Here is a 57671-nt window from a genome sequence, read left to right as displayed (position 1 = left end):
ACCAGCACCAGCCAGGTCCCGCCCAGAACGGCCGGCTGCCCGCCGACACCCGCGACCGGCTTCCACGTCACGCGGTAACGCCAGCCCTCGGCCGCCGACTCCTCCTGCCGCTTGCGACGCCAGGACGACAGCGCGGGCAGCAGCGCATCCGCACTGTCCTCCCGACGCACATCGAGCGTCGACAGGAACGTGTCCAGATCCCCCGCGTCGACCGCGTCCCAGAACCGGGCCTCGGCCGCGCTCAGCGCGACCGCCCCCTCCGACACGACCTCACGTGCGGTGACCTGCGGCCAGTAACGCTGCCGCTGGAAGGCATACGTCGGCAGCTCGACCCGGCGCGCACCCGCACCGGCGAACACACCCTTCCAGTCCACGACGACACCGTGGACGTGAACGGTCGCAAGCGCCGTCAGCGCGGTCTGCGCCTCCGGGCGCTCGGCACGCAGCGCCGGAGTGAACACACCCTGCTCGACGCACTCCTGGCCCATGGCCGACAGCACACCGTCCGGGCCCAGCTCGACAAAGGTGGTGACACCCTCGGCCTCGAGGGCCCGCATGCCGTCCAGGAAACGGACGGCCTGGCGCACGTGGCGCACCCAGTACTCGGGCGAGCACAGCTCCTCCGCCGTGGCCAGCTCACCGGTCACGTTGGACACGACCGGGAGGACCGGCGCGGCGTAGCTCAGGCCCTCGGCGACGGCCCGGAACTCCGCCAGCATGCCGTCCATCAGCGGCGAGTGGAACGCGTGGCTGACGTGCAGCCGCTTGGTCTTCTCGAACTGCCCGGCGATCGCCAGCACTTCGGCCTCGTCGCCCGAAATCACGACGGAGGTCGGGCCGTTGATCGCCGCGATGCTCACCTGGGCGGTCAGCAGCGGCAGGACGTCGGCCTCGGCCGCCTTGACCGCCACCATCGCGCCGCCCTCCGGCAGCGCCTGCATCAGCCGACCACGAGCGGACACCAGGGCGACGGCGTCATCGAGCGACAGGACGCCCGCGACGTGCGCGGCCGCGATCTCACCGATCGAGTGGCCCACCAGGAAGTCCGGGCGCACCCCCCAGCTCTCGAACAGGCGGAACAGCGCCACCTCGACGGCGAACAGCGCCAGCTGGGTGTACTCGGTGCGCGCGAGAACCGCGGCGTCCTCACCGAACACCACCTCACGCAGCGGCAGTTCGGCCCGTGCGCAGACCGCGTCAAAGGCGTCCGCGAACACCGGGTAGGTGTCGTACAGCTCACGCCCCATGCCCGGACGCTGGCTCCCCTGTCCCGTGAACAGGAACGCCGTCCGCCCGGCACCCGCCGTGCCCGTGAGCAGTCCGGCAGCGGAGCGGCCCTCGGCCAGTGCCGCCAGGCCCTCGCGCAGACCGGCCTGGTCACCGGCCGTCACCGCGGCCCGGTGCTCCAGCGCGGCACGGGTGGTGGCCAGCGAGAAGCCGACCTCGGCGGGCGACAGGTCGCCGGCCTCGTTCAGCACGGCCAGCAGTCGGCCGGCCTGCGCCCGGAGCGCCTCCGGGCTGCCCGCCGACAGCACCCACGGCGCCACCGGACCGGCCTCGTCGGCGATCTCCCGGACGGCCGGGGAGGCCGCGGGCGCCTGCTCGATGATGGTGTGGGCGTTGGTGCCGCTCATGCCGAAGGAGGAGACGGCCGCGCGACGCGGACGTCCGCGCTCCGGCCAGTCCCGGGCCTCGGTCAGCAGCTCGACCGCGCCGGAGGCCCAGTCGACCTCGGGGGTCGGCTCGTCGACGTGGAGGGTCTGCGGCAGCACGCCGTGCTGCATCGCCATGACCATCTTGATGATGCCGCCGACGCCGGAGGCGGCCTGGGTGTGGCCGATGTTGGACTTGAGGGAGCCGAGCCACAGCGGGTCCCTGCTGCGTTCCTGCCCGTACGTCGCCAGCAGCGCCTGCGCCTCGATCGGGTCACCCAGCCGGGTGCCCGTGCCGTGTGCCTCGACGGCGTCGATCTCGTCGGCGGTCAGCCCGGCGTCGGCCAGGGCCTGCCGGATGACACGCTGCTGCGCGGGGCCGTTCGGGGCGGTGAGGCCGTTGCTCGCACCGTCCTGGTTGATCGCCGAACCGCGCACGACCGCCAGCACGCGGTGCCCGTTGCGCTCGGCGTCCGACAGACGCTCCAGCAGCAGCACACCGGCGCCCTCGCCCCAGCCCGTACCGTCGGCGGCGGCCGCGAAGGCCTTGCAGCGGCCGTCCGAGGCCAGTCCGCGCTGGCGGCTGAACTCCACGAAGGTGCCCGGGGTGGACATCACGACCACACCACCGGCCAGCGCCATCGAGCACTCGCCACTGCGCAGCGCCTGGACCGCCCAGTGCAGGGCGACCAGCGACGACGAGCACGCCGTGTCGACGGTCGCCGCCGGGCCCTCAAGACCGAAGGTGTACGCCAGACGCCCGGAGACCACGCTGGCCGCATTGCCCGTCGCCAGGTAGCCGTCCGCGTCCTGGGTGAGCGCGAGCAGAAGTCCGGCGTAGTCCTGGCTGTTGGAGCCCATGAAGACACCGGTCCGGCTGCCTCGCGCGGACGCCGGGTCGATGCCCGCCCGCTCGAAGGCCTCCCAGGTGGTCTCCAGCAGCAGACGCTGCTGCGGGTCCATGGCGAGGGCCTCGCGCGGGTTGATCCCGAAGAAGGCGGAGTCGAACTCGCCGACGCCGTCGAGGAATCCACCCTGGTCGGCGTAGGAGGTGCCGGGGTTCGCCGGGTCCGGGTCGTAGAGCGCGTCGAGGTCCCAGCCGCGGTCGGCCGGCATGCCGCCGACGGCGTCGCGGCCCTCGGCGACCAGTCGCCACAGGTCCTCGGGCGAGGCGACGCCGCCCGGGTAGCGGCAGGCCATCGCGACGATCGCGATCGGCTCGTCGTCCACGGCCGTCGTACGCACCGGGAGGTTTTCCACCGTGCCCACGGTGCCCAGGAGTTCGGCACCGATGTGGGAAGCGAGCGCGGCGGCGGTCGGGTGGTCGAAGACCAGGGTCGCGGGCAGCCGCAGACCGGTGGCCGCGTTGAGGCGGTTGCGCAGCTCGACGGCGGTCAGCGAGTCGAAGCCCAGCTCCTTGAACGCCCGACCCGCCTCGACCGCACCGGCGCCGTGGTGCCCGAGCACCGCCGCCGCCTCGGTCCGGACGAGGTCCAGCAGAACGCGCTCACGCTCGGCCGGGGTGAGCGCCAGCAGGCGCTGGACCAGGCCGTTGCCCTCAACCTCCGACCGGCCCGACGCCACGGCGGCGCCCACGAGGGCGCGCTGGACGTCCGGGAGTTCGGCGATCAGCGGGCGCGGGCGGGCGGCGGTGAAGGCCGGGGCGAACCGCGACCAGTCCACATCCGCGACGGTCACCGTCGCGTCGCTGCCGTCCACGGCCTGCGCCAGCGCCGCGACCGCCGGAGCCGGAGCCATCGGCAGCAGACCACGCCGACGCAGCTGGGTCTCGTTGTCGCCCTGAACGGCCATACCGCCCTCGGCCCACGGACCCCAGGACACCGCCGTGGCAGCCAGGCCACGCGAACGGCGCTGCTCGGCCAGGGCGTCCAGGTAGGCGTTGGCGGCAGCGTAGGCGGACTGCCCACCACTGCCCCAGATGCCGGAGATCGAGGAGAAGAGGACGAAGGCGTCCAGCTCGGTGTCGCCCAGCAGCTCGTCCAGGTGTGCCGCACCGTCCACCTTGGCGACCAGGACCTCGGCGAACTCCTCCACCGTGGTCGTGCCCAGCGGGGTCGGACGGTCCACACCGGCGGCGTGGACGACGGCGGTGAAGGCGTGCTCGGCGAGCAGCGCCGCAACGGCCGCACGGTCGGCGACATCACACGCGGCGATCGTCACCTCGGCGCCAAGGCTCCGCAGCTCCTCGCGCAGCTCCACCGCACCCGGGGCGTCCAGGCCCCGGCGGCTGGTGAGCACCACGTGCTCAGCACCACCACCCGCCAGCCAACGGGCCACATGTGCACCCAGCGCACCCGTACCACCCGTCACCAGAACAGTGCCACGCGGCGCCCACGCAGAGACAGCACCCGGCACCCGGACCAGCCGGCGCACGAACACACCACTCGCCCGCACCGCGAGCTGGTCCTCGTCGCCGAGGCCGGCCAGCACGGCGGCCAGGCGGCCCTGCGCCCGCTCGTCCAACACCTCCGGCAGGTCGACCAGACCGCCCCAGCCCTGCGGGTACTCCAGGCCGACCACTCGACCCAGACCCCACACCTGCGCCTGGGACGCCTCACGCAGCGCATCCGCACGACCCGTCGACACCGCACCGTTGGTCAGCAGCCAGAGCGGGGCCTCGACGCCCGCGTCGGCGAGCGCCTGGACCGTGACCAGCGTCGACTGGACGGTGTCCGCCACGACGACGGCACCGGCCAGGTCCTCGACCTCGGTGACGGCCAGGCCGATCCGGGCGGACAGCTCCTCGCGGTCCGGCACGCCGGCACCGGTCTCCACCGGCAGGACAGCGGCCCCGTGACCGGACAGCGCGGCAACCACGCCCGCCGACTCGGCGCCGGCGGGAACCAGCACCAGCCAGGTCCCGCCCAGGATGGCTCCCCCGACACCCGCGACCGGCTTCCACGTCACGCGGTAACGCCAGCCCTCGGCCGCCGACTCCTCCTGCCGCTTGCGACGCCAGGACGACAGCGCGGGCAGCAGCGCATCCGCGCTGTCCTCCCGACGCACATCGAGCGTCGACAGGAACGTGTCCAGATCCCCCGCGTCGACCGCGTCCCAGAACCGGGCCTCGGCCGCGCTCAGCGCGACCGCCCCCTCCGACACGACCTCACGTGCGGTGACCTGCGGCCAGTAACGCTGCCGCTGGAAGGCATACGTCGGCAGCTCGACCCGGCGCGCACCCGCGCCGGCGAACACACCCTTCCAGTCCACGACGACACCGTGGACGTGAACGGTCGCAAGCGCCGTCAGCGCGGTCTGCGCCTCCGGGCGCTCGGCGCGCAGCGACGGGGTGAACACACCCTGCTCGACGCACTCCTGGCCCATAGCCGACAGCACACCGTCCGGGCCGAGCTCGACGAAGGTGGTGACACCCTCGGCCTCGAGGGTGCGCATGCCGTCGGCGAAGCGAACCGCCTGACGGACGTGGCGCACCCAGTACTCGGGCGAGCACAGCTCCTCCGCCGTCGCGACCGCACCGGTCACGTTGGAGACCACGGCGATCTGCGGCGCCGAGTAGGTCAGGCCCTCCGCCACCCGGCGGAAGTCGTCCAGCATGCCGTCCATCAAGGGCGAGTGGAAGGCATGCGAGACCTGGAGCTGCTTCGACTTCTCGAACTGGCCAGCGATAGCCCGGACTTCAGCCTCGTCGCCCGAAATCACCACGGAGGTCGGGCCGTTGATCGCCGCGATGCTCACGTTCTCGGTCAGCAGCGGCAGGACGTCGGCCTCGGCCGCCTTGACCGCCACCATCGCGCCGCCCTCGGGCAGCGCCTGCATCAGCCGGCCGCGAGCGGCAACCAGCGCCACCGCGTCGTCCAGCGACAGCACGCCAGCGACATGCGCGGCCGCCAGCTCACCGATCGAGTGGCCCACCAGGAAGTCCGGGCGCACCCCCCAGCTCTCGAACAGACGGAACAGCGCGGTCTCCACCGCGAACAGCGCCAGCTGCGTGAACTCCGTACGGGCCAGGACGTCCGCGTTCTCGCCGAACACGGCCTCCCGCAGCGGCAGTTCAACGCGCGCACACACCGCGTCAAAGGCGTCCGCGAACACCGGGAAGGCGTCGTACAGCTCCCGGCCCATGCCCGGACGCTGGCTCCCCTGCCCAGTGAACAGGAACGCCGTCCGCCCGGCACCCGCCGTGCCCGTGACCAGCCCGGCGGCCGTACCGCCCTCGGCCAGCGCCGCCAGACCGCCCCGGAGCGAGGCGAGGTCCTCCGCGACCACTGCCGCCCGGTGCTCCAGCGCGGCACGCGTGGTGGCCAGCGAGAAGCCGACCTCGGCGGGCGACAGGTCGCCGGCCTCCTCCAGCGCCGACAGCAGTCGGCCGGCCTGCGCCCGGAGCGCCTCCGGGCTGCCCGCCGACAGCACCCACGGCGCCACCGGACCGGTCTCGTCGGCCGGGGCCTCGGCCTGCGGCGCCTCGACCGCCGCCGGGGCCTGCTCGATGATGACGTGCGCGTTGGTGCCGCTCATGCCGAAGGACGACACACCCGCACGGCGCGGCGCGCCGGTCTCGGGCCACGACCGGGCCTCGGTCAGCAGCTCGACCGCGCCGGAGGCCCAGTCGACCTCGGGGGTCGGCTCGTCCACGTGCAGGGTCTGCGGCAGCAGCCCCTCCCGCATCGCCATGACCATCTTGATGATCCCGGCGACGCCGGCGGCGGCCTGGGTGTGGCCGATGTTGGACTTCAACGAGCCCAGCCAGAGCGGCTCTTCGGCGCGCTCCTGCCCGTACGTCGCCAGCAGCGCCTGCGCCTCGATCGGGTCACCCAGCCGGGTGCCGGTGCCGTGCGCCTCGACCGCGTCGACCTCGTCGGCGGACAGCCCGGCGCTGGCCAGCGCCGCGCGGATGACCCGCTGCTGGGACGGACCGTTGGGGGCGGTGAGGCCGTTGCTGGCACCGTCCTGGTTGATCGCCGAACCGCGCACGACCGCGAGCACCGGGTGCCCGTTGCGCTGCGCGTCCGACAGACGCTCCAGCAGCAGGACGCCCGCGCCCTCGCCCCAGCCGGTGCCGTCGGCGGCGGCGGCGAAGGCCTTGCAGCGGCCGTCCGTCGCCAGGCCGCGCTGGCGGCTGAACTCCACGAAGGTGCCCGGGGTGGACATCACGACCACACCACCGGCCAGCGCCATCGAGCACTCACCGCTGCGCAGCGCCTGCACGGCGAAGTGCAGGGCGACCAGCGAGGACGAGCACGCCGTGTCGACGGTCGCCGCCGGGCCCTCAAGACCGAAGGTGTACGCCAGACGCCCGGAGACCACGCTGGCCGCGTTGCCGGTCGCGAGGTAGCCGTCCGCGTCCTGGGTGAGCGCGAGCAGCAGCGCGGCGTAGTCCTGGCTGTTGGAGCCCATGAAGACACCGGTCCGGCTGCCCCGCGCGGACGCCGGGTCGATGCCGGCGCGCTCGAAGGCCTCCCAGGTGGTCTCCAACAGCAGACGCTGCTGCGGGTCCATCGCCAGCGCCTCGCGCGGGCTGATGCCGAAGAACGACGGGTCGAACTCGCCCGCGCCGTCGAGGAATCCGCCGTCACGGGCGTAGGAGGTCCCGAGGTTCGCCGGGTCCGGGTCGTAGAGCGCGTCGAGGTCCCAGCCGCGGTCGGTCGGGAATCCGCCGACGGCGTCGCGGCCCTCGGCGACCAGTCGCCACAGGTCCTCGGGCGACTGGACGCCGCCGGGCAGGCGGCAGCTCATCGCGACGATGGCGATCGGCTCGTCGGCAGCGAAGACGGCGGTCGGGGCGTCGGACTGCTCCTGGGAGCCCAGGAGTTCGGCCAGCAGGTGCTCGGCGACGACGGTGGCGTTCGGGTAGTCGAACACCAGGGAGGCGGGCAGCCGCAGGCCGGTGACCGCGTTCAGGTTGTTGCGCAGCTCGACGGCGGTCAGCGAGTCGAAGCCCAGCTCGCGGAAGGCCTTGGCCGGCTCGACGGCTCCGGCGCCCTGGTGCCCGAGCACCGAGGCGGCCTCGGTCCGGACCAGGTCCAGCAGGGCGCGCTCACGCTCGGCCGGGGTGAGCGCCCGCAGGCGCTGGACCAGGCCGTTGCCCTCCCCGTCCGGCTGGGCCGACGGCGCGGCACCGGTCAGGGCTCGCTGCACCTCGGGCAGGTCGCCGATCAGCGGACGCGGGCGGGCCACGGTGAAGCCGGGGACGAACAGCGCCCAGTCGACGTCGGCCACCACCACGGCGGGCTCGTCCTCGGCGGCGGCGGCGGCGGCCAGCGCGGCAACCGCCTGCGCGGGCGGCAGCACCGGCAGGCCGCGGCGGCGCAGGCGGTCCTCCGCCTCGGCCTCGACCATGCCGCCGTCGGCCCAGGGGCCCCAGGCGACGGCGGTGGCGGCCAGGCCACGGGCACGGCGCTGCTCGGCGAGGGCGTCCAGGTGGGCATTGGCGGCCGCGTAGGCGGCCTGGCCGCCACTGCCCCAGACACCCGCGATGGAGGAGAAGAGGACGAAGGCGTCCAGCTCGGTGTCGCCGAGCAGCTCGTCGAGGTGCGCCGCACCGTCGACCTTCGCGCGGAGCGCGTCGGTGAAGGCGGGCAGGTCGGTGTCGGCGATCGTGCCCCCGTCCGCCACACCGGCGGCGTGGACGACAGCGGTGAAGGCGTGCTCGGCGAGCAGCGCCGCAACGGCCGCACGGTCGGCGACATCACACGCGGCAATGGTGATGCTGGCGCCGAGAGCGGTCAGCTCCTCGCGCAGCTCCACCGCACCCGGGGCGTCCAGGCCCCGGCGGCTGGTGAGCACCACGTGCTCAGCACCACCACCCGCCAGCCAACGGGCCACATGCGCACCCAGCGCACCCGTACCACCCGTCACCAGAACAGTGCCACGCGGCGCCCACACGGAGGCAGCACCCGGCACCCGGACCAGGCGACGCACGAACACACCGCTCGCCCGCACGGCGAGCTGGTCCTCGTCGCCCAGGCCGGCCAGCACGGCGGCCAGGCGGCCCTGCGCCCGCTCGTCCAGCACCTCCGGCAGGTCGACCAGACCGCCCCAACGCTCCGGGTGCTCCAGCGCGACGACCCGGCCCAGACCCCACACCTGCGCCTGCGCCGCGTCACGCAGCGCATCCGCACGGCCCGTGGACACGGCGCCGCCGGTCGCCAGCCACAACGGCGCACCGACACCGGCGTCACCGAGAGCCTGCACCAGCGTCAGCGCGACACCCGCGTCCGACACCACACCCAGCACACCCGCCACCGGGGCGCCGGCAGCCGCAGTCACCGCAGCCGCCAGCTCCCCGCGCGACAGCCCGGCCGAACCCACCAGCCGCACCGACACACCACGACCCGACAACGCCCCCGCACACGCCACCACCGACGCGGCCGAAACGTCCTCCGCCACCACCAGCCACGCACCGGACGGAACGGCGGAACCGAGCTCGGTCACCGGCTTCCACTGGACGCGGTAGCGCCAGCCGTCGACGGTGTGGCGCTCACGGCGGCGACGCCGCCAGGAGGAGAGTGCGGGCAGCACGGTGCCGAGGGAGGAGCGGACGCCCTGCTCGGCGTCGTCCACCTCCAGGGCCTCGGCCAGCGCGCCGAGGTCCTCGCGTTCCACGGCCTCCCAAAAGACCGCGCTGTCGAAGACGTCCCCGGCGGGCCCGTCGAGGCCCGGACGCGCCACGAGGCTGAGGTCGGGCCAGTAGGTCTCCTGCTGGAAGGCGTACGTCGGCAGGTCGACGCGCACGGCGCCGGTGCCGGCGAAGACGGCGCTCCAGTCGACGGCCGAGCCGTGGACGTGGGCGGCGGCCAGGGCGGTCAGCGCGGTCTGCGCCTCACCCCGTCCGGTGCGCAGGGCGGCGGCGAAGGCCGCGGCGCCGGTCAGGCACTCCTGGGCCATGGCGGTGAGGACACCGTCCGGGCCCAGCTCGACGAAGGTGCTGACGCCCTGGGCCTCCAGGGTCCGCATGCCGTCGGCGAAGCGAACGGCCTCGCGGACGTGGCGCACCCAGTACTCGGGCGAGCACAGCTCCTCGGCGGTGGCGACCGAACCGGTCACGTTGGACACCACCGGGATGACCGGCTCGGCGTAGTTCAGGCCCTCGGCGACGGCCCGGAACTCCTCCAACATGCCGTCCATCAGCGGCGAGTGGAAGGCGTGCGAGACGCTGAGACGCTTGGTCTTCTCGAACTGCCCGGCGATGGCGAGGACTTCATCCTCGTCGCCGGAAATCACCACGGAGGTCGGGCCGTTGACGGCGGCGATGCTCACCTGGGCGGTCAGCAGCGGCAGGATCTCGGCCTCGGCGGCCTTGACCGCCACCATCGCGCCGCCCTCCGGCAGCGCCTGCATCAGCCGACCGCGAGCCGCGACCAGGGTGACGGCGTCGTCCAGCGACAGCACGCCCGCGACGTGGGCGGCCGCGATCTCACCGATCGAGTGGCCCACCAGGACGTCCGGACGGACCCCCCAGCTCTCGTACAGCCGGAACAGTGCGGTCTCGATCGCGAACAGCGCCGGCTGGGTGTACTCGGTACGGGCGAGAACGTCGGCGTCCTCACCGAACACGGCCTCGCGCAGCGGCAGTTCGACCCGCGCGCAGACCGCGTCGAAGGCGTCCGCGAACACCGGGTAGGCCTCGTACAGCTCACGCCCCATGCCCGGACGCTGGCTCCCCTGTCCCGTGAACAGGAACGCCAGCTTGCCGCCCGAGGCGGCACCGGTCACCAGCCCGGCGGCCGTGCCGCCCTCGGCCAGTGCCTCGACGGCGGCCAGCAGCTCGGCCGGGCCGTCCACGACCACGGCCGCCCGGTGCTCGAAGGCGGCCCGGGAGGTCGCGAGCGAGTACGCGAGGTCGGCGGCCGGCACGTCCGACCGGGTGCGCAGGTGGGCGGCCAGGCGGCGGGCCTGGGCGCGCAGGGCGTCGGGGGTGCGGCCCGACAGGACGACCGGCAGGTCGGCGGCCGGGGCCGGAACGGCCTCGCGGGCCGGCGCCTCGGTGTCCGCCGGGGCCTGCTCGATGAGGACGTGGGCGTTGGTGCCGGAGACGCCGAAGGAGGAGACGCCGGCCCGGCGGGGTTCGCCGGTCTCGGGCCAGTCCCGCGACTCCGTCAGCAGCTCGACGGCGCCGGAGGTCCAGTCGATGTGCGGGGACGGCTCGTCGACGTGCAGGGTCTGCGGGAGCACGCCGGCGCGGATCGCCATGACCATCTTGATCACGCCGCCGACGCCGGATGCGGCCTGGGTGTGGCCGATGTTGGACTTCAGCGAGCCCAGCCAGAGCGGGCGGTCGCCGCCGCGCTCCTGGCCGTAGGTGGCGAGCAGCGCCTGGGCCTCGATCGGGTCGCCGAGCACCGTGCCGGTGCCGTGCGCCTCGACGGCGTCGACCTGGTCGGCCGTCAGGCCGGCGCCGGCCAGCGCCTGGCGGATGACCCGCTGCTGCGCGGGGCCGTTCGGGGCGGTGAGGCCGTTGCTGGCACCGTCCTGGTTGATCGCCGAACCGCGGACGACCGCCAGCACCGGGTGCCCGAGGCGCTGAGCGTCCGACAGCCGCTCGACCAGCAGCACGCCGACGCCCTCGCCCCAGCCGGTGCCGTCCGCGGCGCCCGCGAAGGACTTGCAGCGCCCGTCGACGGCCAGTCCGCGCTGGCGGCTGAACTCCACGAAGGCGGCGGGGGTGGACATGACGGTGACACCGCCGGCCAGGGCCATGGTGCACTCGCCGCCCCGCAGCGACTGGACGGCCAGGTGGAGGGCGACCAGGGAGGAGGAGCAGGCGGTGTCGACGGTGACCGCCGGGCCCTCGAGACCGAAGGTGTAGGCCAGGCGCCCGGAGACGACGGCGGCGGCGTTGCCGGTGGCCAGGTAGCCCTCGGTCGCCTCGGCGGTGCTCATCAGGAGGGCGCCGTAGTCCTGGCCGTTGGAGCCGACGAACACGCCGGCCTGGCTGCCCTTCAGGGTGGCCGGGTCGATGCCGGCGCGCTCGAAGGCCTCCCAGGAGGTCTCCAGCAGCAGTCGCTGCTGCGGGTCCATCGCCAGCGCCTCGCGCGGCGAGATGCCGAAGAAGCCCGCGTCGAAGCGGCCGACGCCGGGGAGGAAGCCGCCCTCGCGCGAGTAGGAGGTGCCCTGGTGTGCCGGGTCCGGGTGGTAGAGGGCGTCGAGGTCCCAGCCGCGGTCCTCGGGGAAGGTGCCGATGCCGTCGACGCCGTCGGCGACGATCCGCCACAGGTCCTCGGGCGAGCTGACGCCGCCGGGGTAGCGGCAGGCCATGCCGACGATGGCGATCGGCTCGTCGTCGGTCCGCGCGGTCGTGGTGGCGGGCACGGCGGCGGACTGCTCGCCGAGCAGGCGGGTCCGCAGGTGGGCGGCCAGGACCTCGGGGGTCGGGTAGTCGAAGACCAGGGTGGCCGGGAGGGAGAGGCCGGTGCCGGCGGTCAGCAGGTTGCGCAGCTCGACGGCGGTCAGCGAGTCGAAGCCGAGGTCCTTGAAGGCGCGGCCGGACTCGATCTCGGCGGAGTCGGCGTGGCCGAGCACCGTGGCGACGTGGCCCCGGACGAGCCCGGTCAGCAGCTGCACCTGCTCGGCGGCGGCGAGCGGGGCGATCCGCTCGCGCAGCCGGCCGGCCTGGTCGGTGGTCTGCGCGGGCGCCTGCTCGGCGTCGAGCAGCGCCCGGACCTCGGGAAGGTCGGCGATCAGCGGGCGGTTGCGGCCGGCGGTGAAGGCCGGGGCGAAGCGCGCCCAGTCGACGTCGGCGACGGTCAGCGTGGCGTCGCCCTCGGAGAGGGCGCGGCCGAGGGCGGCCAGCGCCAGTTCGGGGGCGAGCGGCGGCAGGCCGCGGCGGCGCAGCTGCTGCTCGCCCTCGCCGTCGACCATGCCGCCGTCGGCCCAGGGGCCCCAGGCGACGGCGGTGGCGGCCAGGCCGCGGCCACGGCGCTGCTCGGCGAGCGCGTCGAGGTAGGCGTTGGCGGCCGCGTAGGCGGCCTGCCCGCCACTGCCCCAGACACCCGCGATGGAGGAGAAGAGGACGAAGGCGTCCAGCTCGGTGTCCCCGAGCAGCTCGTCCAGGTGCGCGGCACCGGCCACCTTCGCGGCCATCAGCTCGGCGGCCTCGGCGGCGTCGGTGGCGGCGAGCACGGCCGAACCGGTCAGACCGGCGGTGTGGACGACGGCGGTGAACTCGTGCTCGGCGAGCAGCGCTTCGACGGCCGTACGGTCGGCGACGTCACACGCGGCGACGGTCACCTCGACACCCGACGCGACCAGCTCGTCCCGCAGTTCGGCCGCACCCGGGGCCTCCAGACCCCGACGGCTGGTCAGCACCAGGTGCCCGGCACCGTTGTCCGCCAACCAGCGCGCCACCCGCGCACCCAGCGCACCCGTACCACCCGTGACCAGCACCGTGCCACGCGGCGACCACGAACCCGCCACCTCACCCGAGCGACCGGCCCGCACCAGACGACGCACGAACACGCCCGAGGCGCGCACCGCGACCTGATCCTCACCGTCCACACCCGCCAGCACAGCGGCCAACCGGCCCCGCGCCCGGGCATCCAGCACCTCGGGCAGGTCGACCAGACCACCCCAACGCTCCGGCGCCTCCAGCGCCACCACCCGGCCCAGACCCCAGACCTGCGCCTGCACCGCACTGCTCACCCGGTCGGCACGACCGACCGACACCGCACCCCGCGACGCCAACCACAACGGCGCCCCCACACCCGCGTCACCCAGCGCCTGCACCAGCGCGATGGTCGCGGTGAAGCCGACGGACAGCACCGGCTGGCCGGCGTCCGGCTGCTCGGCGAGGGCGAGCAGGGACAGCACGCCGGACACCTCGGTGCCCTCGGCGGCGATCCCGGCCAGCAGCTCCGCCAGGCCCGCCCGGTCGGCGCCCGCCTCGATCTCGACGCGGCGCACCTCGGCGCCGCTCGCGGTGAGCGTCTCGGCGACGGCGGTGGCGGTGGCCTCGTCCAGGCCGGCCGGAACGGCGAGCAGCCAGGTGCCCGCCGGGGCGGCCGCCTGCTCCCCGTCGACCGGCTGCCAGGTGACGTGGTACTGCCAACCGTCCACCGTGGTCCGGTTCCTGCGCTGCTCGCGCCAGGTGGAGAGAGCGGGCAGCAGGGTGCTCAGGGAGGACTGCACCAGCTCGTCGCCGCCGTCCACGGACAGCGTCATCGCCACGGCGGCGAGGTCACCGCTCTCGACGGCCGCCCAGAACGCGGAGTCCGTGCCGTCCACCGGCTCGAAGGCCGCCTCGGCGGCGTCGTTCGGCAGGTCGAGCCAGTAGCGCTGCCGCTGGAAGGCGTAGGTGGGCAGCTCGACGCGGCTCGCACCGGTGCCGTCGAAGGCCGGCGACCAGTCCACCGCGGCACCGTTCACGTGCGCGGTGGCCAGCGCGGTCAGCAGCGCCCGCTGCTCCGGGCGGCCGGCGCGCAGCACCGGGGTGAACACGCCCTGCTCGACGCACTCCTGGCCCATGGCCGAGAGCACACCGTCGGGGCCCAGCTCGACGAAGACGCTGACGCCCTGGGCCTCCAGGGCCCGCATGCCATCGGCGAAGCGGACGGCCTCGCGGACGTGACGCACCCAGTACTCGGGCGAGCACAGCTCCTCGGCGGTGGCCAGGGCACCGGTGACGTTGGAGACCACCGCGATCTGCGGCGCCGCGTAGGTCAGGCCCTCCGCGATCCGCCGGAAGTCGTCCACCATGCCGTCCATCAGCGGGGAGTGGAAGGCGTGCGAGACGTTGAGACGCTTGGTCTTCTCGAACTGCCCGGCGATCGCCAGCACTTCGGACTCGTCGCCCGAAATCACCACGGAGGAAGGACCGTTGACGGCGGCGATGCTGACGTTGGCCGTGAGCAGCGGCAGGATCTCGGCCTCGGTGGCCTTGACCGCGACCATCGCGCCGCCCTCGGGCAGCGCCTGCATCAGCCGGCCACGAGCGGCGACCAGGGTGACGGCGTCGTCCAGCGAGAGGACACCGGCCACGTGGGCGGCCGCGATCTCACCGATCGAGTGGCCCACCAGGAAGTCCGGACGGACCCCCCAGCTCTCCACCAACCGGAACAGCGCGGTCTCGATCGCGAACAGCGCGACCTGGGTGTACTCCGTACGGGCGAGAACGTCCGCGTCCTCGCCGAACACCGCTTCCTTCAGCGGCAGTTCGACCCGCGCGCAGACGGCGTCGAAGGCCTCGGCGAACACCGGGAAGGTCTCGTACAGCTCCCGGCCCATGCCCGGCCGCTGGCTGCCCTGCCCGGTGAACAGGAACGCCGTCCGGCCTCGCGTGGCCGCGACACCGCGCACCACGTCGGCCGAGGCGTCGCCCTCGGCCAGCGCGCGCAGCGCGGCGGTGAGCGCCGTCCGGTCCTCGGCCAGCACCACGGCCCGGTGCTCCAGGACGGCGCGGCCGCGCACCGCGGAGTAGCCCAGGTCGGTCAGGTCCAGTTCCGGCCGGCCCTCGACGTGGGCGAGCAGCGCCCGCGCCTGGGCCCGCAGGGCCTCCGCCGAGCGGCCCGAGACCGGCACGGGGACCTGCGCGGACACCCGCGCGGGCCGCCCGGCGCCGGGGGCGCCTTCCGTGCCCTCGGCGGCCTCGGCCGCCTCGGGGGCGGGGGCCTGCTCCAGGATGGTGTGGGCGTTGGTGCCGCTGATGCCGAAGGAGGAGACGGCCGCGCGGCGCGGGCGCCCGGTCTCCGGCCAGGGCCGGGCCTCGGTCAGCAGCTTGACCTCGCCCGCGGTCCAGTCGACGTGCGGGGTGGGCTCGTCCACGTGCAGGGTCTGCGGCATGAGCCCGTGCTGCAGGGCCATGACCAGCTTGATGATGCCGCCGACGCCGGCCGCGGCCTGGGAGTGGCCCAGGTTGGACTTGAGCGAGCCGAGCCAGAGCGGCTCGCCGTTCTCGCCGCGCTCCTGCCCGTAGGTGGCGAGCAGGGCCTGGGCCTCGATCGGGTCGCCGAGCCGGGTGCCGGTGCCGTGCGCCTCGACCAGGTCGACCTGGTCGGCGGTCAGCCGGGCGCTGGCCAGGGCCTGGCGGATGACCCGCTGCTGCGCGGGGCCGTTGGGGGCGGTCAGGCCGTTGCTGGCACCGTCCTGGTTGACGGCGGAGCCGCGCACGACGGCGAGCACCGGGTGCCCGAGGCGCTGCGCGTCCGACAGCCGCTCGACGAGCAGCATGCCGACGCCCTCGGACCAGCCGGTGCCGTCGGCGCCGGCGGCGAAGGCCTTGCAGCGGCCGTCGGCGGACAGGCCCTGCTGGCGGCTGAAAGCGATGAAGGTGCCGGGGGTGGTCATGACGGTGACGCCGCCGACCAGGGCCATCGAGCAGTCGCCCTGGCGCAGGGCGTGGGCGGCGAGGTGCAGGGCGACCAGGGAGGAGGAGCACGCGGTGTCGATGGTGACCGCCGGGCCCTCGAGACCGAGGCTGTAGGCGATGCGGCCGGAGACCACGCTGGAGGCGTTGCCGGTCAGCAGGTGGCCCTCGAGGCCGGCCAGACCGGCGTGCATGGTGGTGCCGTAGTTGGAGGAGGCCGCGCCGATGAAGACACCGGCCTGGCTGCCCTTCACCGAGGACGGGTCGATGCCGGCGCGCTCGAAGGTCTCCCAGGCGGTCTCCAGCAGGATCCGCTGCTGCGGGTCCATCGCGGTCGCCTCGCGCGGCGAGATGCCGAAGAAGCCGGCGTCGAACTCGCTGGCGTCGTACAGGAACCCGCCGTCGCGGCTGACGCTCTTGCCGGCCTTCTCCGGGTCCGGGTCGTAGAGCGTGTCGAAGTCCCAGCCGCGGTCGGTGGGCATGCCGGCGATCGCGTCCGTCCCGGTCGCGACCAGGTTCCACAGGTCCTCGGGGCTGCGCACGCCGCCGGGGTAGCGGCAGCTCATGGCGACGACGGCGAGCGGCTCGAGGTCCCGCTCCTCGACCTCGCGCAGCTGCCTGCGGGCCTGCCGCAGGTCCGCCGTGACGCGCTTCAGGTAGTCGAGGTACTTCTCTTCGTTCGAAGACGTGGTCATGTGCTTCGTCACCTCCAGGAGGCGGTCAGTGAGCTTGCGCCCAGGAGGTCAGGAGAGGCCGAGTTCCTTGTCGAGCAGGTCGAAGATGTCGTCGCCGGTGGCCGATTCGAGCTCCCGATCGGCGTCGCGGTCCGCAGCACTACCGTCCGTTGCACTGTGTGCGTCACTCCATTTCGACAGCAGGCTCTGCAGGCGCAGCGTGATCTTCGTGCGCTCGACGCCGTCGGTGGTCGTGGTGAGAAGCAGGGTTTCGAGCTTGTCCAGCTCGCTGAGCACGGGCAGCGGCGCGGCCACCGTGCCGGCGCCGTCGACGAGTTCGGCGACCAGGTGGTCCGCGAGCGCGGCGGGGTTCGGGTGGTCGAAGACCAGGGTGGCGGGCAGCCGCAGGCCGGTGGCCGTGTTGAGGCGGTTGCGCAGCTCGACCGAGGTCAGCGAGTCGAAGCCGATCTCCTTGAACGCGTGGTCCGGGTCGACCTCGGCGGCCGAGGCGTGGCCCAGGACCGCGGCCACCTCGGCGCAGACCGACTCGACCAGCAGGCGCCGCTGTTCGGCCTCGGCGAGGCCCGCCAGCCGCTGCTTGAGCGGGACTCCCCCGGCCGCGGCGGCGTTGGCGTCCACGGTACGGCGGGCGGGCGCGTGCACCAGGCCGCGCAGGACCTGCGGGATGCCGGAGGCGGCGGCCCTGGCCCGCAGCGCGGGCAGGTCGAGGCGGACCGGCAGCACGGCCGGTTCGACACCGGCGCGGGCCGCGTCGAAGAGCGCCAGGCCCTCCTCCGCGCCCAGCGGCGGGACGCCGCTGCGGGCCATCCGGCGCAGCTCGACCTCGTCGAGCCGGCCGAGCATGCCGCCCTCGTGGGCCCAGGGGCCCCAGGCCATCGAGGTCGCGGGCAGGCCCAGCGCCGCACGGTGCTGCGCCAGCGCGTCCAGGAAGACGTTCGCCGCCGCGTAGTTGGCCTGACCGGGGTTGCCGAAGGCCGCCGCCACCGAGGAGAAGAGGACGAAGTCGGTCAGGTCCTGGCCGAGGGTCAGCTCGTGCAGGTGCCAGGCCGCGTCCACCTTCGGCCGCAGGACCGCGTCCAGCCGCTCCGGGGTCAGCGAGGACACCAGACCGTCATCCAGGACGCCCGCCGTGTGGACCACCGCCGACAGCGACCGGCCCTCCAGCAGCGCCGCGACAGCGCCGCGGTCGGTCACGTCGCACGCGACGATCTCCGCCTCGGCACCCAACCCGGCCAGCTCGTCCCGCAGTTCGGCAGCGCCCGGCGCGCTCAGGCCGCGACGGCTGGTCAGCACCAGGCTCCGCACCCCGTGCACCGTGACCAGGTGCCGGGCCACCAACGACCCCAGACCACCCGTACCACCCGTGACCAGCACCGTGCCCGCGGCGGGCGAGGGCACCGTCAGGACGACCTTGCCGACATGCCGCGCCTGGCCCAGGAAGCGGAACGCCTCCGGCGCCCGGCGCACGTCCCACGCAACCGTGGGCAGCGGTACCAGCACACCCCGGCCGAACAGCTCCACCAGGTGCGCCAGCATCACACCGATCCGCTCCGGACCGGCCTCGATCAGATCGAACGCCTGGTACCGCACGCCCTCGTGCGCGGCGGCGACCGCCTCCGGCTCCCGGACGTCCGTCTTGCCCATCTCCAGGAACCGCCCACCACGCGGCAGCAGCCGCAGCGAGGCGTCCACGAACTCACCCGCCAACGCGTCCAGCACCACATCCACCCCGGCACCACCCGTAGCGGCCAGGAACGCGCCCTCGAATTCCAGGGTCCGGGAGTTGGCGATGTGCGCGTCGTCCAGACCCGAGGCCCGCAGGGTCTCCCACTTGCCCGGGCTCGCCGTACCGAACACCTCGGCACCCAGATGCCGCGCCAGCTGCACCGCCGCCATCCCGACACCACCGGCCGCGGCATGCACCAGCACCCGCTCACCCGCCCGCAGACCACCCAGATCCACCAACGCGTAGTACGCCGTCAGGAAGACGATCGGCACGGAGGCCGCCTGCTCGAAGGTCCAGCCGTCGGGGATCCGGGCCAGGACCCGGCCGTCGGTGACCGAGCGGGGGCCGAAGCCGCCCGAGAGCAGGCCCATCACCCGGTCGCCGACCGCGAGCCCGGTGACCTCCGGCCCGATCTCCAGGACGACGCCCGCGCCCTCGATGCCCATCGGCCCGGCGTCGCCCGGGTACATGCCCAGGGCGTTCAGGACGTCGCGGAAGTTGAGGCCCGCCGCGTGGACCGCGACCCGGACCTCCTCGCCGACCAGCGGGCGGTCCGCTTCCGGGGCGGGGAGCAGTGCCAGGTTCTCGAAGGTCCCCTTGCGCGGGGAGTCCAGCCGCCAGGCGGCGGCGGTGGTCGGAACGGGCAGGGTGTCGGCGGACGGCCTGGCCACCCGGGGTACGAGCACCGCTCCTTCGCGCAGGGCGAGTTGGGGCTCGCCGGTGGCCAGGGCGGCGCCCAGAGCCGCGAGCGACTCCGTCTCGCCGTCCACGTCCACCAGCACCAGCCGGCCCGGGTTCTCGCTCTGCGCCGAACGCACCAGACCCCACACCGCCGCCACCGCCAGGTCCGGGCTCTCCCCCGCACCCACCGCCACCGCACCACGCGTCACCACGACCAGCCTCGAAGCGGCGAACCGCTCCTCCGCCAACCAGCCCTGCACCAGCTCCAGCACCCGCGCCGCCACCGACCGGGCCACCACCGCGACCCCGCCCTCAACGCCACCATCGGCAGCGCCGTCCACGACCGCGACCACGACCTCGGGCACCACGGCACCCTCGTCCACCGCCGCCGCCAGCGCGGCCACATCCGCCACCTGCCGCAGACCGCCCAGCACCGGCAGATCGGTCGCGCCGAGCACGGCCCAACCACTCGTCTCCGGCGTGCCGGAGACGGTGACCGGGGTCCAGGCGAGTCGGTGCAGCGCCTCCGGGTGACCGGTGGCCGAGGCCTCCAGCGCGGCGGCCGAGACCGGGCGCAGAACGAGCGAGCCGATGTCGGCGACCGGGGCTCCGGCGCCGTCGGCCAGCTGGAGGGAGACCGATCCGCCGGAGCGGGTCAGGCGCGCCCGCAGGGCCTGGGCGCCGGCCGCGTGCAGGACGACGTCGCTCCAGGCGAACGGCAGCCTGCCCTGCGGGGCGTCCGCCCCCTCGGTGCCGGCCTCGGCGGCCGCGCCCAGGCCGAGCGCGTGCAGCGCGGAGTCCAGCAAACCCGGGTGCAGGCCGTAGCGGCCCGCCTCGGTGTGGTGTTCGGCCGGCAGGGCGACCTCGGCGAAGATGTCGTCCCCGCGCAGCCAGACGGCGCGCAGGCCCTGGAACGCCGGGCCGTAGGCGAAGCCGAGGTCGACCGCACCCTGGTAGAAGCCGCTCGCGTCGACGGCCTCGGCGCCCGCCGGCGGCCAGACCGACAGGTCGAAGGGCTCCCGCTCCGGGGCGGTGCCGAGGGCACCGGCCGCGTGGCGGGTCCACGGCTCACCGGCGGGGGCGTCCTCCCGGCGGGAGTGCAGCTGGAAGGGGCGGCGGCCGGCGTCGTCGGGCTCCCCGACGGTGAGCTGGAGAACGATCCCTCCGCGCTCGGGCAGCACCAGCGGCGCCTCCAGCGTGAGGTCCTCCACCGCGCCGCAGCCGACCTCGTCGCCCGCCCGGACGGCGAGTTCGACGAAGGCCGTGCCCGGCAGCAGGATCCGGCCCTGGACGGCGTGGTCGGCCAGCCAGGGGTGGGTCCGCACCGAGAGGCGGCCGGTGAACAGGTAGCCGTCGGTGTCGGCCAGGGCGACGGCGGCGCCGAGCAGCGGGTGCCCGGCGGCCTCCAGGCCCAGGCCGGCCGGGTCGCCGGTCGGCAGGGCGCGCAGCGTCGGCCAGTAGCGGCGGCGCTGGAAGGCGTAGGTCGGCAGCTCGACCAAGCGAACGCTCCGGCCGGCGGCGAGTGCCTGCCGGTCGGGGCCGCTGCCGGTCAGGCAGAGCCGGCCGAGGGCGGCCAGGGCGGTGGGCCGCTCGGGGCGGCCGGCGCGCAGCGCGGGGACGAACACGCCGTCCTCGACGCACTCCTGGGCCATCGCGGACAGCACGCCGTCCGGGCCGAGCTCGACGAAGGTGGTGACACCGTCGGCCGCCAGGGTGCGCATGCCGTCGAGGAAGCGGACGGCCTCGCGGACGTGCCGGACCCAGTACGCGGGCGAGCACAGCTCCTCGGCGGTGGCCAGGTCCCCGGTGACGTTGGAGACGACCGGGATGCGCGGGGCACTGTACGTCAGGCCCTCCGCCACCCGGCGGAACTCGTCCGACATCCCGTCCATCAGCGGCGAGTGGAACGCGTGCGAGACGTTGAGACGCTTGGTCTTCTCGAACTGCCCGGCGATCGCGAGGACTTCATCCTCGTCGCCCGAAATCACCACGGAGGCAGGGCCGTTGATCGCCGCGATGCTCACGTTCTCGGTGAGCAGCGGCAGGACGTCGGCCTCGGTGGCCTTGACCGCCACCATCGCGCCGCCCTCGGGACGCGCCTGCATCAGCCGACCACGAGCCGCCACCAGGGTGACTGCGTCGTCCAGCGACAGCACGCCCGCGACGTGCGCGGCCACCAGCTCGCCGATCGAGTGCCCGGCCAGGACGTCCGGCCGCACGCCCCAGCTCTCGTACAGCCGGAACAGCGCCACCTCGACCGCGAACAGCGCGACCTGGGTGAACTTGGTCCGGGCGAGAACGTCAGCGTCCTCCCCGAACACGGCTTCGCGCAGCGGCAGTTCGACCCGAGCGCAGACCGCGTCGAAGGCGTCCGCGAACACCGGGTAGGCCTCGTACAGCTCGCGGCCCATGCCCGGGCGCTGGCTGCCCTGCCCGGTGAACAGGTACGCCGTCCGTCCGCCGCGTGCGACGCCCTGGAGCACGTTCGCCGTGGTGGCGTCCTGCGCGAGGGCGTCCAGTCCGGCGAGCAGCTCGTCCCGGTCGGCGCCGAGCACGACGGCCCGGTGCTCGTGCAGGGAGCGCGTGGTGGCGAGCGCGTGGGCGACGGAGTCGGCGGCGGGGGCGTCCGGGCCGGTCAGGTGGTCGCGCAGTCGGGCGGCCTGCTCGCGCAGGGCGTCCGCGCCGCGGGCCGACAGCAGCCAGGGCAGCGGAGCCACGCCGGCCGGTGCCGCGTCGGGCTCCTCGGCCGGGGAGGCGGCGGGTGCCTGTTCGAGGATGACGTGGGCGTTGGTGCCGCTCATGCCGAAGGAGGAGACGGCGGAGCGGCGGGGGTGCGCCGTCTCGGGCCAGTCCCGCGACTCCGTCAGCAGCTCGACCGCGCCGGCCGCCCAGTCCACGTGCGACGACGGCTCGTCGACGTGCAGGGTCCGGGGCAGCACGCCCTCGTGCATCGCCAGCACCATCTTGATGACGCCCGCGACACCGGCGGCGGCCTGGGTGTGGCCAAGGTTGGACTTCACCGAGCCGAGCCAGAGCGGCTCGCCGGTGCGGTCCTGACCGTAGGTGGCCAGCAGCGCCTGGGCCTCGATCGGGTCGCCGAGCCGGGTGCCGGTGCCGTGCGCCTCGACGGCGTCGATCTCGCCGGCCGACAGGCGGGCGGCGGCCAGGGCCTGGCGGATGACCCGCTGCTGCGCGGGGCCGTTCGGAGCGGTGAGGCCGTTGCTGGCACCGTCCTGGTTGACGGCCGAGCCGCGGACCACCGCGAGCACCGGGTGGCCGAGGCGCTCGGCGTCGGAGAGGCGCTCCAGCAGGAGCATGCCGACGCCCTCGGCCCAGCCGGTGCCGTCGGCGGCCTCCGCGAAGGCCTTGCAGCGGCCGTCGTCGGCGAGGCCGCGCTGGCGGCTGAACTCGATGAACGCGCCCGGGGTGGCCATCACGGTGGCGCCGCCGGCCAGGGCGAGCGTGCACTCGCCGTTGCGCAGCGCCTGGGCGGCCAGGTGCAGGGCGACCAGCGAGGACGAGCAGGCGGTGTCCACCGTCACCGCCGGGCCCTCAAGACCGAAGGTGTACGCCAGGCGCCCGGAGACCACGCTGGCCGCGTTGCCGGTGGCGAGGTGGCCCTCCAGGATCTCCTCGGAGGCGAACAGCAGGTTGGTGTAGTCCTGCATGTTGGTTCCGGCGAAGACGCCGGTCCGGCTGCCGCGCACGGTCTCCGGGTCGATACCGGCCCGCTCGAAGGCCTCCCAGGACGTCTCCAGCAGCAGGCGCTGCTGCGGGTCCATCGCGAGGGCCTCGCGCGGGCTGATGCCGAAGAACGCGGCGTCGAACTCCCCGGCCTCGTACAGGAATCCGCCCTCGCGGGCGTAGCTGGTGCCGGCGTTGTCCGGGTCCGGGTCGTACAGCGCCTCCAGGTCCCAGCCGCGGTCGGCGGGGAAGCCGCCGATGGCGTCGCCGCCGTCGGCCAGCAGGCGCCACAGCTGCTCGGGGGTGCGCACGCCGCCGGGGAAGCGGCAGCTCATCGCGACGATGGCGACCGGCTCGTCCGGGGCGCCGAGGACCGGGGCGGCCTCGGTGGACTCGGCGTCCGGGCCGAGGAGTTCGGCGCCCAGGTGAGCGGCGAGGACGGCCGGGGTCGGGTAGTCGAAGACCAGCGTGGCGGACAGCCGCAGGCCCACGGCCGCGTCGATCCGGTTGCGCAGTTCGACGGCGGTCAGCGAGTCGAAGCCCAGCTCCTTGAACGGGCGCCCGGCGAGGACCCCGTCGACGGAGTCGTGGCCGAGCACCGCGGCGGCCTCGGTGCGGACCAGGTCGAGCAGGATCCGCTCCCGCTCGGCGGCCGGGGCGCCGGCCAGCACGGCCCGCAGTCCGCCGGCCGCGCCCTCCTCTGCGGGGGTGGTGTCGGCCTGGGCCGCCACCGCCTCGGGCAGGTCGGCGAGCAGCGCGGAGGGGCGCACGGCGGTGAAGCCGGCGGCGAACCGGGACCAGTCGAGGTCCGCCACGGCGAGGGCGTCCTCGCCCGCGCCCACGGCCTGGGCCAGGGCGGCCACCGCCTGCTCGGGCGCCATCGGGCGCAGCCCGCGCCGGCGCAGGTGCTCGCCGCCGTCGGCGGCCATGCCGCCCTCGGCCCACGGGCCCCAGGCGACGGCGGTGGCGGCGAGGCCGCGGGCGCGGCGGGCCTGGGCGAGCGCGTCCAGGTGGGCGTTGGCGGCGGCGTAGGCGCACTGGCCACCGCTGCCCCAGACGCCGGCCACGGAGGAGAAGAGGACGAAGGCGTCCAGCTCGGTGCCGTCCAGCAGCGCGTCCAGGTGGGCGGCTCCGGCGGTCTTGCCGGCGACGACGGCGGCGAACTCCGCCGGGTCGGTCTCGGCGAGCGGCGCGTTCTGGGCGACCCCGGCCGCGTGCACGACGGCGTTCACCGGGTGTTCGGCGAGCAGGGCGGCCAGGGCGGTGCGGTCGGCGGCGTCGCAGGCGGCGACCGTGACCCGGGCGCCGAGCGCGGTCAGCTCGTCGCGCAGCTCGGCCGCGCCGGGGGCTTCGAGGCCTCGGCGGCTGGTGAGCACGAGGTGCTCGGCACCGTTGGCGGCCAGCCAGCGGGCGACGTGGGTGCCCAGGGCGCCGGTGCCGCCGGTGACCAGGACGGTGCCGCGCGGGCGCCAGTCGGCGGCCTCGGTGCGCTCGGCCCGGACCAGGCGGCGGCCGAGCGTACCGTTCGCGCGCAGCGCGACCTGGTCCTCGGCGGAGCCCGGCGCGAGCAGGGCGGCGAGGCGGGCGGCGGCGCGCTCGTCCAGGGCGGCGGGCAGGTCGACCAGTCCGCCCCAGCGGTCGGGGTGCTCCAGGGCGACCACCCGGCCGAGGCCCCACAGCTGGGCCTGGGCGGGGTGCTCGACCTGCTCGGCGCCCGACACGGCCACGGCGGCCTCGGTGGTCAGCCAGAGCGGGGCGGTCACCTCGGCGTCGCCCAGGGCCTGGACCAGCAGGGCGGTCCGCAGCAGGGCGGCGGACACGCCCGGGTGGGCGGGGTGCTCGGCGTCGTCCAGGGCGAGCAGCGACAGGATCCCGGCGAGGCCGTCGGCGGCCGCGTCGCGCAGCTGCTCGGCGAGCCGGGCCCGGTCGGATTCGGCGCCGAGCTCCAGGCGCCGGACGTCCGCGCCGGCCGCGGTCAGGGCGCGCTCGACGGCGGCCAGCCGCTCGGCCGCGCCGTCCGGGAGGCCGACGGGCGCGACGGTGAGCCAGGTGCCGCCGAGGCGGGCGGTGTCCGGCGCGCCGAGCGGCTTCCACTGGACGCGGTAGCGCCAGCCCTCGACGGTGGTGCGGGCGCGGTGCTGCCGGCGCCAGTTCGACAGTGCGGGCAGCACCTCGCGCAGGGCGCCGTCCGCGGACAGCTCCAGGGTGCCGGCGAGGGCCGCGACGTCCTGCTCCTCGACGGCCGTCCAGAACCGCTCGTCGCCAGGGGTGCCGGCGGGCGTCGCCGCTCCGGCGGCGGGCGCCTCCAGCCAGTAGCGGCGGGTCTGGAAGGCGTAGGTCGGCAGGTCGATCACGTGGCCGTCGCGCACGGCGGGCACGGCCGACCAGTCGGGGCCGTCGCCGTGGACGTGGGCGGTGGCGAGCGCGGCCAGCAGGCTGCGCTCCTCCGGGCGGTCGGCGCGCAGCGCGGGGGCGAACGTGCCGCCGTCGACGCAGTCCTGGCCCATGGCGGAGAGCACGCCGTCGGGGCCGAGCTCGACGAAGGTGGTGACGCCCTGGGCCACCGCGGTGCGCATGCCGTCGAGGAAGCGGACGGCCTCGCGGACGTGCCGGACCCAGTACTCGGGCGAGCACAGCTCCTCGGCACTCGCCGGGGCACCCGTCACGTTCGACACGACCGGGATGACCGGCTCGGTGTAGCTCAGGCTCTCGGCGACGGCCCGGAACTCCGCCAGCATGCCGTCCATCAGCGGGGAGTGGAAGGCGTGCGAGACGTTGAGACGCTTGGTCTTCTCGAACTGCCCGGCGATGGCGAGCACTTCGTCCTCGTCGCCGGAAATCACCACGGAGGAAGGTCCGTTGACGGCCGCGATGCTCACCTGGGCGGTCAGCAGCGGCAGAACGTCCGCCTCGGCGGCCTTCACCGCGACCATCGCGCCGCACTCGGGCAGCGCCTGCATCAGCCGGCCACGGGCGGACACCAGCGCCACCGCGTCGTCCAGCGACAGCACACCCGCGACGTGGGCGGCCGCGATCTCGCCGATCGAGTGGCCGACCAGGACGTCCGGACGGACCCCCCAGCCCTCCAGCAGGCGGAACAGCGCCACCTCGACGGCGAACAGCGCCGGCTGGGTGTACTCGGTGCGGTCCAGCAGCTCCGCGTCGTCGCCGAACACCGCGTCGCGCAGGGGCAGTTCGACCCGCGCGCAGACCGCGTCGAAGGCCTCGGCGAACGCCGGGTGGGCCTCGTACAGCTCCCGGCCCATGCCGAGGCGCTGGCTGCCCTGGCCGGTGAACAGGAAGGCGAGCCTGCCGCCCTCGGCGGCGCCGGTCACCAGCCCGGCGGCCGTGCCGCCCTCGGCCAGCGCCGCCAGGGCGCCGCGGAAGGAGGCGAGGTCGTCCGCGACCACGACGGCCCGGTGGTCCAGCGCCGCCCGGGTGGTGCCGAGCGAGTGCGCGAGGTCGGCGAGGTCGACGTCCGGGTGGGTGTCGAGGTGGTCGAGCAGTCGGGCGGCCTGGTCGCGCAGCGCCTGCGCGGTCGCGCCGGACAGCAGCAGCGGGCGGCCGGAGGCCCGGACGGGCCGGACGGTCTCCACCGGCTCGACGGCGGGGGCCTGCTCGATGACGGTGTGGGCGTTGGTGCCGCTGATGCCGAAGGAGGAGACGGCCGCGCGGCGCGGGCGACCGGTCTGCGGCCACGGCCGGGCCTCGGTCAGCAGCTCGACGGCGCCGGAGGCCCAGTCGATGTGCGGGGACGGCTCGTCCACGTGCAGGGTCTGCGGCAGCACGCCCTCCCGCATCGCCATGACCATCTTGATCACGCCGGCCACACCGGCGGCGGCCTGGCTGTGCCCGATGTTGGACTTGATCGAGCCGAGCCACAGCGGGTCCCCGCTGCGCTCCTGGCCGTAGGTGGCGAGCAGCGCCTGGGCCTCGATCGGGTCGCCCAGCGCGGTGCCGGTGCCGTGCGCCTCGACGGCGTCCACCTGGGCGGCGGTCAGTCCGGCGTTGGCCAGGGCCTGGCGGATGACCCGCTGCTGGGAGGGGCCGTTGGGCGCGGTCAGGCCGTTGCTGGCGCCATCCTGGTTGACGGCGGAGCCGCGGACGACGGCGAGCACGGGGTGCCCGTTGCGCCGGGCGTCCGACAGCTTCTCCAGCAGCAGCATGCCGACGCCCTCGCCCCAGCCGGTGCCGTCGGCGGCGCCGGCGAAGGACTTGCAGCGGCCGTCGGCGGCCAGGCCGCGCTGGCGGATGAACTCGACGAAGACCGTGGGGGTGGACATCACCGTCACACCGCCGGCCAGCGCCAGCTCGCACTCGCCGTTGCGCAGCGCCTGGGCGGCCAGGTGCAGGGCGACCAGCGAGGAGGAGCAGGCGGTGTCGACGGTGACCGCCGGGCCCTCCAGGCCGAAGGTGTAGGCGACGCGGCCGGAGGCCACGCTGCCGGTGTTGCCGTTGCCGAGGTAGCCGTCGAAGTCCTCCAGGCCCTCGGAGACGCCGTACAGGCGGGCGCCGTAGTCGTGGTACATCGCGCCGACGAAGACGCCGGCGCGGGTGCCGCGCACGCGCTCCGGGGCGATGCCGGCCCGCTCGAAGGCCTCCCAGGAGGTCTCCAGCAGCAGCCGCTGCTGCGGGTCCATCGCCATCGCCTCGCGCGGCGAGATGCCGAACAGGCCCGGGTCGAAGTCGGCCGCGTCGTACACGAACGCGCCCTCGCGGCGGAAGCGTCCGCCCGCGTGGTCCGGGTCGGCGGCGTAGACGGCGTCCGCGTCCCAGCCGCGGTCGGCGGGCAGCGCGGCGACGGCGTCGGTGCCCTCGGCGACCAGCTGCCACAGCTGCTCGGGGGTGCGCACGCCGCCGGGGTAGCGGCAGCTCATCGCGACGATGGCGATCGGCTCGTCGTCGGCCGCGGCGCGGCGGACGGCCGGGGCGGCCGGGGCGGTGGCGGCGGGGGCCAGCCCGGCAAGCAGGTGGCGGGCGAGCGCGGCGGGGGTGGGGTGGTCGAAGACCAGGGTGGCGGGCAGCCGCAGGCCGGTGGCCCGGCCCAGCCGGTTGCGCAGCTCGACGGACATCAGGGAGTCGAAGCCGAGCTCCTTGAAGGCCCGGTCGGCGTGCACCGCCTCGGCCGACCGGTGGCCGAGGGCCCCGGCGGCCTGGGTGCAGACCAGCTCGGTGAGCAGCCGCTCCTGCTCGGCGGCCGAACGGCCGGCCAGCCGGCGCAGCAGCGGCGAGCCGTCGGCCTCGGCGCCGGCGCCCTGCGCGGCACGCCGGACGGGGGCCGGGACGAGCGTGCGGAACAGCGTGGGCAGGCGGTCGGCCTGGGCGCGCAGGACGGCCAGGTCCAGGCGGACCGGCAGCAGCAGGGCGTGCCCGGTGCGCACCGCGAGGTCGAACAGGCCCAGCGCCTCGGCGGACGGCAGCGCGTGCAGGCCCGAGCGGCGCATCCGGGTGAGGTCGGCGGCCCCCAGGTGGCCGGTCATGCCGCTGGCCTGCTCCCACAGGCCCCAGGCGAGCGAGGTGGCGGGCAGGCCGGCGGCCCGGCGCCGGGCGGCGAGCGCGTCCAGGAAGGCGTTGGCGGCCGCGTAGTTGGCCTGGCCGACGGCACCAAGGACGCCGGCGGCGCCGGAGTAGAGGACGAAGAGCGCCGGCTGCCGGTCGCGGGTCAGCTCGTCCAGGTGGACGGCCGCGTCGACCTTCGCGCGCAGCACCCGCTCCAGGCGCTCCGGGGTCAGCGCGTCCAGCATGCCGTCGTCCAGGACACCGGCCGCGTGGACCACGGCGGTGAGCGGGCGATCGGCGGGAACGGTGTCCAGCAGGGCGGCGAGTGCCGCGCGGTCGGCGGCGTCGCAGGCGGCGACCGTCACCTCGGCGCCCAGCGCGGCCAGTTCGTCGCGCAGCTCGACCGCACCGGGCGCGGCCTCGCCCCGGCGGCCGGCTAGCAGCAGGTGGCGGGCGCCGTGCTCGGTCACCAGGTGGCGGGCCAGCAGCGCGCCCAGGGTGCCGGTGCCGCCGGTGATCAGCACCGTGCCGTCGGGGTCCAGGGCGGACGGGCCGGCGGCGGCGTCCTGCTCGGACAGCGCCCGGACCAGCCGGGGGGCCAGCACCTCACCGGCGCGCAGGGCGAGTTGGGGCTCGCCGGTGGCGACGGCGGCGGGCAGCGCGGCAGCGGAGCCGGCCTCGTCGTCCAGGTCGACCAAGACGAAGCGGTTCGGGTGCTCGGACTGCGCGGAGCGGAGCAGGCCCCAGACCGTGGCGTGCGCGGGCCGCTCGACGGCGTCCGCGTCGAGCGCGGCCACGGCGCCGCGGGTCACCAGCACCAGGCGGGCGGCGGCCAGGGGTTCGGCGGCCAGCCACTCCTGGGCAAGGGCCAGCGCGGCGGCGGCGGCGCGGTGCGCCTCCTCGACCTGGTCGGCGGAGCCGACGGCGACCGGCGCGACCACGGTCTCCGGGGCGGCCTCCCCGGCGGCGACGGCGGCCAGCAGGGCGGCGAGGTCGGGGTACCGGACGGCGTCGGGCGCCATGGCCGCGTCGGCGCCGAGCACGGCCCAGCGGGCGGCGTCGGCCGGAGCGGCGGGTCCCTGGGCGGTGGTTCCCTGGGCAGTGGTCTCCTGGGCGGTCCAGTCGATGCGGTACAGCGGGGTGCGCGCGCCGCGCGCGGCGGAGTGCAGCCGCTCGACGTCGAGCGGGCGCAGGGTCAGCGCGTCGGCCGTGGCCACCGGGGCGCCGGTCGGGTCCGCGAGCGCCACCGAGACGGCGTTGTGCCCGGCCGGGGCCAGCCGCACCCGCAGGGCGGCGGCACCCGTGGCGTACACCCGCAGCCCGGTCCAGGCGAAGGGCAGCAGTCCGCCCTCCGCCCCGGGGAGCAGCCCGCCGAGGCCGGCCGCGTGCAGAGCGGCGTCGAGCAGGGCGGGGTGCAGCCGGAAGCGGCCGGCCCGGTCCTGCTCCTCCTGCACCGGCTCGACCTCGGCGAAGACCTCGTCCCCGCGCTGCCAGGCGGCCCGCAGGCCGCGGAACGCCGGGCCGTAGGCGAAGCCGCCGGCCGCGAAGCGCTCGTAGAGGTCCGCGACGGGCAGCTCGACGGCGCCCTGCGGGGGCCAGACGGCGAGGTCGAACTCCGGCACGACGGCGCCGCCCCGGGACAGGGTGCCGGTGGCGTGGCGGGTCCACGGCTCGTCCGAGCCCTGCGCGTCGTCGGGGCGGGAGTAGACCTCCACCTCACGGCGGCCGTCGGCGTCGGGCGAGCCGACCACCACCTGCACCGCCACGCCACCCTGGGAGGGCAGCACCAGCGGCGCCTCCAGGGTCAGCTCCTCCAGCACGTCACAACCGGCCTGGTCACCCGCGCGAACGGCCAGCTCGACGAAGGCGGTACCGGGCAGGATCACCGTGCCGGCCACCGCGTGGTCCGCCAGCCACGGCTGGGTCTGCACCGAGAGGCGACCGGTGAAGACGTGCCCGTCCCGGTCGGCCAGCGCCACCGCCGCACCCAGCAACGGGTGGTCGGCCGCGCCCAGGCCGGCGGACAGCACGTCACCGATACCGCGCGTGCCCGGCTTCGGCCAGTAGTGCTCGTGCTGGAAGGCGTAGGTCGGCAGGTCGACGCGGCGGGCCGTGGGGAACTGGGCGGCCCAGTCGACGCCGGCGCCGTTGGCCCAGGCCTCGGCGAGGGCGGTCAGGAACCGCTCCCGGCCGCCCTGGTCACGGCGCAGGGTGCCCTGAACCGTGGCCTCTGCGCCGGAAGCGTCGATGGCCTCCTGGACGCCGACGGTCAGCACCGGGTGGGCACTCACCTCGACGAACTGGGTGTGGCCGGAGGCGAGGAGGGACTCCACCGTGTTGGCGAACTCGACCGTCTGGCGGAGGTTGCGGTACCAGTACGCGCCGTCCAGCGAAGCACTGTCGATCAGTTCACCGGTCACGGTGGAGTGGAACGGCACCTCCGGCACGCGCGGGGCGACCGGGGCCAGCAGCTCCGCCAGGCGGGCCTCGATGCGCTCGACGTGCGCCGAGTGCGAGGCGTAGTCCACCGCGATCCGACGCGCCCGGATCTCCTGCCCGCCGCAGTACTCCATCAGCTCGTCCAAGGCACCGGCGTCACCGGAAACCACGACGGAGCTCGGGCCGTTGACGGCCGCGATCGAGATTCCCTCACGGCCCTCCAGGAGTTCACGCACCTGCTCGGCGGGCAGCGGAACGGACACCATGCCACCCAGGCCCGAGAGCTCGATGATCGCCTGGCTGCGCAGCGCCACCACCAGGGCGGCGTCCTCCAGCGACAGCGCACCCGACACCGCAGCGGCGGCGATCTCACCCTGCGAGTGCCCCACCACCGCCGACGGCTCCACACCGTACGAACGCCAGAGAGCAGCCAGCGAGACCATCACGGCGAACAGCACCGGCTGGACGACGTCCACCCGCTCCATCCACCCGCCGTCCTCACCCGCGACGACCTCCAGCAGCTCCCAATCCACATGCGGAGCAAGCGCCTTGGCGCACTCCTCCATCCGGGAACGGAACACCGGCGAGTCCGTGAGCAGTTCCCGGGCCATGCCCAGCCACTGCGAACCCTGCCCCGGGAAGACCATGACGAGCCTGCCGCCGGCCCCGGAGCCGCGGACCACCGACGAGGTGCCCTCGTCCTGCCCCGAGGCCAACGCACCCAGCCCGGCGAGCAGTTCGTCCCGCTCCCCCGCCAGCACCACGGCCCGCTCGTCGAACCGGGCACGACCGTGGGCGAGTTCGGCGCCGACGCCGGCGAGGGAGAGCTCCGCTCCGGCCTCCTGCACGAAGGCGGCCAGCTTGCCGGCCTGGGCGCGCAGCGCGGTCTCCCCGCGCGCGGACAGCACCCAGGGCAGCGGGCCGCCGGCAGCGGCGGCCCAGACGGCCGGACCCGCCTGGTCGGTCGAACCGGCCGAACCGGACGGCGCGTCGGCGGCGGCGTCCTCCGCCGCCGGGGCCTCCTCCAGGACGACGTGCGCGTTGGTGCCGCTCATGCCGAAGGCCGAGACGCCCGCCCGGCGCGGCTCGTCCGCCGCGGGCCAGTCGCGCGCCTCGGTCAGCAGTTCCACGGCGCCGCCGGACCAGTCGACGTGCGAGGTCGGGCGGTCGACGTGGAGGGTCTGCGGCAGCACGCCGTTGCGCAGCGCCATGACCATCTTGATGACGCCGCCGACGCCGGCCGCGGCCTGCGAGTGGCCGAGGTTGGACTTGAGCGAGCCCAGCCACAGCGGACGGCCGGCGGGCCGGTCCTGGCCGTAGGTGTCGAGCAGGGCCTGGGCCTCGATCGGGTCGCCGAGCACCGTGCCGGTGCCGTGCGCCTCGACGGCGTCGACCTGGCCCGCCGAGAGCCGGGCGTTGGCCAGGGCGCGCAGGATGACGCGCTGCTGGGCGGGGCCGTTGGGGGCGGTGAGGCCGTTGCTGGCGCCGTCCTGGTTGATCGCGCTGCCGCGCACGACCGCGAGCACCTGGTGGCCGTTGCGCTGCGCGTCGGAGAGGCGCTCCAGCAGGAGCATGCCGACGCCCTCGGCCCAGCCGGTGCCGTCGGCGGCCTCCGCGAAGGGCTTGCAGCGGCCGTTGACGGCCAGGCCGCGCTGGCGGCTGAACTCGATGAAGGAGGACGGGGTGGACATGATCGTCGCACCGCCGGCCAGGGCCAGCGTGGAGTCGCCGTTGCGCAGCGACTGCACGGCGAGGTGGAGGGCGACCAGCGAGGAGGAGCAGGCGGTGTCGACGGTGACCGCCGGGCCCTCCAGCCCGAAGGTGTAGGCGAGTCGGCCGGAGAGCACGCTGGCCGCGTTGCCGGTGGCGAGGTGGCCCTCGGCGCCCTCGGCCTCGCCGGCGACGACCAGGCCCAGGTAGTCCTGGCCGGCGGTGCCGACGAAGACCCCGGTCTTTCCGCCCTTGAGCGCGGCCGGGTCGAGGCCGGCCCGCTCGAAGGCCTCCCAGGAGGTCTCCAGCAGCAGCCGCTGCTGCGGGTCCATCGCGAGGGCCTCACGCGGCGAGATCCCGAAGAAGCCCGCGTCGAACTCTCCCACCGCGCGCAGGAAGCCGCCCTCGCGCGCGTAGCTGGTGCCGGCGTGCTCCGGGTCCGGGTCGTACAGCCCGTCGAGGTCCCAGCCGCGGTCCTCGGGGAAGCCGCCGATGGCGTCCCGCCCGTCCGCGACCAGGTCCCACAGTCGTTCGGGGGTGTCGATGCCGCCGGGGTAGCGGCAGGCCATGCCCACGATGGCGATCGGTTCGCGGCTCTCCGCCTGGAGGTCCCTCAGCTGCTGCTTGGTCTGCTGGAGGTCCGCGGTCACCCACTTGAGGTAGTCGCGAAGCGTCTCTTCATTCGCCATGCGGAGGGCCACCTCATCGGGGTGAGCGGGTCCTCCGGGCACGCACGCGCACACGACTGGACCACAACAGTGAAGGGTTTCGCCCTGACGCTATGAAGGGCGGTGAAGGCGGACAACCCCTACCAGCCCCCCTAGGGCCCCCATGACGAAGCGGGGGTCGGGACAATTCCCGACCCCCGCTCAGCGGCCCGAATTCACGACGGATTCACGACGGAGAATTCACGGCCATTCGCTCCGAATGGGCGTCATCCCCTCCCGAGGTCGCGGTTGATGAGGGCGAAGAGTTCCTCGTCGCTGGTGGCGTCGAACGCGCTGCCGCCCACCGGCTCGGACTTGCCCGGACCGTCGTCCCACTGGGAGAGCAGCGCCTGCATCCGGACCTTGATCTTCGTCCGGGTCAGGTCGTCCGGCGCGGCGGCCGCCATGGCGGCCTCCAGCCGGTCGAGTTCGCCGAGCAGGTCGGTCGCGCTCGGCGCGCCGTCGGGGGCCAGCTCGGTGCGCAGGTGCCGGGCGAGCGCCAGCGGCGTCGGGTAGTCGAACACCAGCGAGGACGGCAGTCGCAGCCCGCCCAGCAGGTTGAGCCGGTTGCGCAGCTCCACCGCCGTCAGCGAGTCGAAGCCGAGCTCGTTGAACGCCCGGTCGGCCTCGACCTCCTCCACCCCGTGGTGGCCGAGCACCTCGGCCACGTGGGTGCGGACCAGGTCCAGCAGCAGCTGCTCCTGGCCGGCCTCCGGCAGCTCGGCGAGCTGCCCGCGCAGCTCGGCCGAGGCCTCGCCGTCGTCCGCCCGGTCCGCGGCGCCGTCGGTGCCCAGCGCCCGCCGGACCTCCGGCAGGTCGCCGATCAGCGGGCTGTGGCGCACCGCCGTGAAGCCGGGCGCGAACAGCGCCCAGTCCACGTCGGCGACGGTGACCGCGGTGTCGCCGTGGTCGAGGGCCGCGCCGAGGGCGGCGATGGCCGTCTCCGGGTCGAGCACCGGCAGGCCGCGGCGGCGCAGCTGCTCCTCCGCGTCGTCCTCGGCGGCCATGCCGCCGCCGCCCCACGGGCCCCACGCCACCGCGGTGGCGGTGAGGCCGGCGGCCCGGCGCTGCTCGGCGAGCGCGTCCAGGAATGCGTTGGCCGCGGCGTATCCGGCTTGGCCGGCACCGCCCCAGGTGGCGGCGATCGAGGAGAACAGGACGAATGCGTCGAGCGGTTCGGAATTCGCGCCGAACAATTCGTCCAGGTGCACCGCTCCGGCCACCTTCGCATTCACCACGTCGGCGAATTCGGAAATTCCGGTGGCACCGATCGGCGAGGCCTGGCTGACCCCTGCCGCGTGCACCACCGCCCGGACCGGGTCGCCGGCCTCGGCGAGCCCGGCGACCAGGGCCGCGAGCGCGGTCCGGTCGGCCGCGTCGCAGGCGGCCAGGGTGACCCGGGCGCCGAGGCCCTCCAGCTCCGCGCGCAGCTCGGCCGCGCCCGGGGCGTCGGCGCCCCGGCGGCTGGTCAGCACCAGGTGCTCGGCACCGTTGGCGGTCAGCCAGCGGGCGACCCGGGCGCCCAGGGCGCCGGTGCCGCCGGTGACCAGGACGGTGCCGCGGGCCTGCCAGCCGTCGACCGGGCCGGCCGGCAGCGGAGCGTGCTCCAGGCGCCGGACGTACGTGGCGTCGGCGCGCACCGCCAGCTGGTCCTCGCCCTCGCCGGCGGCCAGGGCGGCCGCGAGGCGGCGGCCGCTCCGCTCGTCGAGCGTCGCGGGCAGGTCGATCACACCGCCCCAGCGGTCCGGGTGTTCGAGGGCGGCGGTCCGGCCGAGGCCCCAGATCTGGGCCTGGCCGCCGTGTTCGATCCGCTCGCCGGCTCCGGCGGCGACCGCGCCGCTGGTGGCCAGCCACAGCGGGGCGGCGACGCCGGCCTCGCCGAGCGCCTGGACCAGCCGGACGCTCGCGGTCACGCCCGCCGACAGGGCGGGGTGCTCGGGGTGCGGGCGGTCGTCCAGGGCGAGCAGCGAGAGCACGCCGGTCGGGGCGTCCCCGTCGGCGGCCGCGCCGGCGAGCCGGGCGGCGAAGCCCTCGGCCTGCGCCTCGCCGGTGACCACCGTCAGCTGCCGGACGTCGGCGCCGTGTCCGCCGAGGGCGTCCGCGGCGGCCTGCGCCAGCTCGGCACCGGGGCCGTCGGCGGGCGCCACCAGCAGCCAGCTGCCGGTGAGCCCGGCTGCCGGGTCCTCCGGCAGGGTCTGCCAGGTGGCCCGGTAGCGCCAGGCGTCCAGGGTGGCGCGCTCCCGGCTCTGCCGGCGCCAGCCGGTCAGTGCGGGAAGCACCTCGCGCAGCGCCGAGCGGTTCTCCTCGGCGACGTCCAGCGTGTCGGCGAGCCGGGCGAGGTCGCCCTGTTCGACGGCCGTCCAGAACCGCTCCTCCGTCGGGTCGGCGGCTGCGGAGGGCGCGGCCGGCGCGTCGGCCGTGACGGCCTCGGGCCAGTAACGCTGCCGCTGGAAGGCGTACGTGGGCAGGTCGAGCGCCGGCACCGGCCGGTTCCCGTACAGGGCCGGCCAGTCGACGGCCGCCCCCTGGACGTGCAGCCGGGCCACGGCCCCGAGCAGGGTGCGGGCCTCGGGCCGGTCGCCGCGCAGGGCGGCGACGAGGACGGCGTTGCCGTCGGCGTCGACGCAGTCCTGGCCCATGGCGGTGAGCACACCGTCGGGGCCCAGCTCCAGGTACGTGGTCACGCCCTGAGCCTCCAGGGTGCGCATCCCGTCAGCGAAGCGGACGGCCTCGCGGACGTGGCGCACCCAGTACGCGGGCGAGCACAGCTCCTCGGCCGTGGCCATGTCCCCGGTGACGTTGGAGACCACCGGGATGCGCGGGGCGCTGTACGTCAGCCCCTCGGCAACAGCCCGGAACTCCTCCAACATCCCGTCCATCAGCGGCGAGTGGAACGCGTGCGAGACACTCAGCCGCTTGGTCTTCTCGAACTTCCCGGCGATCGCCAGGACTTCGGACTCCTCGCCCGAAACCACCACCGACGTCGGCCCGTTGATCGCCGCGATGCTCACCTGAGCGGTCAGCAGCGGCAGCACCTCCTCCTCCGAGGCCTTGACCGCCACCATCGCGCCGCCCTCGGGCAGCGCCTGCATCAGCCGGCCACGCGCCGCGACCAGCCTGACGGCGTCGTCCAGCGAGAGGACGCCCGCGACGTGCGCGGCCACCAGCTCACCGATCGAGTGGCCCACCAGGAAGTCCGGACGGACACCCCAGCTCTCCACCAGCCGGAACAGCGCCACCTCGACCGCGAACAGCGCGACCTGGGTGAACTCCGTCCGGGCGAGAACCGCAGCGTCCTCACCGAACACGGCGTCACGCAGCGGCAGTTCGACCCGAGCGCAGACCGCGTCGAAGGCGTCCGCGAACACCGGGTAGGCCTCGTACAGCTCACGCCCCATGCCCTGCCGCTGGCTGCCCTGCCCGGTGAAGGCGACGGCGGTGCGGCCGCTGCGGGCCAGGCCCTGGACGTAGCCGCTGCCGCTGCCGCCGGCGAGGGCGGTCAGGCTGGCGAGCAGCTCGGCACGGTCGGAGCCGAGCACGACGGCCCGGTGTTCGAACGTCGAGCGGGTCGCCGCCAGCGCGTGGCCGAGGTCGGCCGGCGCGAGGCCGGGGTTGTCCTCGACGAAGCCGCGCAGCCGCTCGGCCTGGGCCCGCAGGGCCGCCTTGCCACGGGCGGAGAGCACCCAGGGCAGCGCGTCGGCCGCCGGTCCTTCCGCGTCGCGGTCGACGGCCGGCCCGGCCTGGTCGGCCGTCGGGGCCTGCTCGATGAGGACGTGGGCGTTGGTGCCGGAGACACCGAAGGAGGAGACGCCCGCGCGGCGCGGTGCACCGGTCTCGGGCCAGTCCCTGGCCTCGGCGAGCAGTTCGACCGCGCCCGCCGACCAGTCGACGTTCGGCGTCGGCTCGTCCACGTGCAGGGTCTTCGGCAGGACGCCGTGCCGCATCGCCATCACCATCTTGATGATGCCGCCGACGCCGGCCGCCGCCTGGGTGTGGCCGATGTTGGACTTCAGCGAGCCCAGCCAGAGCGGCTCGCCGTTCTCGCCGCGCTCCTGGCCGTAGGTGGCCAGCAGCGCCTGCGCCTCGATCGGGTCGCCGAGGCGGGTTCCGGTGCCGTGCGCCTCGACCACGTCGACCTGACCGGCGGTCAGGCGGGCGTTGGCGAGGGCCTGGCGGATGACGCGCTGCTGGGCCGGGCCGTTGGGGGCGGTCAGACCGTTGCTGGCGCCGTCCTGGTTGACGGCGCTGCCGCGGACGACCGCCAGTACGCGGTGGCCGTTGCGACGGGCGTCGGACAGGCGCTCCAGCAGGAGCATGCCCGCGCCCTCGCCCCAGCCGGTGCCGTCCGCCGCCGCGGCGAAGGACTTGCAGCGGCCGTCGGCGGCCAGGCCGCGCTGGCGGCTGAACTCGACGAACACACCCGGGGTCGAGGTGATGATCACACCGCCGGCCAGGGCGAGCGAGCACTCGCCGCTGCGCAGCGACTGGGCCGCCAGGTGCAGGGCGACCAGCGAGGAGGAGCAGGCGGTGTCCACCGTCACCGCCGGGCCCTCAAGCCCGAAGGTGTAGGAGATCCGGCCGGAGGCGACGCTCGCCGCGTTTCCGGTCCCGACCAGGCCCTCGGCCTCCTGCGAACCCTCCAGCAGCGGCGCGTAGTCCTGGCCGTTGGTGCCGGCGAAGACGCCGACCCGGTCGCCGCGCACGGCGGCGGGGTCGATCCCGGCCCGCTCGAACGCCTCCCAGGTGACCTCCAGCAGCACCCGCTGCTGCGGGTCCATCGCCAGCGCCTCACGCGGCGAGATGCCGAAGAACATCGGGTCGAACTGCGCCGCGTCGTGCAGGAACCCGCCCTCACGGGCGTAGCTCTTGCCGCTCTTGGCCGGGTCCGGGTCGTACAGCCCGGCCAGGTCCCAGCCGCGGTCGGTCGGGAACGCGGTCACCGCGTCGGTGCCCTCCGACACCAGCCGCCACAGGTCCTCGGGCGACTGGACGCCGCCCGGGTAGCGGCAGGCCATCGCGACGATCGCGATCGGGTCGTCGTCCTCGGCCGAGTGACGGGCCGCCACCGGCAGGCCGTCGCCGTCCTGGGCGCCGAGCACCCGCGAGCGCAGGTGGTCGGCCAGGGCGGTGGCGTTCGGGTGGTCGAAGACCAGGGTCGGCGACAGCTTCAGCCCGGTGTCCCCGGCGAGGCGCTTGCTCAGCTCCACCGCGATCAGCGAGTCGAAGCCGAGCTCCTGGAACGCCCGGGTGGGCTCCACCGCGTCCAGGGTGGTGTGGCCGAGGACGGCCGCCACCTCGGAACGGACGAAGTCCAGCAGCACCCGGTCACGGTCCGCCGAGGGCACCTGCGCCAGCCGCTGGGCCAGCGAGGAGTCCGCGCCGGCCGGGACGGCCCGGGCGAGTTCGCGCACCTCGGGCAGGTCGCCGATCAGCAGGCCGGGCCGGTTCGCGGTGTAGCCGAGCGCGAAGCGCGCCCAGTCCACGTCCGCCACCAACGGGGCGCCGTCCGGCTCCGCGAGGGCGCCCGGCAGTGCCGCCAGCGCCGCCCGCGCGGTCAGCGGGCGCAGGCCCGCCCGCTCCCACGCACCGGTGGTCCCGGCGCGCTCGGCCTCCTCGGCCCAGGGGCCCCAGGCGATCACCGTCGCCGGCAGCCCGGCCGCGCGGCGCTCGGCGGCCAGGGCCGCCAGCTCCGCGTGCGCGACCGCGTCCACGCCGTGTCCGACGCCGCCGAGGACGCCGACCGCCGTGGAGCAGACCACGAACGCGGTCAGCGGCAGTGCGGCCGTCAGCTCGTGCAGCGCGCGCACCTCGGCGACCCGCTCGCGCACGGCCGCCGCCAACTCCCGCGGCGGGACGCCGTCCACGGCCCCGACCGGGGTCGCGGCACCGGCGTGCACCACGGCGGTCACCGGGTGGCGCTCCAGCAATGCGGCGAGCGCGGCGCGGTCGCCGGCCGGGGCGTCGACGACGGTGACCGGCACGCCGAACTCGGCCCGCAGCGCCTCCTCGTCCCGCTCCGTCCGGCCGGCCAGCACCAGGTGCTCGGCCCCGCCGGCGGCCAGGCGGGCGGCCAGCCGCTCGCCGACCACGCCGTCGGCGCCGCAGACCAGCACCGTCCCGGCCCCGTCCCACCACCGGTCGCCCGGCAGCGGGCGGCGCGCCGCCCGGACCAGGCGCGGCACCGACACGCCCGAGGAGCGCAGCACCAGCTGGTCCTCGCCGTCGGCCGCGCCCAGCACCTCGGTGAACCGGCCGAGCACCCGCTCGTCCAGCTCCTCCGGCAGGTCGATCAGACCGCCCCAGGCCTGCGGCGCCTCCAGCGCCAGCACCCGGCCGAGGCCCCACAGCCGCGCCCGCTCCGGGCGCACCGGCCCGTCGGCGTCGACCACCGCGCCGCCCCGGGTGGCCACCCACAGCGGGGCGGTCACACCGGCGTCGGCCAGCGCCTGCACCAGCGCGCCGGTCCGGGCCAGCAGGTCCTCCTCCCCGGCCCGCTCGGCCGGCACCGCCAGCAGGGACAGCACCCCGGTCAGGGCGCGGTCCTGCGGCAGGGCCCGGCCGAGCCGCGCCGCCGTCTCGTCGCGGTCGAGGCTTTCCTCGGCCAGCGGCAGCACCAGCAGCTCGGCGCCGGCCTCGGCGACCGCCCGCCGGACGGCCAGGACGTCGGCGTCCTGCGCCCGCTCGGCGGGCACCACGACCAGCCAGGTGCCGGTCGGCGCCCCGGCGGCCGGGGTGACCGGCTGCCAGGCGATCCGGTAGGCCGAGTCGGCGGCCTCGGCGAGTTCGCGCAGGCCCCGGTGCCAGGAGGACATCGCGGGCAGCACCGCGCTCAGCGGCTGCTCCCCGGTGACGTCCAGGGTCCGGGCCAGCCCGGCGAGGTCACCCTCGTCCACGGCCGCCCAGAACGCGGTCTCCGCCGGGTCCCGGTGGCCGTCGGCCGGCGCGGCCTGGGCCGTGCCGGGGCCGCCGAGCCAGTACTGCTCGCGCTGGAAGGCGTAGGTCGGCAGGTCCACCCGGCGGGCACCGGTGCCCGCGAACAGCGCCGACCAGTCCGGCGTCACACCGTGCGCGTGCAGGGCGGCCAGCGCCTCCAGCGCGGTCCGCGCCTCGGGCCGCTCGGCGCGCAGGGCGGCGGCGAAGGCCGCGTCCTGCCCGTCGACGCAGTCCTGGCCCATGGCCGAGAGCACACCGTCGGGGCCGAGCTCCAGGTACGTGGTGACGCCCTGGGCCTCCAGCGTCCGCATGCCGTCGGCGAAGCGGACGGCCTCGCGGACGTGCCGCACCCAGTACTCGGGCGAGCACAGCTCCTCCGCCGCGGCCAGCTCACCGGTCACGTTGGACACGACCGGGATCACCGGCTCGGCATAGGACAGGCCCTCGGCGACGGCCTGGAACTCCGCCACCATGCCGTCCATCAGCGGCGAGTGGAAGGCGTGGCTGACGTGCAGCCGCTTGGTCTTCTCGAACTGCCCGGCGATCGCCAGGACTTCATCCTCGTCGCCCGAAACCACCACGGAGGAAGGCCCGTTGATCGCGGCGATGCTGACGTTCTCGGTCAGCAGCGGCAGGATCTCGGCCTCGGTGGCCTTGACCGCGACCATCGCGCCGCCCTCGGGCAGCGCCTGCATCAGGCGGCCACGGGCCGCCACCAGGGTGACGGCGTCGTCCAGCGAGAGGACACCCGCGACATGCGCGGCCGCCAGCTCGCCGATCGAGTGACCGGCCAGGACGTCTGGACGGACCCCCCAGCTCTCGTACAGCCGGAACAGCGCCACCTCGACGGCGAACAGCGCCGGCTGGGTGAACTCCGTACGGGCGAGAACCGCGGCGTCCTCACCGAACACGGCTTCGCGCAGCGGCAGTTCGACCCGAGCGCAGACCGCGTCGAAGGCGTCCGCGAACACCGGGAAGGCGTCGTACAGCTCCCGGCCCATGCCGAGCCGCTGGCTGCCCTGACCGGTGAACAGGAACGCGAGCTTCCCGCCGCGCGGGGTGCCGCGCAGCAGCCCGGCGGCCGTACCACCCTCCGCCAGGGCCGCGAGCGAGCGCAGCAGCTCCGCCCGGTCGTCCGCGAGCAGCACCGCGCGACGGTTCAGGTCGGTGCGGCCGACCGCGAGCGAGTAGGCCAGGTCGGCCGGGCGCAGCCCGGCGTCGGCGGCCACCCGCGCGCTCAGCCGGCGGGCCTGGTCGCGCAGGGCGACCTCGGTACGGCCGGACAGCGCCACGAGCGCGGGGCCCTCGACCCCGACAGCCTCTGCCGGCTCTGCCGGCTCCGGCTCCACGGCCGGGGCGTGCTCCAGGATGACGTGGGCGTTGGTGCCGCTCACACCGAAGGCCGACACACCGGCCCGGCGCGGCCGCCCGGTCTGCGGCCAGTCCCGCTGCTCACTCAGCAGTTCCACCGCACCGGCCGTCCAGTCGACGTGCGTGGACGGCTCGTCCACGTGCAGCGTCCGCGGCAGGACGGCGTGCTGCATGGCCAGCACCATCTTGATCACGCCCGCCACACCGGCGGCCGACTGGGTGTGGCCGAGGTTGGACTTCAGCGAGCCCAGCCACAGCGGCTCGTCGTCCTCGCCGCGCTCCTGGCCGTAGGTGGCCAGCAGCGCCTGCGCCTCGATCGGGTCGCCCAGCACCGTGCCGGTGCCGTGCGCCTCGACCACGTCGACCTCGCCGCCGGACAGCCCGGCGTCGGCCAGCGCCGCGCGGATCACCCGCTGCTGGGACGGACCGTTCGGCGCGCTCAGGCCGTTGCTGGCGCCGTCCTGGTTGACGGCGGAGCCCCGGACGACGGCGAGCACGGGGTGCCCGTTGCGCCGCGCGTCGGACAGCCGCTCCAGCAGCACCAGACCCGCGCCCTCCGACCAGCCGGTGCCGTCGGCGGCCTCGGCGAACGGCTTGCACCGCCCGTCTGCGGCCAGCCCGCGCTGGCGGCTGAACTCGACGAACGCGCCCGGCGTCGCCATCACGGCGACACCGCCGGCCAGCGCCATCGAGCACTCGCCGCCGCGCAGCGCCTGCGCCGCGAGGTGGAGGGCGACCAGCGAGGAGGAGCAGGCGGTGTCAATGGTGACCGCCGGGCCCTCCAGACCGAAGGCGTACGCCATCCGGCCGGAGATCACACTGCCCGCGTTGCCCGTGAGCAGGTGGCCCTCCACGCCCTCCGGCAGCTCGGTCAGGCCGGAGCCGTAACCCGAGGGCGCGGCACCGAGGAAGACGCCGACCTGGCCGCCGCGCAGGGCCGCCGGGTCGATGCCCGCCCGCTCGAACGCCTCCCACGAGGTCTCCAGCAGCAGGCGCTGCTGCGGGTCCATCGCGAGGGCCTCACGCGGGCTGATGCCGAAGAACTCGGCGTCGAAGCGGCCCGCGTCGTACAGGAACCCGCCCTCGCGGGCGTAGCTGGTCCCGGCGTGCTCCGGGTCCGGGTGGTAGATCCCCTCCAGGTCCCAGCCGCGGTCGGCCGGGAAGCCGGCCACGGCGTCACCGCCGGCGGCCAGCAGCTGCCACAGCTCCTCGGGGGACCGCACGCCGCCGGGGTAGCGGCAGCTCATCGCGACGATCGCGATCGGGTCCTCCTCCCGGACGGTGGTGGCCACGACCGTCCCGGTGACCGGCTCGTCCGCGGCACCGAGCAGTTCGGTGCGCAGCAGGGCGGCCAGGGCGGCCGGGGTCGGGTGGTCGAACACCAGCGTGGCGGGCAGGCGCAGGCCGGTGGCCGCGTTGAGGCGGTTGCGCACCTCGACGGCGGTCAGCGAGTCGAAGCCCAGCTCCCGGAAGGCCCGGGCCGGGTCGACCTCGGCGGCCGAACCGTAGCCGAGGACCGCGGCGGCCTCGGTGCGGACCAGGTCCAGCAGGACCCGGTCACGGTCGCCCGCCGGCAGGGCGGTCAGCTTCCGCAGCAGCGGCGAGCCGCCGTCCGGGCCGGTACCCGCGCCGGCGTCGGCCGCCAGCGCGGCCAGGGCCTCCGGCACCTCCGCGATCAGCGGACGCGGCCGGGCGGCCGCGAAGGCCGGGGCGAACCGCCGCCAGTCGACGTCGGCCACGGCCAGGAACGTCTCGTCCTGCTCCAGCGCCTGCCGCAGCACGGTCAGCGCCAGCTCCGGGTCCATCGGCACCAGGCCGCGGCGGCGCATCTGCTCGCCCGCCGTGCCGTCCGACATCCCGCCCTCGGCCCAGGCACCCCAGGCCACCGACGTGGCCGTCAGGCCGCGCTCGCGCCGCATGCGCGCGATCGCGTCCAGGCCGGCGTTGGCCGCGGCGTACGAGCCCTGGCCGCCACCGCCCCAGACCCCCGCGTTGGAGGAGAAGAGGACGAAGGCGTCCAGCTCGGTGTCCCCGAGCAGCTCGTCCAGGTGCCGCGCGCCGGCGATCTTCGCCTGGGCGTTCGCGGCCAGCTCGGCCGCACCGGTGACGGCCAGCGGCACCGAGTCCCCGACACCGGCGGCGTGCATCACCGCCCGCACCGGCTCGCCCTGCCCGGCCAGACCCGCGACCAGCTCGGCCACCGACGCCCGGTCCGCGACGTCGCACGCGGCGACCGTCACCCGGGCACCGAGGCCCAGCAGCTCCTCGCGCAGCTCGGCCGCGCCGGGCGCGTCCAGGCCCCGACGGCTGGTCAGCACCAGGTGCTCGGCGCCGTTCTCGGCCAGCCAGCGGGCGACGTGGGCACCGATCGCCCCCGTACCGCCGGTGACCAGCACCGTGCCACGCGGCTGCCACGCCACGGCGGCCGGCGCGTCGCCCAGCGGGGCGCGCCGCAGCCGTCGGACGAACACGCCCGAGGAGCGGACGGCCGCCTGGTCCTCGTCACCGATCCCCGCCAGGACGGCGGCGACCCGCGCCCGGGAGCGCGCGTCCAGCTCGGCCGGCAGGTCCAGCAGGCCGCCCCAGCACTCCGGGTGCTCCAGTCCGGCCACCCGGCCTAGGCCCCAGACCTGCGCCTGCGCCGCGCTGTGCAGCCGGTCGGCGCCACCGGTCGCGATCGCGCCCCGGGTCGCCAGCCAGAGCCGGAGGTTCGCGCCGCCGTTCAGGCCACCGTTGACGCCGCCGTGCTCGGCGACGGCCCGGACCAGGTCGACGGTGTCGACCAGCCCGGACGCGACCACCGGGTGCTCGGCGTGCGGCGCCTCGTCCAGCGCGAGCAGCGACAGCACGCCGGACGGCGTCACGCCCTCCTCGGCGGCCGCGGCGAGAGCCCCGGCCAGGGCAGCGACCGCCCCGCCCGCCTCGACCCGCAGCACGCTCGGCTGCGCACCGTGCTCGGCCAGCAGCTCGGCGACCGCGGCCGGCAGCGGGTCCTCCGCTCCGAGGGAGGCGGGGACGAGGACCAGCCAGCCGCCGGTCAGCGTGCCGGTCGGCACCTCGGCGAGCGGCTTCCAGTCCACCCGGTAGCGCCAGCTGTCCACCGTGGAGTGGTCGCGCTGCTGACGGCGCCAGGCCGAGAGCAGCGGCAGGGCAGCGGCCAGGGCGGCACCGTCACCGGACGCCTCCAGGTCCAACTGCCGCACCAGCGTGTCGAGATCGCCGCTCTCCACGGCTTCCCAGAAGCGGCTGTCGGCCGGGGAGGCCGCCGCCGTGCCGGCGACCGCCGGGGTGGCGGCGGGCTTCGGCCAGTAGTGCTCGCGCTGGAAGGCGTAGGTGGGCAGGTCGACGCGGCTTGCGGTGTCCTGGAACTGGGCGCTCCAGTCGACGGTGGCGCCGTTAGACCAGGCCTCGGCGAGGGCGGTCAGGAAGCGTTCCCGGCCGCCCTGGTCGCGGCGCAGTGTGCCCTGGACGCTCGCCTCGGTGCCGGAGGCGTCGATGGACTCCTGGATGCCGACGGTCAGCACCGGGTGGGCGCTCACCTCGACGAACTGCGAGTGGCCGGACGCCAGCAGGGACTCGATGGTCGCCGCGAACTCCACCGTCTGGCGGAGGTTGCGGTACCAGTACGCGCCGTCCAGCGAAGCGCTGTCGATCAGTTCACCGGTCACGGTGGAGTGGAACGGGATCTCCGGAACGCGGGGCGTGACCGGGGACAGCAGCTCGGCGAGACGGGCCTCGATGCGCTCGACGTGCGCCGAGTGCGAGGCGTAGTCCACCGCGATGCGACGCGCCCGGATCTCCTGCCCGGTGCAGTGCTCCATCAGCTCGTCCAGGGCGTCCGCATCGCCGGAGACCACCACCGAGCTGGGGCCGTTGACCGCCGCGATCGAGATTCCCTCGCGGCCCTCCAGGAGTTCACGCACCTGCTCGGCGGGCAGCGGAACGGACACCATGCCACCCAGACCCGAGAGCTCGATGATCGCCTGGCTGCGCAGCGCCACCACCAGCGCGGCGTCCTCCAGGGAGAGGGCACCGGAGACGGCAGCGGCGGCGATCTCGCCCTGCGAGTGCCCCACCACCGCCGACGGCTCCACACCGTACGAACGCCACAGAGCAGCCAGGGAGACCATCACGGCGAACAGCACCGGCTGGACCACGTCCACCCGCTCCATCCAGTCGCTGTCCTCACCCGCGACGACGTCGAGCAGATCCCAATCCACATGCGGAGCAAGCGCCTTGGCGCACTCCTCCATCCGGGAACGGAACACCGGCTCATCCGCCAGCAGCCCCTGGGCCATGCCCAGCCACTGCGAACCCTGCCCCGGGAAGACCATGACGACCTTGCCGCCCGATCCGGAACCCCGGACCACCGACGACGCGCTCTCCCCTGCGGCCAGCGCACGGAGACCGGCGAGCAGCTCGTCCCGCCCGTCGCCGACCACCACGGCCTTGTGCTCGAACACCGCCCGCGAGGACACCAGCGAGTAGCCGACGTGCGCCGGCCGCTCGTCCGCGACCGCCGCCAGCAGACGCTGCGCCTGCTCCCGCAGCGCGGCCTCGGTACGACCCGACAGAGCCCAGGGCAGCACGCCCGTGGCCTCGTCGGCCGGAGCCGCCTCGATCGGCGCGGCCTCGGGGGCCTGCTCGATGATGGCGTGCGCGTTGGTACCGCTGAAGCCGAAGGAGGAGACGGCCGCGCGACGCGGACGCCCGGTCTCCGGCCACGGCCGGGCCTCGGTCAGCAGCTCGACCGCGCCCGAGGCCCAGTCGATGTGCGGCGACGGCTCGTTGACGTGCAGCGTCTGCGGCAACATGCCGTGCCGCATCGCCATGACCATCTTGATGATGCCGCCGACACCGGCCGCCGCCTGGGTGTGACCGATGTTGGACTTCAACGAGCCCAGCCACAGCGGCTCTTCGGCACGCTCCTGCCCGTAGGTCGTCAGCAGCGCCTGCGCCTCGATCGGGTCACCCAGCGAGGTGCCGGTGCCGTGCGCCTCGACCGCGTCGACCTGCTCGGCCGACAGTCCGGCGTTGGCCAGGGCCTGGCGGATCACCCGCTGCTGGGACGGGCCGTTCGGGGCGGTGAGGCCGTTACTGGCACCGTCCTGGTTGATCGCACTGCCACGGACCACCGCGAGCACCTGGTGGCCGTTGCGCTGCGCGTCGGACAGCCGCTCCAGCAGGAGCATGCCGACACCCTCACCCCAGCCGGTGCCGTCCGCGTCGGCCGAGAAGGCCTTGCAGCGGCCGTCGACCGAGAGGCCGCGCTGGCGGCTGAACTCGATGAACGCGCCCGGGGTGGCCATCACGGTCACACCGCCGGCCAGGGCCATCGTGCACTCGCCGCTGCGCAGGGCCTGGATGGCCCAGTGCAGAGCGACCAGCGAGGAGGAGCAGGCCGTGTCGACGGTGACCGCCGGGCCCTCAAGCCCGAAGGTGTACGCCAGACGCCCGGAGACCACGCTGCCAGCGTTGCCCGTACCGAGGTGCCCCTCGACGTCCTCCTCCGCGCTGGTCAGCACCGAGGTGTAGTCGTGGTACATCACACCGGCGAAGACGCCGGTCGCGCTGCCGCGCAGGGTGGCCGGATCGATGCCGGCCCCCTCGAAGGCCTCCCAGGAGGTTTCGAGCAGCAGACGCTGCTGCGGGTCCATGGTGAGCGCCTCGCGCGGGGAGATCCCGAAGAACCGCGCGTCGAAGCGGCCCGCGTCGTGCAGGAAGCCACCCTCGCGGGCGTAGCTCGTCCCCTGGTGCTCCGGGTCCGGGTGGTAGAGCGCGTCGAGGTCCCAGCCACGGTCGGTCGGGAACGACGTGATGCCGTCACCGCCCTCCGCGACCAGCCGCCACAGGTCCTCGGGCGAGGCGACCCCGCCCGGGTAGCGGCAGGCCATGCCGACGATCGCGATCGGCTCGTCCACGACGGTCGTGGACAGCACCTCGGCCACCACCGGTGCCTCACCGACGAGCTCGTCGCGGATGAAGTCGGCCAGCGCGGCGGGCGTCGGGTAGTCGAACACCAGCGTGGCCGGCAGCCGCAGACCGGTGGCCGCGTTGAGACGGTTGCGCAGTTCGACGGCGGTCAGCGAGTCGAAGCCCAGCTCCCGGAAGGCCCGGGCCGGGTCGACCTCGGCGGCCGAACCGTGCCCCAGGACCTCGGCCACCTGCGTACGGACCACCTCGCGGACGGTCTCGTCGCGGCGCGCGGCCGGCAGAGCCAGCAGGCGCTCCGCCAGCGAACCGGCGGCCGCGGTGCTGCCGCTCGCGGCGGTCCGGCGGCGCGGCGTACGGACGAGTCCGCGCAGCAGCGGCGGAACGTCGCTGCTTCCGACCGCCGTGACGGGGTCGAGGTGCATGGGGACGACCAGGGCGCGCTCCAGGGTGAGCGCACCGTCGAAGAGGGCCAGACCCTCCTGCGACCGCAGCGGCGCCACGCCGGCCCGGGCCAGACGACGGACGTCCGCGTCCGACAGGCTGGTGGCCATGCCGCCGTCCTCGGCCCACAGGCCCCAGGCCATCGACATACCGGGCAGGCCGTCGGCGCGGCGCTGCGCGGCGAGCGCGTCCAGGAACGCGTTCGCGGCCGCGTAGTTGCCCTGACCGGCGGCTCCCAAGACGCCGGAGGCCGAGGAGAACAGGACGAACGCCGACAGGTCCATTCCGGCGGTCAGCTCGTGCAGGATCACCGCCGCGTCCACCTTCGGACGCAGCACCGCGGCCAGGCGCTCCGGCGTCAGCGACGACACCACACCGTCATCCAGGACGCCCGCCGTGTGGACCACCGCCGACAGCGAACGACCCTCCAGCAGCGCCGCGACAGCGTCGCGGTCGGACACGTCGCAGGCGACGACATCCACCTCGACGCCCAACCCGGCCAGCTCGTCACGCAGTTCGGAAGCGCCCGGCGCCTCCAAACCGCGACGGCTGGTCAGCACCAGACTCCGCACCCCATGCACCGTGACCAGGTGCCGGGCCACCAACGAGCCCAGACCACCCGTACCACCCGTGACGAGAACCGAGCCCTCACCCAGCGACACGCTGCTCTCCGAGGAGGCGGAGACGCGCACCAGGCGAGGCGCGAACGCCACGCCCCCACGCACCGCCACCTGCGGCTCACCACACGAAAGGACACCTGACGGCAGCTCCGCACCGGACTCCAGGTCCACCAGCACCAGCCGGTCCGGGTTCTCCGACTGCGCCGAGCGCACCAGACCCCAGACCACCGACTCCGCCAGACCCGCAACACCCGACGCCGCATCGACCGACACAGCACCACGCGTCACCACAGCCAGCGTCGAAGCGGCGAACCGCTCCTCCGCCAGCCAGCCCCGCACCAGCTCCAGCGCACGGACCGCAGCCGCGTGCACCTCCTCGGCACCGGCACCGTCCGCAGAACCGAACTCCACCGCCACCAGCGACGGCACAACCTCCACGGCATCCAGCTCCGCGAGGTCACCCACCACGAGGACCTCGCGGCCCGTCTCACCGAGCGCGATCTCCGCCCAGTCGACACCGAACAGCGAGTCGATCGACTCACCCGCGGCCGCCAACTGCCCGGCGACCACCGGCCGCAGAGCCAGCGAACCGACGGTCCCGACCGGCTGCCCCTCGGCGTCCGCCAGCGTCAGCGACACCGTGTCCGTACCGGCGGACACCAGCCGCACCCGCAGCGCGTCCGCGCCCGAGGCGACCAGCGACACATCGGACCACGCGAACGGCAGGTGCGCCTGGCCCTCGGCCCGGACGAACCCGCCCAGCCCCACAGCCTGCACCGCCGCGTCCAGCAGCGCCGGATGCAGACCGAAACCGGCCGCCTCCCCAGCGATCTCCTCCGGCAGCGCCACCTCGACGAACACCTCGCCGTCCCGGCGCCACGCCGACCGCAGACCCTGGAACGCCGGCCCGTACACCAGCCCGGCCTCGGCCAGACCCCGTGCGAACGCCTCCACATCCACGGCCTCGGCGTCAGCCGGCGGCCACTCCACCAGGCCCGCACCCTCAGCAGCCGACGCACCCTCCGCCAGCACACCCGAGACATGACGCGTCCAGAGGCCGTCCTCACCGGCGCCCTCGGCCCGCGAGTGGACCGTCACCGAACGACGGCCCTCACCATCGGGCTCTCCGACCCGGACCTGGACCTGCACACCGCCCGACTCCGGAAGCACCAGCGGCGCCTCCAGCGTCAGCTCCTCCACCAGCGAGCAACCCACCTGGTCGCCGGCCCGCACCGCGAGCTCGACAAAGGCGGTCCCGGGCAGGATCACCGAACCCAGCACCGTGTGATCGGCCAGCCAGGCGTGCGACTGGAGCGAGAGCCGGCCGGTGAACAGCACACCGTCCGCATCGGCCAGCGACACCGCCGCACCCAACAGCGGGTGGTCCGCCGCACCCAGGCCGGCGGACTGCACGTCCCCGGTCGCGGCCGGAGAGTGGAGCCAGAACCACTCGCGGTCGAAGGCGTACGTCGGCAGACCCATGACCTGGGCCCCGGCCTCCGCGAAGAACCCTCGCCAGTCGACCTGGACGCCCTGGACGTGCGCGGTGACGAGCGCCGTCAGCGCGCTCTGCGCCTCGGGCCGCTCGGCGCGCAGCGCCGGGGTGAACACGCCCTGCTCGACGCACTCCTGGCCCATGGCCGAGAGCACGCCGTCCGGGCCGAGCTCGACGAAGGTCGTGACGCCCTGGGCCTCCAGGGCCCGCATGCCGTCGGCGAAGCGGACCGCCTGGCGGACGTGCTGCACCCAGTACTCGGGCGAGCACAGTTCCTCGGCCGTCGCGACCGAGCCGGTCACGTTGGACACCACCGGGATCGTCGGCTCGGCGTAGCTCAGGCCCTCGGCGACGGCCCGGAACTCCTCCAGCATGCCGTCCATCAGCGGCGAGTGGAACGCGTGCGAGACCTTGAGCTTCTTGCTCTTCTCGAACCGACCGGCGATGGCGAGAACTTCATCCTCGTCACCCGAAACCACCACGGAGGTCGGCCCGTTGATGGCGGCGATGCTGACGTTCTCGGTGAGCAGAGGCAGGACGTCGGCCTCGGTGGCCTTGACCGCCACCATCGCTCCGCCCTCGGGCAGCGCCTGCATCAGCCGGCCGCGAGCGGCGACCAGGGCCACCGCGTCGTCCAGCGACAGGACGCCCGCGACGTGCGCGGCCGCCAGCTCGCCGATCGAGTGGCCGACCAGGAAGTCCGGACGGACACCCCAGCTCTCGAAGAGACGGAACAGCGAAACCTCGACGGCGAACAGCGCCAGCTGCGTGAACTCGGTGCGGGCAAGGACGTCCGCGTCCGCGCCGAACACCGCCTCCTTCAGCGGCAGTTCGACCCGCTCGCATACGGCGTCGAAGGCCTCCGCGAACACCGGGTAGGCCTGGTACAACTCACACCCCATGCCGGGACGCTGGCTGCCCTGCCCCGTGAACAGGAACGCCAGCTTCCCGCCCGCTGCCCCGGTCACCAGCCCGGCGGCCGTGCCGCCCTCGGCGAGTGCCGTGAGGGCTCGGACGACGCTGTCCCGGCTGTCCGCGACGACACCGGCGCGGAGGTCCATCGTCGCGCGGGTGGTGGCCAGCGAGTAGGCGAGGTCGGTGACCCGCAGCTCGGGCTCGGCCTCGACCAGGCTGAGCAGACGCTGCGCCTGACCGCGCAGAGCACCCTCACTCTTCGCGGACAGCACCAACGGCGCCTGGCCGTCCTCGGTCGACAGACGCTCCGAACGCTTCTCCACCGGAGCCTGCTCGATGATGGCGTGCGCGTTGGTGCCGCTGAAGCCGAAGGAGGAGACGGCCGCGCGACGCGGACGTCCGGTCTCCGGCCACGGCCGGGCCTCGGTCAGCAGCTCGACGGCGCCCGAGGCCCAGTCGATGTGCGGGGACGGCTCGTCGACGTGCAGGGTCTGCGGCAGCATGCCGTGCCGCATCGCCATGACCATCTTGATGATGCCGCCGACGCCGGCCGCCGCCTGGGTGTGACCGATGTTGGACTTCAACGAGCCCAGCCACAGCGGCTCTTCGGCACGCTCCTGGCCATAGGTGGCCAGCAGTGCCTGCGCCTCGATCGGGTCGCCGAGGGTGGTGCCGGTGCCGTGCGCCTCGACCGTGTCCACGTCGGTGGCCGTGAGGCGCGCGTTGGCGAGGGCCTGGCGGATGACCCGCTGCTGGGACGGGCCGTTGGGGGCGGTCAGCCCGTTGCTCGCGCCGTCCTGGTTGATCGCCGAGCCACGGACGACCGCGAGCACCTGGTGCCCGTTGCGCTGGGCGTCGGACAGCCGCTCCAGGAGGAGCATGCCGACACCCTCGGACCAGCCGGTGCCGTCCGCGTCGGCCGAGAAGGCCTTGCAACGGCCGTCGGCCGCCAGACCGCGCTGCTTGCTGAACTCGATGAACGCGCCCGGGGTGGACATGACCGTCACACCGCCGGCCAGGGCCATCGTGCACTCGCCCTCGCGCAGGGCCTTCGTCGCCCAGTGCAGGGCGACCAGCGAGGAGGAGCAGGCGGTGTCGATGGTGACCGCCGGGCCCTCCAGGCCCAGGGTGTAGGCCACCCGGCCGGAGGCGATGCTGCTCGAACCGCCCGTGCCGAGGTAACCCTCGACACCGGCCGGAATCGCGTGCAGACGCGAGGTGTAGTCGTGGTACATCACGCCGGCGAACACGCCGGTCGCGCTGCCCTTCATCGAGGCCGGGTCGATGCCCGCGCGCTCGAACGCCTCCCAGGACGTCTCCAGCAGCAGGCGCTGCTGCGGGTCCATCGCCGACGCCTCACGCGGGCTGATCCCGAAGAACGCCGGGTCGAACAGACCCGCGTCGTGCAGGAAACCACCCTCCGTGACGTAACTCGTGCCGGAGAGACCCGAGTTGACGTCCTCCAGAGCGTCCAGGTGCCAGCCACGGTCAGTGGGGAAGGACGTGATGCCGTCACCGGCGCCGAGCACCAGCTGCCACAGGTCCTCGGGCGAGGCGACCCCACCCGGGTAGCGGCAGGCCATGCCGACGATCGCGATCGGCTCGTCCACGACGGTCGTGGACAGCACCTCGGCCACCACCGGGGCCTCACCCACGAGCTCGTCGCGGATGAACTCGGCGAGCGCGGACGGCGTCGGGTAGTCGAAGACCAGCGTGGCCGGCAGGCGCAGACCGGTGGCCGCGTTCATCCGGTTGCGCAGCTCGACCGCCGTCAGCGAGTCGAAGCCCAGCTCCCGGAAGGCGCGGGTCAGGTCGACCCCCTCCGCCGAGGCGTAGCCGAGGACCTCGGCCACCTGGGTGCGAACCACCTCGCGGACCACCTCGTCGCGGCGCGCGGCCGGCAGGGCGAGCAGGCGCTCGGCCAGCGAACCGGCAGCAGCGGAACCGCCACGCGCGGCGGTCCGACGGCGCGGCGCACGGACCAGGGCCCGCAGCAGCGGCGGGACCTCACCCCCGCCGACCATGGCCACCGGGTCCAGGTGCATCGGGACCACCAGGGCGCGCTCCAGCGTGAGCGCACCGTCGAACAGGGCCAGACCCTCCTGCGCCCGCAGCGGCGCCACGCCCGCCCGGGCCAGGCGACGAACGTCGGCCTCGCTCAGGCTGGTGGCCATGCCACCGTCCTCGGCCCACAGACCCCACGCCAGCGACGTGCCCGGCAGCCCCTCGGCCCGGCGGCGGGCCGCCAGAGCGTCCAGGAACGCGTTGGCCGCAGCGTAGTTGCCCTGACCGGCCGCACCGAACACACCCGACACGGAGGAGAACAGGACGAACGCCGACAGGTCCATCCCTGCCGTCAGCTCGTGCAGGATCACCGCCGCGTCCACCTTCGGACGCAGCACCGCCGACAGGCGCTCCGGCGTCAACGCCGACACCACACCGTCGTCCAGGACACCGGCGGTGTGGACCACCGCCGACAGCTCCCGGCCTTCCAGCAGCGCCGCGACGGCCGCGCGGTCGGTCACGTCGCACGCCGCGATCTCGACCTCGGCGCCCAACTCGGCCAGCTCGTCCCGCAGTTCGACGGCACCCGGCGCGCCCAGGCCGCGACGGCTGGTCAGCACCAGACTCCGCACCCCGTACGCAGTGACGAGGTGCCGGGCCACCAGCGAGCCCAGACCGCCCGTGCCACCCGTGACGAGAACCGAGCCCTCGCTCAGCGACGGCACAGCGTTGTCCGACGAGGCGGCCGAGACCCGGACCAGACGCGGCGCGAACGCCACTCCCCCACGCACCGCCACCTGCGGCTCGCCGGACTCCACAACACCCGACGGCAGTTCGGCACCCGCCTCCAGGTCCACCAGCAGGAACCGCTCCGGGTTCTCCGACTGCGCCGAGCGCACCAGACCCCAGACCACCGACTCCGCCAGACCCGCAACACCCGACGCCGCATCGACCGACACAGCACCACGCGTCACCACGACCAGCGTCGAAGCGGCGAACCGCTCCTCCGCCACCCAGCCCCGCACCAGCTCCAGCGCACGGACCGCAGCCGCGTGCACCTCCTCGGCACCGGAACCGTCCGCAGAACCGAACTCCACCGCCACCAACGACGGCACAACCTCCACGGCATCCAGCTCCGCGAGGTCACCCACCACGAGGACCTCACCGCCAGCCTCACCGAACGCGACCCGTGCCCAGTCGACACCGAACAGCGAGTCGGTCGACCCACCCGCGGCCGCCAACTGCCCGGCGGCCACCGGCCGCAGAGCCAGCGAACCGACGGTCCCGACCGGCTGCCCCTCGGCGTCCGCCAGCGTCAGCGACACCGCGTCCGCACCCGCCGACACCAGCCGCACCCGCAGCGCGTCCGCACCCGAGGCGACCAGCGACACATCGGACCACGCGAACGGCAGGTGCGCCTGGCCCTCGGCCCGGACGAACCCGCCCAGCCCAACAGCCTGCACCGCCGCGTCCAGCAGCGCCGGGTGCACACCGAACGACCCGGCATCCCCGCTCACCGCCTCCGGCAGCACGACCTCGGCGAACACCTCACCGTCCCGACGCCAGGCGGCCCGCAGACCCTGGAACGCCGGCCCGTACACCAGCCCGGCCTCGGCCAGACCCCGTGCGAACACCTCCACATCCACGGCCTCGGCACCCGCCGGCGGCCACTCCACCAGACCCGCACCCTCAGCAGCCGACGCACCCTCCGCCAGCACACCCGAGACATGACGGACCCACTCCGACGAGCCCTCGGCCCGACCGTGCACAGCCACCGAACGACGCCCGGACGCGTCCACCGCGCCCACCGTCACCTGGACCTGCACACCACCCGACCCCGGAAGCACCAACGGCGCCTCCAGCGTCAACTCCTCCACCAACGAGCAACCCACCTGGTCACCCGCACGCACCGCAAGCTCGACGAACGCCGTGCCCGGAACGATCACCGAACCCAACACCGCATGATCGGCCAGCCACGGGTGCGACTCCACCGACAGACGACCCGTGAACAGGAAGCCCTCCGCATCGGCGAGAGCCACCGCCGCACCCAGCAGCGGGTGGTCGGCCTCGCCGAGACCGGCGGCCGTCATGTCACCGGCGAGCGACGGGACGTGGAGCCAGAAGCTCTCACGCTCGAACGCGTACGTCGGCAGGTCGACCCGACGGGCACCGACCCGAGAGGCCAGGCTGCTCCAGTCCGCGGCGGCACCGTGGGCGAACGCCGTCGCCAGCGCGGAGACCGCCGTTCGCGGCTCCGGTCGCTCGGCACGCAGCGCCGGCACGAACACCCCGCCGTCGACGCACTCCTGGCCCATGGCCGAGAGCACGCCGTCCGGGCCGAGCTCGACGAAGGTGGTGACACCCTTGGCCTCCAGGGCCCGCATGCCGTCGGCGAAGCGAACGGCCTGGCGGACGTGGCGCACCCAGTACTCGGGCGAGCACAGCTCCTCGACCGTCGCAACCGAGCCGGTGACGTTGGAGACGACCGGGATGCGCGGGGCGCTGTACGTCAGCCCCTCGGCAACAGCCCGGAACTCCTCCAACATCCCGTCCATCAGCGGCGAGTGGAACGCGTGCGAGACACTCAGCCGCTTGGTCTTCTCGAACTGCCCAGCGATCGCGAGGACTTCGGACTCCCCGCCCGAAACCACCACGGAGGAAGGCCCGTTGATCGCCGCGATGCTCACCTGGGCGGTCAGCAGCGGCAACACCTCCTCCTCCGAGGCCTTGACCGCCACCATCGCACCGCCCTCCGGCAGCGCCTGCATCAGCCGGCCGCGAGCGGCGACCAGCGCCACCGCGTCGTCCAGCGACAGCACACCAGCGACATGCGCGGCCACCAGCTCACCGATCGAGTGGCCCACCAGGAAGTCCGGACGGACACCCCAGCTCTCGAAGAGCCGGAACAGCGCGGTCTCCACCGCGAACAGCGCGACCTGGGTGAACTCCGTACGGGCGAGAACCGTAGCGTCCTCCCCGAACACCGCCTCCTTCAGCGGCAGTTCCACCCGCGCGCGCACCGCGTCGAAGGCCTCCGCGAACACCGGGAACGCCTCGTACAGCTCACGCCCCATCCCGGGACGCTGACTCCCCTGCCCCGTGAACAGGAACGCCAGCTTCCCGCCGCCGGCCAGGCCCTGGACCACCTGCGGGTCGGACTGGCCGTCGGCCAGTGCCCACAGGCCGGCGATCAGGGCGTCCCGGTCCTCGCCGAGGACCACGGCCCGCTGCTCCAGGACCGTGCGGGTGGTCACCAGCGAGTGCGCGACGTCGGCGACCGGAAGCCGGTCGTCGGCCGTCACCAGCGCGTGCAGGCGCTCGGCCTGGCGCCGCAGGGAGTCCTCTCCCCGTGCGGTGACGACGAACGGCGTGACGACGGTCGGGGCCGCGTCCGTCCCGGCGACGGCCGTGGCCGGCCGCTTCTCCGCCGGGGCCTGCTCGATGATCGTGTGGGCGTTGGTGCCGCTGATACCGAAGGAGGAGACGGCCGCGCGACGCGGGCGCCCGGTCTCCGGCCACGGCCGGGCCTCGGTCAGCAGCTCGACCGCGCCCTCCGTCCAGTCGATGTGCGGGGACGGCTCGTCCACGTGCAGGGTCTGCGGCAGGACACCGGCGCGGATCGCCATCACCATCTTGATGACGCCCGCGACACCCGCGGCGGCCTGGGTGTGGCCCAGGTTGGACTTCAGCGACCCGAGCCAGAGCGGCTCTTCGGTGCGCTCCTGGCCGTAGGTGGCGAGCAGCGCCTGGGCCTCGATCGGGTCACCCAGCGAGGTGCCGGTGCCGTGCGCCTCGACCACGTCGATCTGGTCGGAGCTGAGGCGGGCGTTGGCGAGCGCCTGGCGGATGACGCGCTGCTGGGACGGCCCGTTGGGGGCGGTCAGGCCGTTGCTGGCACCGTCCTGGTTGACGGCGCTGCCGCGCATGACCGCCAGCACCTGGTGGCCGTTGCGCTGCGCGTCGGACAGCCGCTCGACGAGCAGCATGCCGACGCCCTCGGACCAGCCGGTGCCGTCCGCCGCGGCGGCGAACGACTTGCAGCGGCCGTCGGCCGCCAGGCCGCGCTGCTTGCTGAACTCGATGAAGGTGCCGGGGGTGGCCATCACGGTCACACCGCCGGCGAGAGCCATGGTGCACTCGCCGTTGCGCAGGGCCTGGGCGGCCAGGTGGAGGGCGACCAGCGAGGAGGAGCAGGCCGTGTCGACGGTGACCGCCGGGCCCTCGAGACCGAAGGTGTACGCCAGGCGGCCGGACAGCACGCTGCCCGCGTTGCCGGTGCCGAGGTAGCCCTCGATCTCCTCGGGAATGGTCTGCAGGCGCGCGGCGTAGTCGTGGTACATCACGCCGGCGAAGACGCCGGTGGCGCTGCCCTTCATCGAGGCCGGGTCGATGCCCGCGCGCTCGAACGCCTCCCAGGAGGTCTCCAGCAGCAGGCGCTGCTGCGGGTCCATGGCGAGCGCCTCGCGCGGCGAGATGCCGAAGAACACCGGGTCGAAGCGGTCCGCGTCGTGCAGGAAGCCGCCCTCGCGGGTGTACGTCGTGCCGGAGCGGACGGACTCGGGGTCGTACAGGCCCTCGACGTCCCAACCGCGGTTGGTCGGGAAGAGCGAGATGCCGTCGCCGCCGCCGAGCACGAGCTGCCACAGGTCCTCGGGCGAGGCGACCCCGCCCGGGTAACGGCAGGCCATGCCGACGATCGCGATCGGCTCGTCGTCCCCGCCCGAGGCCGTCTGGGCCTTCACGACCGCGGTGGCCGCGGCCGGTTCGAGGTGTCCGAGCAGTTCGGTGTGCAGGTGGTCGGCCAGGGCGGTGGGCGTCGGGTAGTCGAAGACCAGCGTGGCCGGCAGCCGCAGGCCGGTGGCTGCGTTGAGGCGGTTGCGCAGCTCG

Annotated in this window: 3 protein-coding genes (2 of these 3 cut by a window edge); all 3 read right to left on the bottom strand. The window is 74.8% G+C overall.

From position 1 onward, the window contains the following. A protein-coding gene (locus ACGF0D_RS00060; protein WP_392913164.1) for a type I polyketide synthase crosses the window boundary here: on the bottom strand, positions 1-16625 show its 5' end (the start). Its footprint begins 17251 nt before the window's first position; 16625 of the gene's 33876 nt are visible here — the first part of the coding sequence; its start codon is at positions 16623-16625; its stop codon lies beyond the left edge, outside the window. 48 nt (positions 16626-16673) lie between these two features. Continuing rightward, positions 16674-33065, bottom strand: a complete 16392-nt coding sequence (locus ACGF0D_RS00055) for a type I polyketide synthase (RefSeq protein WP_392913162.1) — start codon at positions 33063-33065, stop codon at positions 16674-16676. Positions 33066-33298: 233 nt separating this feature from the next. Next, a protein-coding gene (locus tag ACGF0D_RS00050; RefSeq protein WP_392913160.1) for a type I polyketide synthase crosses the window boundary here: on the bottom strand, positions 33299-57671 show its 3' portion. Its footprint extends 9659 nt past the window's final position; the window shows 24373 of its 34032 coding nt (coding positions 9660-34032); its start codon lies beyond the right edge, outside the window; its stop codon occupies positions 33299-33301.

It is taken from the genome of Kitasatospora sp. NPDC048298 (assembly GCF_043201465.1).
Classification (GTDB): Bacteria; Actinomycetota; Actinomycetes; order Streptomycetales; family Streptomycetaceae; genus Kitasatospora.
This window is presented reverse-complemented; position numbering and strand designations above follow the sequence as displayed.